This is a genomic window from Paenibacillus pasadenensis (genome assembly GCF_023715725.1).
Classification (GTDB): domain Bacteria; phylum Bacillota; class Bacilli; order Paenibacillales; family Paenibacillaceae; genus Paenibacillus_O; species Paenibacillus_O pasadenensis_A.
This window is the reverse complement of record NZ_JAMBOT010000015.1, coordinates 1-57,671: the sequence shown is the minus strand read 5'-3', so window position 1 is coordinate 57,671 and position 57,671 is coordinate 1. Positions and strand designations below refer to the sequence as shown.

General features: G+C 54.0%; 54 protein-coding genes and 1 pseudogene (1 of these 55 running past the window's edge). 8 read left to right on the top strand and 47 right to left on the bottom strand.

Annotated elements, in window-relative coordinates:
- From M3223_RS21650 to M3223_RS21600, 11 genes are all read right to left on the bottom strand, one after another.
- A protein-coding gene (locus M3223_RS21650; protein WP_251565521.1) for an ROK family protein crosses the window boundary here: on the bottom strand, positions 1–392 show its beginning. The gene continues 559 nt to the left of window position 1, outside the view; only the first 392 of its 951 coding nucleotides appear in the window; it begins with the start codon at positions 390–392; its stop codon lies off the left edge, out of view.
- A gap of 11 nt (positions 393–403) precedes the next feature.
- Entirely contained in the window at positions 404–1,240 is an 837-nt protein-coding gene (locus tag M3223_RS21645) for a MurR/RpiR family transcriptional regulator (RefSeq protein WP_251565519.1), read from the bottom strand.
- 5 nt (positions 1,241–1,245) lie between these two features.
- Entirely contained in the window at positions 1,246–1,926 is a 681-nt protein-coding gene (locus M3223_RS21640) for an N-acetylmannosamine-6-phosphate 2-epimerase (protein WP_251565517.1), read from the bottom strand.
- A 4-nt stretch (positions 1,927–1,930) separates the two neighbouring features.
- The gene (locus M3223_RS21635) at positions 1,931–3,742 is read right to left on the bottom strand and encodes a DUF4127 family protein (protein WP_353057725.1); all 1,812 of its coding nucleotides are present in this window, start codon (positions 3,740–3,742) and stop codon (positions 1,931–1,933) included.
- Between the two features lie 416 nt (positions 3,743–4,158).
- Entirely contained in the window at positions 4,159–5,076 is a 918-nt protein-coding gene (locus M3223_RS21630; RefSeq protein ID WP_251565515.1) for a carbohydrate ABC transporter permease, read from the bottom strand.
- A complete protein-coding gene (locus M3223_RS21625; RefSeq protein ID WP_285891400.1) occupies positions 5,076–5,951 on the bottom strand; it encodes a carbohydrate ABC transporter permease in 876 nt (291 codons plus the stop codon). The genes M3223_RS21630 and M3223_RS21625 overlap by 1 nt, the downstream gene beginning before the upstream one ends.
- A gap of 22 nt (positions 5,952–5,973) precedes the next feature.
- On the bottom strand, positions 5,974–7,347 hold the full coding sequence (locus M3223_RS21620) for an ABC transporter substrate-binding protein (RefSeq protein ID WP_251565512.1): 1,374 nt from the start codon (positions 7,345–7,347) through the stop codon (positions 5,974–5,976).
- 203 nt (positions 7,348–7,550) lie between these two features.
- A complete protein-coding gene (locus M3223_RS21615; protein ID WP_251565510.1) occupies positions 7,551–7,841 on the bottom strand; it encodes a hypothetical protein in 291 nt (96 codons plus the stop codon).
- A gap of 105 nt (positions 7,842–7,946) precedes the next feature.
- A complete protein-coding gene (locus M3223_RS21610) occupies positions 7,947–8,417 on the bottom strand; it encodes a hypothetical protein (protein ID WP_251565507.1) in 471 nt (156 codons plus the stop codon).
- Between the two features lie 102 nt (positions 8,418–8,519).
- Complete coding sequence (locus tag M3223_RS21605) at positions 8,520–8,990, bottom strand: hypothetical protein (RefSeq protein WP_251565505.1); 471 nt, start codon at positions 8,988–8,990, stop codon at positions 8,520–8,522.
- 22 nt (positions 8,991–9,012) lie between these two features.
- A complete protein-coding gene (locus tag M3223_RS21600; RefSeq protein ID WP_251565503.1) occupies positions 9,013–9,288 on the bottom strand; it encodes a hypothetical protein in 276 nt (91 codons plus the stop codon).
- A 184-nt stretch (positions 9,289–9,472) separates the two neighbouring features.
- Here M3223_RS21600 and M3223_RS21595 point away from each other — a divergent pair, with 184 nt between their 5' ends.
- Positions 9,473–9,964, top strand: coding sequence for a hypothetical protein (locus M3223_RS21595; protein WP_251565500.1), 492 nt, complete (start codon positions 9,473–9,475; stop codon positions 9,962–9,964).
- A gap of 93 nt (positions 9,965–10,057) precedes the next feature.
- On the opposite strand, the gene M3223_RS21590 is transcribed toward M3223_RS21595, so the two are convergent.
- The 10 genes and pseudogenes from M3223_RS21590 to M3223_RS21545 form a co-directional block, all read right to left on the bottom strand.
- The gene (locus M3223_RS21590; protein WP_251565498.1) at positions 10,058–11,467 is read right to left on the bottom strand and encodes an alpha-L-fucosidase; all 1,410 of its coding nucleotides are present in this window, start codon (positions 11,465–11,467) and stop codon (positions 10,058–10,060) included.
- A 114-nt stretch (positions 11,468–11,581) separates the two neighbouring features.
- Entirely contained in the window at positions 11,582–13,288 is a 1,707-nt protein-coding gene (locus M3223_RS21585; RefSeq protein ID WP_251565496.1) for an ABC transporter substrate-binding protein, read from the bottom strand.
- A 119-nt stretch (positions 13,289–13,407) separates the two neighbouring features.
- Positions 13,408–14,307, bottom strand: coding sequence for a carbohydrate ABC transporter permease (locus M3223_RS21580; RefSeq protein WP_251565494.1), 900 nt, complete (start codon positions 14,305–14,307; stop codon positions 13,408–13,410).
- Between the two features lie 37 nt (positions 14,308–14,344).
- On the bottom strand, positions 14,345–15,229 hold the full coding sequence (locus tag M3223_RS21575) for an ABC transporter permease (protein WP_251565602.1): 885 nt from the start codon (positions 15,227–15,229) through the stop codon (positions 14,345–14,347).
- Between the two features lie 332 nt (positions 15,230–15,561).
- Entirely contained in the window at positions 15,562–17,790 is a 2,229-nt protein-coding gene (locus tag M3223_RS21570; RefSeq protein ID WP_251565493.1) for a helix-turn-helix domain-containing protein, read from the bottom strand.
- A gap of 390 nt (positions 17,791–18,180) precedes the next feature.
- Positions 18,181–18,657, bottom strand: coding sequence for an SMI1/KNR4 family protein (locus M3223_RS21565; RefSeq protein WP_251565491.1), 477 nt, complete (start codon positions 18,655–18,657; stop codon positions 18,181–18,183).
- A 606-nt stretch (positions 18,658–19,263) separates the two neighbouring features.
- A complete protein-coding gene (locus M3223_RS21560) occupies positions 19,264–20,952 on the bottom strand; it encodes a glycoside hydrolase family 13 protein (protein ID WP_251565489.1) in 1,689 nt (562 codons plus the stop codon).
- Between the two features lie 133 nt (positions 20,953–21,085).
- Positions 21,086–21,397 carry a Dabb family protein gene (locus M3223_RS21555; RefSeq protein WP_251565487.1) on the bottom strand — a complete coding sequence of 104 codons (312 nt, stop codon included), beginning with the start codon at positions 21,395–21,397 and terminating at the stop codon, positions 21,086–21,088.
- Positions 21,398–21,441: 44 nt separating this feature from the next.
- Positions 21,442–22,296 (bottom strand): aminoglycoside 6-adenylyltransferase, encoded by an 855-nt coding sequence (locus tag M3223_RS21550; protein WP_251565484.1) that lies wholly within the window; start codon positions 22,294–22,296, stop codon positions 21,442–21,444.
- Positions 22,293–22,448, bottom strand: a pseudogene (locus M3223_RS21545) (hypothetical protein); the annotation flags it as partial. The pseudogene M3223_RS21545 and the gene M3223_RS21550, both read right to left, overlap by 4 nt.
- 251 nt (positions 22,449–22,699) lie before the next feature.
- Between M3223_RS21545 and M3223_RS21540 the strand changes: the two are divergent.
- Positions 22,700–23,770 carry an LLM class flavin-dependent oxidoreductase gene (locus tag M3223_RS21540; protein ID WP_251565480.1) on the top strand — a complete coding sequence of 357 codons (1,071 nt, stop codon included), beginning with the start codon at positions 22,700–22,702 and terminating at the stop codon, positions 23,768–23,770.
- A 70-nt stretch (positions 23,771–23,840) separates the two neighbouring features.
- On the opposite strand, the gene M3223_RS21535 is transcribed toward M3223_RS21540, so the two are convergent.
- On the bottom strand, positions 23,841–24,407 hold the full coding sequence (locus tag M3223_RS21535) for a GNAT family N-acetyltransferase (protein WP_251565478.1): 567 nt from the start codon (positions 24,405–24,407) through the stop codon (positions 23,841–23,843).
- Positions 24,408–24,602: 195 nt separating this feature from the next.
- Here M3223_RS21535 and M3223_RS21530 point away from each other — a divergent pair, with 195 nt between their 5' ends.
- On the top strand, positions 24,603–25,658 hold the full coding sequence (locus M3223_RS21530) for a copper amine oxidase N-terminal domain-containing protein (RefSeq protein ID WP_251565476.1): 1,056 nt from the start codon (positions 24,603–24,605) through the stop codon (positions 25,656–25,658).
- A 48-nt stretch (positions 25,659–25,706) separates the two neighbouring features.
- Here the strand turns inward: M3223_RS21530 and M3223_RS21525 are convergent, their stop codons facing one another.
- From M3223_RS21525 to M3223_RS21460, 14 genes are all read right to left on the bottom strand, one after another.
- Entirely contained in the window at positions 25,707–26,687 is a 981-nt protein-coding gene (locus M3223_RS21525) for a pilus assembly protein TadG-related protein (protein ID WP_251565473.1), read from the bottom strand.
- Position 26,688: 1 nt separating this feature from the next.
- A complete protein-coding gene (locus M3223_RS21520; protein ID WP_251565470.1) occupies positions 26,689–28,149 on the bottom strand; it encodes an S-layer homology domain-containing protein in 1,461 nt (486 codons plus the stop codon).
- A 19-nt stretch (positions 28,150–28,168) separates the two neighbouring features.
- Positions 28,169–28,465 carry a hypothetical protein gene (locus tag M3223_RS21515; RefSeq protein WP_251565468.1) on the bottom strand — a complete coding sequence of 99 codons (297 nt, stop codon included), beginning with the start codon at positions 28,463–28,465 and terminating at the stop codon, positions 28,169–28,171.
- A 2-nt stretch (positions 28,466–28,467) separates the two neighbouring features.
- Complete coding sequence (locus tag M3223_RS21510) at positions 28,468–30,279, bottom strand: hypothetical protein (RefSeq protein WP_251565466.1); 1,812 nt, start codon at positions 30,277–30,279, stop codon at positions 28,468–28,470.
- 4 nt (positions 30,280–30,283) lie between these two features.
- On the bottom strand, positions 30,284–30,715 hold the full coding sequence (locus tag M3223_RS21505; RefSeq protein WP_251565464.1) for a TadE/TadG family type IV pilus assembly protein: 432 nt from the start codon (positions 30,713–30,715) through the stop codon (positions 30,284–30,286).
- Complete coding sequence (locus tag M3223_RS21500) at positions 30,696–30,917, bottom strand: Flp family type IVb pilin (RefSeq protein WP_251565462.1); 222 nt, start codon at positions 30,915–30,917, stop codon at positions 30,696–30,698. Before M3223_RS21500 ends, M3223_RS21505 begins: the two co-directional genes overlap by 20 nt.
- Positions 30,918–30,945: 28 nt before the next feature.
- Complete coding sequence (locus M3223_RS21495; protein ID WP_251565460.1) at positions 30,946–31,875, bottom strand: type II secretion system F family protein; 930 nt, start codon at positions 31,873–31,875, stop codon at positions 30,946–30,948.
- A gap of 5 nt (positions 31,876–31,880) precedes the next feature.
- Positions 31,881–32,822, bottom strand: a complete 942-nt coding sequence (locus M3223_RS21490) for a type II secretion system F family protein (RefSeq protein ID WP_251565457.1) — start codon at positions 32,820–32,822, stop codon at positions 31,881–31,883.
- On the bottom strand, positions 32,815–34,155 hold the full coding sequence (locus M3223_RS21485; protein WP_251565455.1) for a CpaF family protein: 1,341 nt from the start codon (positions 34,153–34,155) through the stop codon (positions 32,815–32,817). The genes M3223_RS21490 and M3223_RS21485 overlap by 8 nt, the downstream gene beginning before the upstream one ends.
- A complete protein-coding gene (locus tag M3223_RS21480) occupies positions 34,103–35,338 on the bottom strand; it encodes an AAA family ATPase (protein WP_251565453.1) in 1,236 nt (411 codons plus the stop codon). The genes M3223_RS21485 and M3223_RS21480 overlap by 53 nt, the downstream gene beginning before the upstream one ends.
- A gap of 3 nt (positions 35,339–35,341) precedes the next feature.
- A complete protein-coding gene (cpaB, locus tag M3223_RS21475; RefSeq protein ID WP_251565451.1) occupies positions 35,342–36,142 on the bottom strand; it encodes a Flp pilus assembly protein CpaB in 801 nt (266 codons plus the stop codon).
- Between the two features lie 39 nt (positions 36,143–36,181).
- A complete protein-coding gene (locus M3223_RS21470; RefSeq protein ID WP_251565449.1) occupies positions 36,182–36,637 on the bottom strand; it encodes a prepilin peptidase in 456 nt (151 codons plus the stop codon).
- A gap of 315 nt (positions 36,638–36,952) precedes the next feature.
- Positions 36,953–38,065 carry an NADH:flavin oxidoreductase gene (locus tag M3223_RS21465; protein WP_251565447.1) on the bottom strand — a complete coding sequence of 371 codons (1,113 nt, stop codon included), beginning with the start codon at positions 38,063–38,065 and terminating at the stop codon, positions 36,953–36,955.
- A 117-nt stretch (positions 38,066–38,182) separates the two neighbouring features.
- Complete coding sequence (locus tag M3223_RS21460; protein ID WP_251565444.1) at positions 38,183–38,539, bottom strand: ArsR/SmtB family transcription factor; 357 nt, start codon at positions 38,537–38,539, stop codon at positions 38,183–38,185.
- Between the two features lie 216 nt (positions 38,540–38,755).
- Here M3223_RS21460 and M3223_RS21455 point away from each other — a divergent pair, with 216 nt between their 5' ends.
- Positions 38,756–38,989 carry a hypothetical protein gene (locus M3223_RS21455; RefSeq protein WP_251565442.1) on the top strand — a complete coding sequence of 78 codons (234 nt, stop codon included), beginning with the start codon at positions 38,756–38,758 and terminating at the stop codon, positions 38,987–38,989.
- 479 nt (positions 38,990–39,468) lie between these two features.
- On the opposite strand, the gene M3223_RS21450 is transcribed toward M3223_RS21455, so the two are convergent.
- The 4 genes from M3223_RS21450 to M3223_RS21435 all read right to left on the bottom strand — a co-directional run bounded on the left by M3223_RS21450 (position 39,469) and on the right by M3223_RS21435 (position 47,693).
- Complete coding sequence (locus M3223_RS21450) at positions 39,469–41,094, bottom strand: gamma-glutamyltransferase family protein (protein ID WP_251565440.1); 1,626 nt, start codon at positions 41,092–41,094, stop codon at positions 39,469–39,471.
- A 157-nt stretch (positions 41,095–41,251) separates the two neighbouring features.
- Positions 41,252–43,078 (bottom strand): hypothetical protein, encoded by a 1,827-nt coding sequence (locus M3223_RS21445; protein ID WP_251565438.1) that lies wholly within the window; start codon positions 43,076–43,078, stop codon positions 41,252–41,254.
- A gap of 161 nt (positions 43,079–43,239) precedes the next feature.
- Positions 43,240–46,134, bottom strand: a complete 2,895-nt coding sequence (locus M3223_RS21440; RefSeq protein ID WP_251565436.1) for an Ig-like domain-containing protein — start codon at positions 46,132–46,134, stop codon at positions 43,240–43,242.
- A 383-nt stretch (positions 46,135–46,517) separates the two neighbouring features.
- On the bottom strand, positions 46,518–47,693 hold the full coding sequence (locus tag M3223_RS21435) for a YhgE/Pip domain-containing protein (protein ID WP_251565434.1): 1,176 nt from the start codon (positions 47,691–47,693) through the stop codon (positions 46,518–46,520).
- Positions 47,694–47,882: 189 nt separating this feature from the next.
- Between M3223_RS21435 and M3223_RS21430 the strand changes: the two genes are divergently transcribed.
- Positions 47,883–48,494, top strand: coding sequence for a TetR/AcrR family transcriptional regulator (locus M3223_RS21430; protein WP_251565432.1), 612 nt, complete (start codon positions 47,883–47,885; stop codon positions 48,492–48,494).
- A gap of 72 nt (positions 48,495–48,566) precedes the next feature.
- On the opposite strand, the gene M3223_RS21425 is transcribed toward M3223_RS21430, so the two are convergent.
- Entirely contained in the window at positions 48,567–48,860 is a 294-nt protein-coding gene (locus M3223_RS21425; RefSeq protein ID WP_251565430.1) for a hypothetical protein, read from the bottom strand.
- Between M3223_RS21425 and M3223_RS21420 the strand changes: the two genes are divergently transcribed.
- Positions 48,852–50,696 (top strand): proline--tRNA ligase, encoded by a 1,845-nt coding sequence (locus M3223_RS21420; RefSeq protein WP_251565428.1) that lies wholly within the window; start codon positions 48,852–48,854, stop codon positions 50,694–50,696. The genes M3223_RS21425 and M3223_RS21420 overlap by 9 nt on opposite strands.
- A gap of 104 nt (positions 50,697–50,800) precedes the next feature.
- A complete protein-coding gene (locus tag M3223_RS21415; RefSeq protein ID WP_251565426.1) occupies positions 50,801–51,211 on the top strand; it encodes a GNAT family N-acetyltransferase in 411 nt (136 codons plus the stop codon).
- Positions 51,212–51,533: 322 nt separating this feature from the next.
- Here the strand turns inward: M3223_RS21415 and M3223_RS21410 are convergent, their stop codons facing one another.
- The 6 genes from M3223_RS21410 to M3223_RS21385 form a co-directional block, all read right to left on the bottom strand.
- Complete coding sequence (locus tag M3223_RS21410; RefSeq protein WP_251565424.1) at positions 51,534–52,511, bottom strand: ring-cleaving dioxygenase; 978 nt, start codon at positions 52,509–52,511, stop codon at positions 51,534–51,536.
- A 63-nt stretch (positions 52,512–52,574) separates the two neighbouring features.
- Entirely contained in the window at positions 52,575–53,192 is a 618-nt protein-coding gene (locus tag M3223_RS21405; RefSeq protein WP_251565600.1) for an alpha/beta hydrolase, read from the bottom strand.
- A 14-nt stretch (positions 53,193–53,206) separates the two neighbouring features.
- Positions 53,207–54,151 (bottom strand): VOC family protein, encoded by a 945-nt coding sequence (locus M3223_RS21400; protein ID WP_251565422.1) that lies wholly within the window; start codon positions 54,149–54,151, stop codon positions 53,207–53,209.
- An 86-nt stretch (positions 54,152–54,237) separates the two neighbouring features.
- Positions 54,238–54,729, bottom strand: a complete 492-nt coding sequence (locus M3223_RS21395) for a MarR family winged helix-turn-helix transcriptional regulator (RefSeq protein WP_285891399.1) — start codon at positions 54,727–54,729, stop codon at positions 54,238–54,240.
- Between the two features lie 150 nt (positions 54,730–54,879).
- Positions 54,880–55,878 (bottom strand): C40 family peptidase, encoded by a 999-nt coding sequence (locus M3223_RS21390; RefSeq protein WP_251565420.1) that lies wholly within the window; start codon positions 55,876–55,878, stop codon positions 54,880–54,882.
- A gap of 219 nt (positions 55,879–56,097) precedes the next feature.
- Positions 56,098–56,574 carry a DinB family protein gene (locus M3223_RS21385; protein WP_251565418.1) on the bottom strand — a complete coding sequence of 159 codons (477 nt, stop codon included), beginning with the start codon at positions 56,572–56,574 and terminating at the stop codon, positions 56,098–56,100.
- Between the two features lie 152 nt (positions 56,575–56,726).
- On the opposite strand from M3223_RS21385, the gene M3223_RS21380 reads away from it, so the two are divergent.
- Complete coding sequence (locus tag M3223_RS21380) at positions 56,727–57,128, top strand: VOC family protein (RefSeq protein ID WP_251565417.1); 402 nt, start codon at positions 56,727–56,729, stop codon at positions 57,126–57,128.
- The last annotated feature ends 543 nt before the right edge of the window (positions 57,129–57,671 follow it).

Sequence of the window (57,671 nt, the reverse complement as noted above, 5' to 3'; positions counted from 1 at the left end):
TGCGCGGCTCCAAGCCGCCATTCACCGAACAATGCGGCGTTGGCGTCATTGTCAACGGCGACCGGCAGGCCAAAGCGCAAGCCGGCCCATTCCGCAAGGCGCAGCCCGGTCCAGCCGGGCAAATTATCCGTTGCGTACACAACCTCGCCGCTTAAGGCGTTTATTCGGCCTGCGCTGGCTATGCCGAGCGCGCATGCGGTAGGGCAGCGCTCCAGCAGCTCTCCGACAAGCTCTTCCACGGAGAGCAGCACCGCTTCCCGCCCCCGCGACGCTTCGGTCGGAACGGATAATTTGGCATAAATGACTCCGTCCGTATCCAGCGCAATTCCCTTGATGCCGGTTCCGCCGATATCAATGCCGATTGTCGGCAAGTTTTTCTTGGCTATGCCCATCCCCGCCGCCCTCAATAAATGCGCTCAATGACCGCTTTAGCGGTGCGCTCGCGCATTTCCCGCGTGTGGGAAAGATCATGCCGGGCCAAGCCTTCGCAGATGAGATCGATAAGCAGCAGCTGGGACATTTTCGCCCCGATCGATCCCCCTTCCAGCGGGGACTCCTTGCCAGCGGTCAGCAGCACCAGATCCGCTACCGACGTAATCGGCGACTTGGCGTAATTCGTCAATGCGATTACATAGGCTCCCTGCTGGCGCGCCTTGGTCAAAATATCCACCGTATCCAGCGTGCTGCCGCTCAAGCTGATGCCCAGCGCCACATCCCCCGGCATCATGGTGGCCGCCATCATCGCCTGAATATGCGCATCCGTCACCGCTTCCGCCCTGCGCCCGATGCGCAGCATACGGTTTTTGGCATCCAGAGCGGTGAGACCCGACGTCCCAACGCCGAAAAACTGCATATAGGGAGCCTCATGGATGCGCCGTACAGCCTCGTCGAGCTTGGCGCGGTCAAGCAGATTCATCGTATCGGACAAAATCGACGTCAGCTCCCGGTAAACGAGACCCGGAAAATCGCTCTCCGTCTCACTTTCCGTCCCTCCGCTTCCCGGCAGACGTCGGGCGCTGTAATCCTGAGCGAGCGCCAGCTTAAAATCCTGGTATCCTTTAAAACCGATAGCCCGGCAAAAGCGCATCACGGTCGTTTCGCCGACTGCGGACAGATCCGCCAGCTCCGTTACGGAGCGGTACATGATCTCCTCCGACGCGTTCAAGACGTAATCCGCTACCTTCTGCTCCGATTTTGTGAGCGACGGGTAGTACGAGCTAACCTTTAACCTCAGATCCATCCCTCTCATCTCCTTCCCGCCGCAGCGGCAAAACGTTCCGCAATAAGCTGAGGCCGCGTAATCGCGGAGCCGACAACGACGGCATGAGCGCCAAGCCGCAGCAGCGCCGTCACTTGGGAGGGCTCGCTGACGCGCCCTTCGGCCAGCACCGGAATGCCGAGCCGCTCCGCCGCCTGCTCCACCAGCTCAAAATCCGGGCCGATTCTGCTGACTGAATACGGCGTATATCCCGACAGCGTCGTCGAAATGCAGTCTGCGCCAAGCCGCTCCGCCTGCTGTGCCTCCTCAAGCGTGGACACATCCGCCATGGCCGGCACGCCCCGGCTGTGCATAAACCGGATCAGCTCCTCAGCGGTGCAGCCTCCCGGCCGCTTGCGCAGCGTTGAGTCCATGGCGATCATATCCGCGCCAGCATCTATCAGTTCCTCTACCTCTTGAAGCGTCGGCGTAATATAAACGGAACTGCCGGGGTAGACCTTTTTGACAATGCCGATAACCGGCAGCCCCGTCTGCTCCTTAATACTCCGTACATCGTCGGCCCCGTTCGCGCGGATTGCCGCCGCTCCGCCCTGCTCCGCTGCCAAAGCCATACGCGCCATGATCGGAGCGCCATGCAAAGGCTCATCCGGCAGAGCCTGGCAGGAGACGATGAGCCTTCCTTTCACCGCTTCCAAGATCGTTGTCATGGCCTCATCTCCTGTCTTTTCCATCTTCGCCTTTACCCGTGCGCTGCTGCAGCTGCCCGTTCTGCTGCACTTTGGCATGCCGAATTTGCTGAAACTGCTTAATCTGCCTGGAACGTTCGCTTAGCTTGATCCGGCTCGCTTTCAACGCCTCATCTGCCGGCACGGATACGGACGGAAGCCTCCGTTCATGCCCTCCGGCATCCAGCTGCCGGCTGGCTGCCGCCTGCTCCGCCGCTTCCTCATGCCTTTGCTGCTCCGGCCAAGTCTCCAGAGCCTGCTCCGCGGCAAGCTCCGCCCGCACCGTAAGCCCGACCTCGAACATGCGGCTCCAAGGCAGCCGGCAGTCCTCCACTTCAATTAAAAGCCCTGATTCGCCGGTCCGCTCCACAATAAACTTCTCTACCGCTTCCCGCACCATTGCCGCCGCCCGGCCTCTCTGTCCGTCCACAGCAAAATAATCCATACCAAGCTCCTTAACCGGGCCGTCCGCCAGCTTGCGCCGGATCGCGGCGCAGTAACCGTAGTCCTCCGCGACGCGCAGGCCGAGAAAATCCAGATGTGCCGCCGTTCGGCCGAACTGCGTGTATACCGTCAGCTGGGCGATGGCCGTACCAAGCGTGTTGCCGCTCGTATTCCACCCTGCCAGCCCCGCCAGCTCCGGCAGCATGCGATATCCGCTTAACAGCCGCAGCAGCTGCAAATCGCCTCCATTGCCATAAGCGACATCGGCGACCGCCACCGGCTTGTTCAGCCGGTCGATTGCATAACGGCCGTACGCTGCAAGCTCCTGTACGTTGCGCTGCACATCGTAATCGGCGTTAGGCTGCAGCTGGATATTGGACTCTACCATCCGGCCTCCCGGCGAGTTGATGAGCAAAATGCAGTCAGAGTCCGACGCGCTTTCCGCCAGCAGCGCTCCGGCCGCAATCAGCTGGCTTTTGACGCTTTCTCCCAGCATTCTGTCCTCGTAAATCGGCGTTATTTGCGGACCCAGCGTGCTGGAATACCGGGCATACACAAGCGGCTGCTTGCCCCGCCGTTCATTGAGCAGCCGCGCCAGCAGCGTGCAGCCCGCCTCATCCGCGCCGGGATACATCAGCGTGCGCGGCTCCGCCCCCAGCTCCCGGATGCGCTGGCGCACCGCCTGCTGATCCAGCGCCGTCCAGCCGTACGGCGCGGCGTCGTCCTGAGGCAGCGCCAGAAAATCCAGCGTGCCGTCGGCGGCAAGCTCCAGCGCGGCCCGGTTCGCGGAGGCGTTGACGGCCCGCCTTTCCAGGTAGTCGTCGCGAATATCCTCGGGCAGCTCCATGCGGATGCGCTGCAGCTCCTCCAGCTCCGTCTCGTCCGCCAGCCCAAGCTGCTCCCGGTGTTTAAGCCATCCAAGCCGGAATAGCTCCCGGCCCCAATCGGCGTAATAACCAGGCTCCTCATCGTCGCTGGAGTACTGCGGGCATCGCATCAGCAGATGGAACGCATAGAGGCGAATACGGGGATTCATGCGCCGAATGGCGCGCAGCCTCTCGAGCGGCGCTGCAGCTTCATGCTCCCCGAGACGGTGGAGGCGCGAGGGCACGATGCCGCCGTACAGCAGCGTGTCGATCGATACGATCGCTCCTTCCGCGTCCTCCGCCTCCCGTTCCAGCCAGTCGGCCAGCTCTCTCGTCCGGCCCGGTCTTTTTTTGTCGCCCATCCATTCCAGCGGCGGCCGCACTAGCTCAATGTCGGTATCCCGGGCCAGCAGCCACGGAAAATCGTAATTGCACGGCCGCTCGTCCAGCGGCAAATAGATGACTTTGGATCGTTTCGGCTTGCTCATGACGATCTCCCTTCCAAGCTGTGTTGGCTGGAATTAACTGCTGTTACTGCTGTTACTGCTGTTACTGCTCCTACAGGCTGAGCCGCTGCGCGGGCCATCCTTCCTCCGATCCGCTCTTGCAGCCGGATTCCTTTGATTCCCTTGGACATAGTCCGGTTGGACTCCGTCTGCAAATGCGACCGCTGCCGCTTCTCCCGAAGGATGGCCCACTCCGCTTTGCTTGTGTCCTGCAAACTATTAAAACAGTTAAGACAATGGCAACACATGAACCATTCATGCGCTGTGACTTTCACCAGATCAACCTTCAAGGTTGTTAATATTTAACCGTGCTAGCCCGGGCTAACCTCGGCTAATAACGTCGCTGAATTTACCACATAACGTCTCTCACGTTCGCTACCTTCCTTCATTCAATCCCGCTACCCCTTCACCGCGCCTGAAATACCTTCCATATAGTAGCGCTGGGTGAACAGAAACACGGCGATGATCGGCAGCACCGACAAAATCGTGCCTGCGGCGATCCAGCCGAAGTTGTACGAGAACTGTCCGTTCAGAAACGTCAGCGCCGAAGCAAGCGGGTATTGCGCCGGGTCGTCCAGCACAACCATAGGCCATAAAAAGCTGTTCCAATAAGACATGAATTCCAGCAGCGCAATGACCGCAATGCCGGGACGAACCATCGGCACCATCAGCTGCCACCAGATACGGAACTCGGAAGCCCCGTCTACCTTACCGGAATCGCGGATATCGTCCGGGACGCCCATGAACGTTTGGCGCATCAGAAAAATATTAAAAACGGACACCGCCGACGGCAGCACAACGCCAAGAAAAGAGTTGCGCAGATTCAGCCAGTTAATCGTCAAATAATGCACAACAAGCGCCGTTGACGAAGGAATAATCATCGTGGCGACAAGGATGCCAAAAATAAGTGAACGTCCCTTGAAGCGCATTTTGGCGAGCGGGTAAGCGGTCGTCAGCGACAGCACAATGTTAAGCAGCAGCCCAAGGCCCGTAATGATGAGCGTATTGCCGATATACTTGGGAAAATCGATAAAGCCCCATACTTGCGTATAGTTGTCAAAACGAATAAAGGTCGGGAAAATAGCCGGAGGAAACGCGAACACATTTGTTCCCGGCATGAGCGACACGCTGAGCAGCCACAGAAACGGCCCCATCATGAACAGGGCAAGCAGCAGAAGCAGCACATAACCGATCGCCAACGCCGCGAGCCGCTTCACCCGGTTTGCACGAAGATTGGGCGGAGGAAGCGCCGCATGCGCCGGGTCAATTCCGGGACCTGCGCCGGACGATTGCCGTGCAACATTGGAATCGCTCATCAGTACGGATTCACCCCGCCTCTTCGGTTGAACCGGAACAGCAGCACGCTTAGCGCGCCGATAATGACGCTGACGATCAGACCAAGCGCAGACGCATAACCAAAATCAAATTTTGCAATACCCTGCTGATAGATGTATAGGCTGGATGTCAGCGTGGCCGTTCCCGGCCCGCCGTTGGTCAGCACAAACATTTCGTCAAAAACGCGAATCGCGCCCATCAAGGAGATCAAACTGCAGAAAAAGATATAAGGCCGCAGCAGCGGGATCGTAATATGACGGATACGCTGGCTTTGGGAAGCGCCGTCCATTATTGCCGCCTCGTACAGATCGGCAGGAATGGATTGCAAACCGGCGAGATACAGCATCATGTAATAGCCGAGCCCTTTCCACAGCGTAATAAACATCAGTACATAGAGCGCCGTAGAGCTGGTCGTCAGCCAGCCGATTTTTTCATCCGTCAGGCCAAGGCTGATGAGAATGTAGTTCACGACTCCATTTTGACTCAGCAGCCAGTTCCACATGAGCGCCACCGCGACCATGGAGGTGACAACAGGGATGTAATAGGCGGCGCGGAACGCTTTTATACCGGGAATGCGGCTGTTCACGAGAATCGCCATCAAAATCGATAACAGCTGCAGCACCGGTACAACCATAATGTAGAGCACCGAATTATAGAGAGAAATCAAAAAGTCGTCGTCGCGGAAAGCCTTCGTAAAATTGTCCAGCCCGATGAACCTGGTCTCGCCTAGAACGGAGTAGTTCGTAAGCGAGAGCGGGATGCTGTACACGATGGGAAATAGCACAAATACCGTAATGACGAGAAGGCCCGGAGCCATAAAGCTCCAGGCCGGCAGCGCGTCGGAACGTCTGCGCAATGGATTCACCGCCCTTGCAGCGTTATTTGGTGGCGATCTTCTCGTTTACCTCTGCAGCAGCGGCTGCCAATCCCGCTTTAACATCGGCGCCGTTCAAAATAATTTTCTGCAGCTCGCGGGAAATCGCCGAATTGACATCGCCTGCCGCCGGTATGCCGAGATAATATTCCTGCGCCTTGTCGAGGCTTTGCGCCGAAGCGATTTTGGCCTGAGATTCCAGCGTATTGTCGGATTGCGTGAAAAACGGATCTTCAATCGATTTTTTGGTCGAGGGCAGCGTGTTCGCTTCCTTGGAAAATACCGTCTGGTTATCCGCATTCGTCATAAACGCGGCGAAATCCGCAGCAGCCTGCTGATCCTCGGAGCCCTTTGGCACGACTAGGTTCATCGAATTGGAGTAACGCAGATCGGCTTTGCCTGTCGGAAGCGGTACGGCGATTGTGTTGCTGTACACCGCAGGAGCAGACGTTTTGAGCTGGTTAATGAAAGAAGGGCCCGACAGCTGGAAGGCGACCTGTTCGCTCGCAAAATACTCCACCTGCTTCTGGAACTTGGCATCCTCCTTAATAATAACGCCTTCCTTAACGAGCTTTATCAGCTGCTCGACAACCGCAACTCCGGCATCCGTGTTAAACGCTGCGCTTTGGCGGGCCTCATCAAGAATCGGCACTCCCTCCATCGGCAGCTGGTTGGCGCCGAACTGGGTCGCGTAACCGGACGCTCCTGTCTTTTCCTTGATCTGGCGGGACCATTCGTACAGCTCTTCCTTTGTTTTAGGCGGATTTGCAGGATCAAGTCCGGCTTTTTCCACCAGCTTTTTGTTCATATAGAGCACCTGAGTGCCCGTGTACCACGGAAGCGCGTAGGGCTTGCCGTCAAACACGGTCGCATCGTAAATACCCGGGAAAAAGCTTCCCTTCACCTCGTCGCTGATAAGTCCGCTGAGATCGGCAAGCGCGCCTTTTGTAGCCAGCTGGCTGGCAAATTCGGTATTCAGGTTTACGACATCAGGAGCGTTTTTGCCGCCTGCCGTTGCCAGCAGCTTGGCTTGAATCCCGTCATATGGATAGTCGTTCCAGTCTACCGTCACGCCGGGATTGGCGGTTTCGTACTGATCAATCATTTTATTGAGCAGCTCGGTGAATGTAGGCTGAAGTGAAATCGTCCAAAATTCCAGCTTTACCTCCTTGGCTGGAGGAGTGCTGCCAGATGGAGCGGGAGAAGTTCCGGTATTCACATTGGCGTTGCCGCCATTGCCGTCACCGCAGGCAGCGGTCACCAGCATAATTGCGGTAAGAGCGCCGGCTGAGGCCATCCGGACCGTGCGGCGGGATTTTTTTTCGAAATATGGAGCAGCTGAAGCGAGATCTGAGTTTTTTCTGAATTGGTTAACCATGACATGAGCCACCCTCTCTTGATCGAAATAAACCATTTTGCAGTCAAATTTCATGTTGTAAATGAAAATGTTAACGCTTTCCATTGGTCACCGCTAGTATATCAGGCCCTCCCAGGATTGGGAAGAATTTTTCTCCATTTTATGAATCCAATGTGGAGAAAAATTCTTTTTCCGGACAAAAAAAGACAGCCCGGGAAGGGCCGTCAAAACAAAAAACCGAGCGCCACATGAACAATCATGACGCCAAGCCCCCAGAAGGCCGCGCTCTCCTTCACCGCGCGATTCCCCTTCGACTTTCCATGCAGCGCGAACCAGTAAATGATAAAACCGACCGGTATGGGAAGCAGCATGAAAAACAGGACAAATCCGCCGAGCAGGTAGTAACCGATGAGCTTCAGAAACAGCAGCTCCTCCGGCTCCCGCTGCGCATACAGGTAAATCAGAAGGATAAGGGAGACCAGTATCCAAACAAACGATAGTCCCGCGCCGATCATCGCATCCCCCTCCAGCTTTCCGCTTCTAGTTCAGCTTATGGCGCGGATTGCGCTTCCATTACGGTTCACGCAAAAAGGACAGCCTCGGGCTGTCCAGACAGAGTTTTAAGCATTGTAAATGCTCAGCTTCGTTTTTCCTGATAACTCTAAAACTCTAATTGGGCCGATTGTGGAAATATTTGTTATAAAAGGATTATACCAACGGAAAAATTCACTTCTGTTTTCAAGAGTAAATGAAAGACTGGCAGCAGGCACCGAGTAATAGCTGACGGAGGCACTGGTCGTTTCTAACGGTATTACTTGCAGTTCAAAATGATGTGTCCCGCCGGGAGCTAACCAACTGCTCGGGTAGTCCAGCTTGTTTGCATCTGTAATGACGGAAATGAAAAAGGGTATACTGCTTCTATTAATAATGTCAAATCCTTGCGTTAGCGCTATACCTGCTTCGTAGCACCGTTCATCCATTCCGCATGACTCGGGAACAAGGTACCTCATTGAGATAAACAGTATTACAAATAATATTAAAGTGATTGGGAACGGCCTTATGGAGCTTTTCTCCCTTCCTGCTTGAGCCATTTTAACTTTCCTCCTAAAGCCTGTGGAATGATTGAGTTACTATTAATCTATTCCATTCTGAAGCGAGAGGTAACAGACAATTGCTGAAAAAGATTTCTGCCGTTACTTCACTTCAACTGAAAAATAGTAGGAAGCGGCGGTTCCAAATTCCCAAGCAGCGCTCAGTCTGTAAACATAAGTTCCTTTTTCATAGGGGACTTCAATAGCTCCTGAGCCGCCTTTAATTGCTATAAGCAATCCGTTTTCTATCCACAAATCACCTTGTGCTTTTTGCGCAATTGTAACCTCAATACTCTTTGGCTTCGGCTTATTGGAAAAAGCAATCTGTAATTCAGTTCCCGGAGCGACCGTAGTCAAATTACTCAGGAACTGATTGTAGTCAGTAAAGGTATCAACGGCAGCTTTCCAGGTATAGCTTCCGAGATTAACTTGCAGAGCTCTCTCATCGGACACGGAGACTGTTGGAATTGGCGGAGTGTCTCCACTGATTTCGGAGTGGTAAAATAATCTCAGCCCAAGGAGCATTATCGCGCCACATACAGCAATGATGGTTATTATTATCCATTTTTTCAACTTGGACCCTCCTTAGATTATTCTATTTCTGAAACGAGTTCTTTTTTAGGAATGTTACAGGCTTATTTAGATTTGCCTTTGAAACAAGAAGAGGACAGCCATCTTCGGAATACAGTTCCCCCGGTAATCCGTCGCTCAAAGTTTTTGTTTCTTCAAGCTCCCCGTCCCTATTTTGAATAGAGACATTAATCTTCTCGTTTTCTTCGATTGCCCATAAAAAGTAATGAAGCGTTGTATCAACAATTTGCGCAGAAATATCTAATAACCACTCTCGTTGAGTATCGGAAGTAAATTTCATTAACTCATCAAACCGTTATTGGACTGAACCAGGAAAAACCCGACTCTGATAACCATTATTTACTTCTATATTTCCATCTCAATTATAAGTATATTTTTTTAGCCCTTAAAATTAAAAGGCAGAGTTCAGTATAAAATTGATTCATTTGGACCTGGGTCAATAATTCTCAATTAAGGAGCTGCTTATGAAAAAATTACTTATTTTTATTTCCTTGCTCTCATTAATTGCAAACGCGATATTTATTTTCAAATTACTACCGAATAAGAACGATGAAAAGAGCATACTTAGTTACACTGTTATGATCAGCAGAATTAATGATGCACACAATGTAGTTACCAACTTAATCCATAATTATTCCAACAACGCGAATGTGGATTTATCACTATTCCATGCTTATTTGTATCTAGAAGAAGCAGATATAAATTATCGACAAATACTACCTCAATTACAAGAAAAGAAAATAATATATGAAAAATTTAGTTCTCTCTTTTATGACTCAAAACGTTATTTGTTATCGACAGTCGGGGACAAATTAAATGTCAATGGATCTTTAGATTTAGAAAAATTGAAAGATGTTGAACGCAATCTTAATGCTATTCTTAAAAGCCTGCCAATAAAGGTAGAGAAAGAAACAAATTTAAATAGTTTAAAAGAAGAATTTCGTACTATACGATAACAATGTATAAGGCAGGTATAACAGCTCTAGCAATCTTTCATACAAAAAAGGTATGCCTGTAAAACACCCAGGCATACCTTAACTCAAAACTCTCTATTTCTTCAACATCTTAAACACATGCGCGATAGGCGCGGCTTCCGTAATCGCCGCTTGCGGCAATTGAACAGTAAGACCGCCAGCCTCTTGCGTCCATTCCAGCTGGCCTTCCATGCCTAGCAGCTCGACCGCTGCTACATCGCCTTCATACGGGATGAATACGCTCGCCGAAACCTTCGTATCCGCCGAAGGGTACAGATGCGTGCAGTAAACCGCATCTGCTTTTTGCGTAAAGGCATTGCTGCCCGTGTAATACGGCGCGCAAATCCGCGTGCCGTAAACAGCCTCGCCGTGAACTCCCATCCAGGCGCCAAGCTCCTTCATCCGCTTAATTGCGCCTTGCGGCAGCCGGCCGTCAGGCTGCGGAGCCACGTTAAGCGCCAGATTGCCGCCTTTAGCAACAACCTCCATCAAAATCTTGATGAGCTGGCGGGTCGGCTTGTAATCATCCTCATAACGGAAGGAGAAGGAGGTTCCCATCGTAATATTGCTTTCCCAGGGGATATTCATCGCTTCATCCGGAATCGTTTGCTCAGGCGTAACGTAGTTTTCGTACGGTCCGCCGACGGTGCGGTCAGCCGAAAGCAGCCACGGCTGATGCTCGCGGGCTTTCTCAACAATCTCGCCCAGGCGGATATCCTGACCGTCCCGCGCCGGTCTTACCCAGCCGGCATCCAGCCAGAGGACGTCAATCCGGCCGTATTCGGTCAGCAATTCATTAATCTGCTCCTGCGTAAACTGGACAAACTTCTCCCACAGCTCAGGATGCTGGCGCGGATCGTATGTAGGCCCGCGTCTTGTATTGGTCAGACTGCGCTCCATATCCGGCGCCCAGTAGTACGGCGTATGCCAGTCCGCTTTGGAGAAATAAGCCGCAATCGCCATACCCTTCGCACGGAACGCATCAAATACGTGACGGCAAACATCAGCCTGTTTGTTCGTGTGGAAAGGCGTCTGCTCGTCCGTAATCCGGTAGTCGGTCGTTTTGGTATCCCACATGCAGAAGCCGTCATGGTGTTTGGTTGTAAATATTAAATATTTAAAGCCGCCCTCTTGGGCCAAGTCCGCCCATACTTCAGGCTGGAACCGAATCGGGTTGAACGTTTTGTTCAGTCCAAAATATTGGCGCTTGAACTCTTCCCCGTCTTTCTCCCAATCGATGCCCGTACGCGACCAGTCCTGATCTTCGTCACTGAGCGCCCAAGACTCAACAACGCCAATCTGAGAGTAAGGACCCCAGTGCATCATCAGTCCTAGCTTCTGATCCTTAAACCATTCCAAACGCTCCAGCGTGGTCTCGTTATCCGGACGCACCCATTCGCGTTCGCTGCTGTAATTATGCACGCCGTTATGAAGCACCTGCTCCTCGCTGTCTTCTTGCAGGTTATCCGTACTTACCTCGCTCATCGTAGAAGGTCCTCCTATAATCAAATTGGAATGAGGCCGGTCCGCCGATATTTTTATCGGCGGACCCGCCCGGAATTCCTATCGTACCTTACCCGTTAACGGGCATCGATACCGTTATTTGTTCAGCGCTTTTTGGTAAATCGCAAGGTATTGATCCAGCTGCAGGCCATCAAAGCCTTTCACATAGGAATCCCATTCCTTGCCGATATCTTTGGAGCCTGTAATAAACTGCGCCATATTCGATTTGGTGTAATCAATAATGGTCGTTTTCAGCTGTGCCGCCATTTCCGCATCTTCCTCGGCAATGAACACGCCGTTTGGATACATTTCTTTCGTGCGGAACGGCTCATACTTTTTCGATTCCGTGTTCAAACGCGTTTGGTAACCGCCGTCTGCAAGAATATCCTGATTCGTCATCCAAGAAGAACGGTATGCGTACGTGCGCAGGGAAGGACCGATTTGCTCCCAGCTGCCGTTTTGCGTTTGTTTCTTCTCTTTATGCGTGATAACCGAGTATTTAGCCTGTTTGCCGTCGAAGTCGAGCTCGCCTTCTTCCGCTTTACGCCAGCCGGTGCCCTCAGGTCCGTTCTCCTGCAGAACGATCGCTTCTTCCGTGTACAGATAATCCGCCAAACGAATGGCCGCGATTTGCTGCTCTTCCGTCGCTTTGTTCGTGATCGCAAATTGCGATTTGCTGATACCGGCAAAGTTCAGCGTTTGTTGCACGCCGTTTGGCCCTTTAAGCGGAGCAAGCGCCACGTAATCCTTATGTCTAGGCTGCGTATCCGACATGTTGTAAGCATAGCTGATCAATGCAGTCGTCAGAGCGCCCATAATGTTGTCCGGCTCGCGGTTGGCAAGCTGTTGAATGGCATCGGCATTTTGCGTAAAGGCCGCCGGATCGATCAGACCTTCCTTGTACAGCTTGTTCAGGTATTCAAGACCTTGCTTCCACTCGTCTTTATTGGCAACGAAGTCTACTTTGTCGTCTTTAACCTGCAGGAAAGTTCCTGCCGTTTTCTCGGTATAATCATCCACGATAAAGGCGTTCATCAAGAATGCGGATACATTGCCAACCCACATTTCATCAGAGCCTGTAAGCGGAATTTCATCCTTCTTGCCGTTTTTATTCGGGTCTTTTTCCTTAAACGCCTTCATCACTTGATAAAATTCTTCCGTCGTCGTCGGAACAGCAAGTCCAAGCTCATCCAGCCAAGCCTTGTTGATCCACAGCTTCAGAGCATTGTCGCAGTGGTAACACTCATTGATTTGCGGCAGCGCATAAATGTTGCCGTCCGGAGCTGTAATGGATGATTTCATGTAAGGAATATCTGCAAGCGCCTTTTTGATGTTAGGAGCGTACTTGTCGATCAGATCGTTCAAAGGAAGGAATACGCCTTGTTTGCCGTATTTCATCTGCTCTTCCCGCGTCAGATTGCCCTGCAAAATAACTTCAGGGTAGTCGCCGCTGGCCAGCATCAATTGTTTACGGTCTTCCAGAGCATTGTTCGGGACAAGATCCCAGGCGATTTTAATGTTTGTTTTTTCCTGCAGCATCGTCGTAAAGGAGTTTGTCTCCATGTTCTCGATGCTCGGGAGCTGTGGTGCAAACATTTTAATCGTCATCGGTTCTTTTACGATCGGAAACGAGCCTACAGGAGAGAACTTATCCTCTTGAACTTGAGTCCCCTTGTCTCCACCTTCATTGCTGCTGTTATTGCTAGGCGCATTGGAACCGTTGCTGCACCCGGCAAGAACGATGACACAGCTGAGCGCGACAGTTAATATACCTGCAGTCGTTTTTTTCCATTTTTCTCTCATCTAAATTGACGCCTCCTTTGATATATCCCAGACAATAAGGTGCTAACGCTTCCTCGCAAAGAAATGATCGCCCTGGCCCCAAAGGCGCCTCATCACCCCTTTCAATGGACCGTTTTTGCCTACCCTTTAAGCGAACCGATCATAACGCCTTGCACAAAGTATTTTTGGACAAAAGGATAAATAATAAGAACCGGACCGCTCGCAACAACAATCAACGAATATTTGAGCAGATCCTTTAAGCCTTGCTGAGCGATCATCTGGTCCGCATTGGCAATCATGGACGCATCCACTGTGTTTAAAATAAGCACGTTTCGCAGTACGATTTGCAGCGGGAACAGGTCGGCAGATCTCAGGAAGATAAGAGCGTCAAAATACGCATTCCAATGACCAACCGCATACATCAGCATCATTACAGCGAGAATCGGTTTGGAGAGCGGCAGCACAATACTGAAAATAAAGCGCAGATCGTTGCAGCCGTCCAAATCGGCCGCTTCAGCCAATTCATTGGGAATCGTCGTTTGAAAGAACGTCCTTGCAATAATAACTTGGAATACCGCAAGCGCTCCCGGCAAAATCATAGCCCATCTCGTATCAAGCAGCTCCAGGTTTTTGACGACCAGGTAATACGGGATCAGTCCGCCCTCGAACATCATCGTAATGACGAGCAGTATCATGATTACATTCCGTCCGTAAAACGTTCTTCTGGATAAAGGGTACGCCAGCATAACCGTCAAAGCTACGTTAATGATTGTACCCACAACGGTGTAAAATATGGAGTTCATAAACCCGACGCCGATTTGCGGATTGTTAAACACCGCTTTGTAGCCGTCGAATGTAAAATTTACCGGCCATAACCAGACTTTACCGGACACGACGGCCTGAGGCGAACTAAAGGAAGAGCTTAAAATATACAGAAGCGGCAGAAGCACGACTAGCAGGACCAGCGTTAGAAACACATAAACGAGGGACATGAATATCCGGTCGCCGCTTGATTCACGAATCGCTAAAGGTTTGGCCATTTGCTCTCCTTTCCGCCCATGAATGGGCTTGGCAGAATTACCACAAACTATTGCTGGACAGCCTTCTGGCGATGTAGTTCACCAGGATAAGCAGGATTAAGTTAATGACCGAGTTAAATACGCCGATTGCAGCCGAGAAGCTGAAGCTCGATCCCAGCAGGCCCACTTTATACACATAAGTGGAGATGACCTCCGAGGTCGCGAGATTGAGCGGGTTTTGCATCAGATATATTTTCTCGAAGCCCAGCTTCATCAGATTGCCCGTGTTGAGAATAAGCAGAATAACGGATACGGGAATCAGGCTTGGAATATCGACATTAAGAATTTTTTGAATTCTCGATGCTCCGTCAACCTTTGCCGCTTCATACAGCTCGGGATTCACGCCGGCTAATGCAGCGATGTAGATAATCGCTCCATATCCCGTATGCTGCCATACATCCGACCAGACATAGATGGATTTGAACAACGACGGCATACCCATGAAGTTTGTATTCTCCACGCCGAGCATATGAAACAGCTTGCTTATAATTCCAACGTTTGGCGTCAGGTTTACAATCAAGATCGATACCATAACGACGGTTGAGATAAAGTATGGCGCGTAGGAGACCAGCTGCACGCTCTTTTTGAACAATCCATTGCGAATTTCGTTAAGAGCAAGCGCAAGGATAATGGGAGCCGGGAAGCCGATCAGCAAGCCGTAAAGGCTGATGCCGAGCGTGTTTTTCATATACACCCAGAAGCTTGGCGATTCGAAAAATTGATTGAAGTATTTGAATCCAACCCATTCGCTCCCGAAGATGCCTTTCACAACGTTGTAGTCTTTGAACGCGATTACGATTCCCGCCATGGGGATATATTTAAATATAATGAGATAAGCAAGCGGCAATAAGATGACGAGATATAATTGCCAATGGCGCGCCATCTTCCGCAGCGGCGCATTCCGCCTCGACCCCTTTGTTTGCGGGAGCGTTAATTGGTTCGTTAGTTTGGACAAGGGCTTGCCTCCTTCTTTCAAGATGCCTGACATGATTGCGCTTTCATGGGATCATCTTATAAGCTTGGCGCAGCATCGCACAAGATACATTAATTGCCCGGTTAACCTTTTTCGCTTTTGCCGCTTCAAAACAAACGGCAGCGCCCGTTGTTACTGGCGCTGCCGTCGAATCCATCTATGCGTTTAGAGGGTAGGATAAACTTAATTCTCGCGCTTAACCTTTTTCGAATTAACGCTTTCCCTATATTTGATGCGGCTTTTCACGGTTTCGCATGCTCTGAACGATATTCGCCTGGCGATGAGCCTACCACCTTTTTGAATATACGGGTGAAGGAAATCGCGCTTGTGTAGCCTACTTCTTCCGCAATGCTCTGAATCGGCTTACGGGTTTCCACTAATAGCTCCTTAGCCCGGTTCAAACGAATATCGATTAAAAAATCGATGAACTTCTGCCCGGTCGTTTCCTTGAACAGCTTGCTTACGTGTTTCGGATTCATACTGAACTTTTCGCTTAAATACTCCAGGGACATATTCGGATTCGCGAATTCCTTCTCAATCAAGCTGCGAATTTCCAAAATGACTCCCGCGTGCTGCCCGCTGTAGCGCATATCCGCCAGCAGATTGGCAAGCTCGGTCATTTTGCCGATAATCGTGTCGCGCATCTCCTCCAGAGAATGGCTCTTCTCCAGCTTATCCGTTAAAACGGTGAGCGTTTCCGATTCCCATACGACCTGGCCGTCCTTGCCAAGCCCCGACATTTCGCGCCCCAGGCTGTAGAGCAGGTAATTGATCATGTTCATAATTTCATCCTTGGTCAATAAACCTTGCTTCATCTGGTTAAACAAATCATCCAATTGCTCTCTCCAGCCGGAGTCCGATTTGCGGAACGTCTGAACAGCCGACCGAATCATGCCGAGATATCCGTAAACCTCAACCTGGCCCTGGCTCATCACATCCTCACGCGTAATGAGGCGGTTTTCACCAAGCACCATTTTATAATTAAGAGCCTCCAGCGCCTGTTTAAACGACTTCGGAATATCAAATAAATGAGCAGCCGGCTCGCCCAAACCTATACTGATGGTGAACTTCATATTCTGCTCCGTCCACGCGCGAATGCTATCGCATAACTGAACAATCAGCTTAAAATCCGATTTGTCCCCGTTTGCAAACAGAATCACGCTAAGGCGCGACGCAGCGGTCCACTCCGCCCAGCATTCATAGCCAAACCGTGAAGCTTGCTCGTACAAAATGCTGCGCAAAGCGAATTTCAGCAGATTCTGATCATTTCGCGAATAACTGCTGCAAAACTCACCGTATTTGTCTATTTCTAAAACGATGAGCGAATGGCTTTCTGCAGGAGCGGGCAGCTGCAGCCGAGCCGCTTCGCGTTGCCAATCCTCCGTTGTCAGCGCAGTTTCATCTTCTATAAGGTGATGAAAAAGATTGCGCGTGCGCAAATGCAGATCCTCTTTGTGCTGCTGCTGGTACTGCTTCGCCTGCTCCGTTAAATTATCGAGCGCGGATTCGATAATGACGAATTCATTAATGCGGTTAGCGCTTCCCTTCGTTCGAATGCCTGCATTGGGCAGCATATAACCGCTAAACCGTGAAACGATCTGCTCCACAGGCCTGGCATTCCGCCTTGTAACATAGATCATCCAGATTAAACCCGCGATAATCATAAAAAGGCCAATCCCAAACCATACATTAAACAGCGTGGATACTTTCTGGATAAACGTGCCTTGCACGAAGCCGCTAATGTAGGACCAATTCGTATAGCTCGATTTATAATCCGCATAAATCTGCATTGACTCCACAGATGCGGACTGTTTAAACATTTCGTTGCCTGCTCCGTCCTTTAGCTGAATAAAGCTGACCTTGGAATCATAAAGCTCATTCACTAACCGCTGTAAGGAATCTACGGAAACATTGACCACAATCATGCCTTTTTCGTTCGTCATGAAGGGGGCGCCTCTCACAAGACTGACCACTTTTTTGCCTTTCAGGACGGAAAACTGCTGAAAATCCCGCGCATTGGTCCATTTTGGCGAAATCGACTCCCGGTACTGCTGGATAAACTCTTTATCGGGATAAGTGTCAATATGAGCGTTGGTTGAATTGCTGAGCACGAACTGATCCTGATATCGAACGAGATAAACGGAATCGATTAAGGGATGATACGAAATCATATCGTTCATCTTCATCACGGCGCTAATATTAATGTAGGGATCGTTGCCCTCTTTGCTGCTGAAAAAATCGGCAAGCGGCTTGCTGTTGACGGATTCCTTCATCACCATGTTGTCAATGGCTCTTAAGGATGTGTCGATGAGCCTCATCGCATGCGTGGACAGCATACTGTTGGCGTTAATGGCCTCCTTGCGGCCCTGCTCGCTAATCATTTGGAAAAATACGAAAAAAATAAACGTTATCACGATGATGAATATCGGCATATAGGAGAGGAGCAGCCGATTAAACCATGATTTATTCATCAATAACCCTCGCTCACTTCTGGGATAATTGATTCTGTCTTATCCATGAAATTCTAATTCTATAAGGACAATAATACAAGCCTGCAGGCAAACAAAAAACCTCGATACGATTCTGTATCGGGGTTTCGGGGGCGGCAGGTCAATAAACCGTTTTCAATTGGATTAATTTTTTTCGCCAAATGGTGCGGATTTAAGTTAAGCATGCAGCGCTGAATGGTGCTTTAGAGCAAGCCCGTCCACTGAAGAACGATAAGAGCAACTCCTATCGCCACCATACAATAACCGCCTATTTTGAAACGAATAATCGCCCATTTTGAAGGTGTTTTTTTCAGTGCAAGGGACTAAATGATGTTTTCTTTCATTCCACTTCCCTCCCAGCTGTCAGTGTAATTAATCATAGGCATCACCCATATAACTGAAATTATCCTCAAGCCAGTAACAATACTTGCCGCCATATTCAAAAAGCCGCGTAAGCAGCTCAGTAAATGAGTGTGCAATCACATCGGTACTGCCCGCAATACCGTGACGATCGTGAAAGCTGTCATAACATCTGCCGAGTCTATTGCTATTCAAATCAAATGTAATATATTGAGAGTGTCCGTCTGTCGCTATGACAAACCAATCCGATGAACGGTCATCTTCTATCTCTTCTCCAAGGATGACAAGATTGGCTGTTTTAAATTGGTCAGGCGGGACAATTGTAATCGAATAGTCCATTCCCTCAAAAAGCAGCATACCGCCACAAAGCTTATAAAATGTTTCAAGGTCGCCAGGAATATCGTGCCTCATGCCAGATGGCTGGCCTGCAGGCGGAAATACCGTGCAATCATGTGAATGTGAGATTTTTTGAATTAATTCGTCTAGCATTGATCACTCCCCCAATGTCAGCTCAAAAAGCCACTTAAAAAACATGTGGAGTTATTATACACACATGCCGTATTCTATCACTAATCATAAAATCAAGTTAGCAGGCCCAGCGACTTTAATGACATTAAAACGGGGGATTTAAAAATTATAACATTTTATGAAAACCTGCCATCACCACTCTATGTAATCCTTTCGATCGGGTTAGGCTTATTATTAATCGCCTATTTTATTTACGAAAGATCAAAATACTCAACTTTATTTTTAATTGGCATGGTTTTTATTAGCTCAACATCTATCATGGCAGGGATAGTGAGAATATGTAATAATTTCACTTTTTTCAATCAACAAATAGAACACATAGAAAAATTTCCTTTTATTGGTCTAATCGGTATCCCCCTCATCATCATAGGGGCCTATCAACAATCATGCCACGATCCTAAAAAAAGAAAGCTAATTGTAAGGATGGGTGCTCTATTTATTTTCTCAATGATACTTCTTGGGTTGATTGTCTTAATCGCATATCTAAATAATAGAGCTTAAACTCAGCTGATGCCCCATGAAAAAACCGTCGTAGGGAAATCCCTACAACGGTTAAGTTTAAACTTTTTAATTACTCTGTCCCCGTATCACAACCGCCTCATAAGGCCGAAGCGTGAAGCTTCTCCAGTCCCGCCCTTCTTCGGCCGGATAGTTGCCAAGCAGCAGCTCTCCGCCCTCGAACTCAGCCCCTACCCCGTCCGGCAGCTTAAACTCCACCGGTTCGCCGTAAAAGTTGAGCGCCACGAGCAGCTTTTCGCCGTCGTCCACGACACGCGTATAGGCATAAATCTGCTCATGCTGCTCCAAAATCTCCTCGTACCGACCATACACGATCGAATCCGTATGCTCCTTGCGCAGCCGGATCAGCTTCCTGTAATAATGGAAAATCGAATCCTCGTCGAGACGAGCTTCCTCGGCGTTAATCTCGGTATAATTCGGATTCATCGATATCCACGGCTGCCCTGTCGAAAAGCCGCCGCTCGCGGAAGCATCCCACTGCATCGGTGTGCGGGCATTGTCGCGCCCTTTGCTGTAAATTCCGTTCATGATGTCCTGCTCCGGCCGCCCGCCATCCAGATGCTCGCGGTACATATTCAGCGTTTCGATATCCTTGTATTCATGAATTGATCCGAAACGCACATTGGTCATGCCAAGCTCTTCGCCCTGGTAAATGTACGGCGTACCCTGCAGCGTATGCAGCAGGGTGGCGAGCATTTTGGCGGATTGTTTGCGATACCGCCCGTCATCCCCAAAGCGAGACACCAACCGCGGCTGATCGTGGTTGTTCAGGTAAAGGCTGTTCCAGCCCCGGCCTGCCAGCCCTGTCTGCCACTTGCTCATGATGCGTTTGAAGTCGCGCAGACGCCAAGGCCGCACATCCCATTTGCCATAACCGGAGTCGATGTCCATCAGCTCGAACTGAAACACCATGTTCAGCTCTCCCCTGTGCTCGCTCACATACTTTGCCGCCTCATCCGGCGTGACGCCGGGCGTCTCCCCGACGGTCATAATATCGTAGCGTGACAGAACCTCCCGGTTCATCTCCCGCAAATAATCATGCGCCTTCGGTCCGTTCATAAAAAACTCGCCGCCAAAGTTGTACCATCCGTCCCCATGCGCGTCAGGCAGCTCCGGCACCTTGGAAATGAGATTAATGACGTCCATGCGGAAGCCGTCAATGCCTTTATCCAGCCACCAAGCCATCATATCGTACACTTCGCGGCGGACGCGCGGGTTATCCCAATTTAAGTCCGGCTGTTTGCCTGAAAATAAATGCAGGAAGTATTGGCCCGTTTCCTCGTCGTATTTCCAGGCGGAGCCGCTGAAAAAGCTGGACCAGTTGTTCGGCTCCCGGCCGTTTTGGCCATCGCGCCAAATGTAATAATCCCGGTACGGGCTGTTTTTGGACAGCCGTGACTCCTCGAACCATGCATGTTCATCGGATGTATGGTTCACGACCAGGTCCATGATCAGCTTCATGCCCCGGCTGTGCAGTCCGTCCAGCAGCCGCTCCCAATCCGCCATCGTGCCAAACTCCTTCATGATGCGGCGGTAGTGGCTGATATCGTATCCGTTGTCATCATTAGGCGACTCAAACACGGGACAGAGCCAAACGACGTCGACGCCAAGCTCCTGCAAATAATCCAGCCGGCTGATGATGCCGGGAATATCCCCGATGCCGTCGCCGTTGCTGTCCTGAAAGCTGCGGGGGTAAATTTGGTACACAACGCTTTCTTTCCACCAGGCTTTGGTCATGAATGCTCTCTCCTATCCATGAAACGGTATTAAGTGTTCCGGCTCATTGCCTACATCATTACCCGTTCGGAAGCGTTGCTACCTTGAAAGAAGTCACATATGAATGAAGCCGCTGAAAATAATCCCGGCTGATCTATCGGGCAGACTCAATCGGATAATCGACAACAACAACTTGGTCTACCAGTCCTTCGAGGCTAGCGACAAAAGCCTGATGCGCCGGATGCGGGCCGTACGCGCGCAGCGCTTCCCGGTCGGTAAACGTTACGCGAAGTCCAAGCGAAAAGCCGTGAATATGCTCCGTCTCCTCCGTTTCGTTGAACCCCGCCGTCAGCTCCACAATACCCGGAACCTGATCTTTAAGCCCATAAAGCAATCCAAGCAGCTCCTGCTGTTTAATCGGCTCAAGCGGTCCGTTGAACCGGAATGATACGAGATGCTCCATCATGTGAAAGATCCTCCTGTATTAAATATTCGTGCCGTTAATCTGTCTTACTCCAGCTCCCCAAAAACCCGCTCCATATACCGCCGCACCCGCAGCTCCTGCTCCTCGTCGTAGAGGCATCCAAGATTCTGCGCAACATCTCTTGCCGTACGGCCGAAAAGCTCCGCCGCCGCTTCAAGCGCCTGCCGGATCGAGCTGGATTCCGCAGCCGGATAAGTACGCAGCAGCGACTCCCAGCTCTCTTGCGGCAAATAGCGTTGAAGATACTTCCCGTTTTTGCCCGTGCTCACGGAAAATCCAGTTCGATAACCGGCCTGCCAATTCAGCATCTGCATCAGCATCTCGCGCACAGGACCATTCAGATGATCCAGTGCATATAGGAGCTCGCCCCGCCATATCCCTTTGGCCACATAAAGCGACACCCACCAGAACTCATTGCAGCAGTTGTCAAAAAACTCGCGGTTTGGCGGCTCCACATAATAATCCTCGTCGGTCGGCTCCGAAAGCTTCGGCAGAAGCCCGTCCTTATCCAGCAGCACCCGAATGAGCTTGTCCTCCCGGACATAATCTCCTGCCTGCTCAACTGGAATCAGATTTAAGTCGATCCGGTTGCCATCCTCAAACTGCATGAGATAAGGAAACCGGCCGTTATCGTCCGGCGGCACAAGCTTCATCCGTTCGGGCATCTGCAAAATCACCCGTTCTCCGAATCGGTCGATCCAGCTGTCGTCGTTAAGAAAAGAAGCCATTTCCGTCACCAGGTACACAACATCGTAGTCCTGGAACCGGTCCGCCTCTACCGTCGGATTTACCCGCGAACCGTTCAGGAAGACTGCCCGGATGCGCTCGTCGCCGCTGGCCGTTCCCAGAATGAGCTCCATCATTTCCGCTTCGTTTCTCACTGTCCCGATGCGCCTCCTTTTTCCGCCCAAATGTCCGCTTCCCGAACGAGCTGTTGCATGAACTCGCCTTTGCCCTCCTGATACTGATGCGTATCATCCGGCCATCGCCGGGCCAATTCCCTCTTCAATTCGCCGTAGGCTGAAGCCCGCTGCGGATGAGCGGCCTGATATCCGTTTTTCTAATTTGGAATCAAACCTCCTTATTCCTTCTATTAATATGTAGCGTTAATTGAACGCCCTGACCTATCCCGTACATTTCGCCGCTCGAACCTGGGAAGCCTGCTCGTAGAGGCGCTGGAGCTCAGTTCCAGGCAAATTGAATAAAGTTCCACTAATTTTACTAACTTATATTGAGAAACTAAAAATAATATAGTATAATAATACCACAAAGAAGAAAATGGAGATGAATCTCATGGCGCAAACAATGGAAATCGGAATCAGCACATTTCTGGAAGCGACGTCGAGTCCGGCGGGAACGCCGAAAAACCACGCCGAACGGCTGCGTGAGGCGGTGGAGGAAATCGTCCTTGCCGATCAGGTCGGACTGGATGTATACGGAATCGGGGAGCATCACCGGCCTGACTATGCGGGATCGGCTCCGGCTGTTATTTTGGCGGCGGCAGCTGCGCAAACGAAACATATCCGGCTGACAAGCGCGGTGACGGTGCTCTCGTCGGATGATCCCGTCCGAGTGTACCAGCAGTTCGCTACGCTGGACGGTCTGTCGAACGGCCGCGCGGAAATCATGGCGGGCCGCGGCTCGTTTACGGAATCGTTTCCGCTGTTCGGCTACAGCCTGGAGAACTATGAGGAGCTGTTCGATGAAAAGCTGGAGCTGCTGCTCGACATCGCCCGCTCGGAAAAAATAAGCTGGCGCGGCGGGCATCGCCCATCCATTCCAAACCTGGGCGTCTACCCGCGCGCCGTACAAGACCCGCTTCCTGTCTGGATCGCCACCGGCGGCAACGCGCAGTCGACGATCCGCGCCGGACTGCTCGGCCTGCCGATTGCGTATGCGATTATTGGCGGTATGCCGGAGAGCTTTGCGCAGCTTGTAGATCTGTACAAAAAAGCCGCTGCCCAAGCCGGGCATGATGTGACCAAGCTGCAGATTGCCACCCACTCCCACGGGTTTATTGCGGATACGAAGCAGGCTGCCGGCGATTTGCTGTTCGAGCCTTACCAAGCGCAAATGTCGAAGATCGGACGCGAGCGCGGCTGGAACTCCTCGTTTACCCGCGAGAACTTCGACGCAGGAAGCGGGCTCCGCGGAGCGCTTTACGTCGGTGACCCGGAATACGTGGCCGAGAAAATTTTACTGCTGCACCGCAATCTTGGCGTCACGCGTTTCTTCCACCATGTAGACGTCAGCGCCATCCCGCACCGCGAGGTGCTGCGCTCGATCGAGCTGCTCGGCACGAAGGTTGCGCCGATCGTCCGCCGCGAGCTGGCGAAACAAAACTCTCAAGCCTAACAAATCAAAACGGGCTGTACCTTTGCCATGACACTGGCGCCGGTGCAGCCTGTTTTGCCGTTAGTAGCCGTTATCGGCCGTTCCTGCGATTCGCCAGCTCGATGACCGCAATCCCCTTTTCGCTATGTTCTTTTTCGCCTTTTATTTTCACCGCGTCCGTAAACCCGCAGCCGAGCCAAAAACGCAAACCGGGCCAATTTTTCAGATCAACGGCTGCTCGCACCGACTCATAACCCTGAGCAAATGCAGCCTCGGTTATTCCGGCTGTAATCTCCTTGCCGTATCCAAGCCCACGGCTGCCAGGACTCACGCCGAATAAACCGATATACAAATCTCCTGCGCCAGGATAACCGTGATACAGTTCCATAATTGCAACCGGCTCCCCCGCTTTCACCGCGTTACGGTCATAAACGAGCTGAACCAGCGCACGGGAAGCCTCCCCGCCCGGCGGCAGCTCCGGCTTCCCTGCCAGCACATCCCGGATATACACCGGATTAAACGTTCCTTCACCCCATCCCGTGGAAGGCATTGCCGCTTCGTAAATCCGCTGCGCCGCCTCTCCGTCGCTTTTTTCAATCATGCGAACAAAAAAACGCTCCGTCTCCCATCTGCCGGGAATCAGCTCAAGCTCGTTCATATTGCACACCTCAGTATTTTAATATTTATCTAATTTGATTATAGTCTAATCACTTATAGAATCAACATTGATTTATTCCTGCAAAGGTACACGCCGGAAACATTTTTGCAACATTTCAGCGCTATGATGCGTTTGGAACGGTGCAAAAGGGAAACATTAACCAAGTGGAACAAAACGAACAGGAGCGATCAGATTATGAAAAAGTCAGCTAAAGCACTTCCCGCCCTGCTATCCGTCGCAGCTCTATCCCTTGCAGCATCGTCCATTATCGCCGCAAGCCCTGCATCGGGTCCGATCTCAACTCAACCGCCAACGGAAACTCCGGCCCCGGATGATCAGCAGGCGCAGCCGAACTTTGCCAGCGTAAGCGGCACGGTGAAATCGATTACCGACAGCGAAACGCAGCCGGGCACCAAAACCGTGAGTCTCGAAAATGACACCGGAGAAGTGATCGCCAATGTGTCCGTGACGTCAAACACGTATGTCGAAAGCCCCGATCAGCTGAAGGTCGGCGCTAAACTAATCGTTTTCTACGATGCCAAAAAACCGATGATCATGATCTATCCGCCGCAATTCGAGGCTGAGGTTGTCGTCACTGCCGATGCCGGGAATACGTGGAAGGTGGACCGTTTTAGCAGCAATGCCGAGCTGAAAAACGGCTATTTAAGCGAAGACAATTCCCTGATTATCCTCCCTTCGGACAAAACGAAGATCATCACAGAGGACGGGAAACCTTTCACCGGCGACCTGAACGGGCGCGCGCTTGCAGTTAAATACGGAGTAAGCACGCTCAGCTTTCCGGCCCAAGCATCTCCCGAGCTGATTGTCGTATTGTTCGAGGAAGCCGTCCCGGCGCCAGGCGCCGAAGCTCCTGTGGATGAAGCGCCAGGCGACGTAGCCAATCACAGCATCGTTGTAGAAGGCAAAACCATCGAAGCCCCTGCTGCTTTTACCGATGAAAAGGGCACAGTCATGGTGCCGCTCCGTGCTATCACGGAAGCGCTGAACCAGAAGCTGAAATGGGAATCCGCTACAAAAACGGCTTGGATCGGCATTACCTCGTCGCTGCAGATCGGAAAAGACTACTATACCTACAACAAAATGGCACCGATTGAACTCGGAACCGCGCCGGAATTAGTGAACGGCTCCACTTATGTGCCGCTCTCCTTCTTCAAGGACGTTCTGCGACTGAACAACGCGTATGTGTTGGAAGATCAGATTGTCATTGATAATCAGGAAAAAATGGGATAACAGCAGCAGCAAAAAGGCCTCTCCGCGTGGGAGAGGCCTTTTTGTCATTTACCAATGAATCTTAAACGGCACTTTGCCGCTCACATCGATTGGAATCGATTTGGAATTCAAGCCTGCAGCAGCCAGCGCCGGAATATCCTCGCGAATGCCGATCGCGTCAATCGTTAAGGTCCGGCCTGATTCCAGCAGGAACTTGGGTTTGCCCTCGGACGGGAATAAAAGCGATCCGCCAGCAACACCTTCATTGCGCCGGGCCGTTTCCTTAGCCGCTCCGCCGATCAGCCCCGACTCATGCTTGATCGTATCGTATAACAGCTCGCCGTTGCGGGAGGCCGTAAATTCGTCGGCAAAAAACCGCTCCTTCACGATTCGCATCCAGTTGTCCTCCATCCAGCCGGAACGGCGGTGCATGCGATCCTCCACGATCTCGTCATACAGCTTTTTGTCCGCGAACAGTCGCCTTTGGGAAGGAGGAGCGGTCGGTTTCGGCGTTGGCGTTGGGGTAGGGGTCGGCGTAACGGTCGCGCCGGGCAGTCCGCCCGGGTTGCTTGGCGTCGGGGTAGGAGTCGGCGTCGGCGTGGGGCTCGGCGTGCGCCGCGCATCCATCTCCCCGTCGTACAACCGCTCGGCCTCCTGAAACGCCCGCCCCTCCAGCGCCTTTTCATAAACGTCCTTAATCGTTTCCACAGCGGCCAGGGATGCCGCATCCGCTACGTTTTGCGCCTGGCGCTTCTCGATAAATACGGTGTAGAAGTAAAACAGATAGATGGCGAGCACGATGAACATCGCCACCATACCGATGCCGAGCAGCGACATGCTGCCGCGTTCGTTGCGAAGCGCGCCGAGCCCGCGTGCTCCTTGCCTGCGCTCTGCCCGGACTTGGCTGTCTGCAACGGCAGCAGACAAGCGGCCTTGCTGCCCTGCCTTCCACACGCCGTCCGCAACAGCTGCGGACAAACGGCCGCTGCGGCGGATGAAGGACCGTGACGGGCGCAGCTCCGCTGCCATTCTGCTAAAGAAGCCGTCCATGTCAGCCCTCCGAGCCGCCCTTGGCGTATTCGGTAATCCAGAATGCAGCTTGGGCTCGGGTTACCGCCGCCTGCGGCTCCAGCTTTTTCGCGTCTCCGAACGCAGTCAGATACGGCTTGCCTTCACGGTTCACGTAACCATCCACGCTCACCGCGAACAGATTGCCGATTTTGTCTCGGTCCTCGAACCGGCGCAGGTTCACCTTGGCGCTGTCCGCCGCATAAACCGGCTTAACGACAAAGCTATCCCGCTGATACCAGCCCCATAATAGCGTGAGCTGCTCCCGGGTCAGCTTCTCCTCCAGCCGCATCGTTTTGTCCGGAAACCCAGCGATAATGCCGGATTGGGTCAAGCCCTCTACCAGCTCATAATCCTCGGACTCTGGAGCCAAATCGGTATAAGTCGGCGTTGACGGCCGAAACGGAATGACGCCTTTATCGTCATAGGCGCTCATCCAGCGGATGAACTCCGAGCGGGTAATCGGCTCGTCGGGGCGGAACTTGCCGTCCGCCTCCAGCTTCACCTTTGCGGTCAGCTTGCCGATCGCTGCGGCGAATTTATGCCCCTGCGCATCGCTAGCCGTCTGACCCGCCGCCGGCGATTCCGGCTCCGGTCCGCTAACTTCAACGGCTGCCTTAACCGGCGGCGGCGAGAACGCTGCGCCGGACGAACGGCGGCTCTCCTCGCCAGCGTTGCTGACGATCCAGAACGCCGCCTGCGAGCGGCTGACCTCCGCTTCCGCCGACAGCCGGCTCGTATCGCCGAAGGTCCGCAAATACGGCTTCTCATCCTGATTCACATAATAGGCGACAGGCTTTATAACGGCGTCGGGAATCTCCTTGCGGTCTTCCCGGCTCATCAGATTTACTTCCGAGTACGTCCGGTCCATCTGCGATCCGGTGACGCCGGTATTTTTCTGGTACCACGCCCATAACAGCGTCAGCTGGCCTCGGGTCAAATTGTCCCCCAGCCGGATTGTGCCGTCTTCCAGGCCGGCGATCGCTTCCGCCTTCGCCAGCCCCTCGATTAGCTCGTAATCTTCGCTGCCGGGAGCCAGGTCGCTGAAGGTCGGCGTGCCGGGGTTATCCGCAGCGATGCCTTTGTTGTCGTAAGCGCTCATCCAGCGGATGAATTCGCCGCGCGTTACCGGCTCCGCCGGGCGGAACCGCCCGTCTGCATCGGGAGCAGCCGCTCCGCTTTCCAACAGCTTCACGATTTCGTTCCGGAACTTGTGCTTGCTAATATCTGACACGGCGACAGTCGCCGGAGACGGCTGCGGCTCTTCCGTTCCTTCGTTCAGCCCGCCCCCCGGGGAAGGGGAGACGGCCGGCGAAGATGAGGGAAGGACGGACTGCTGCGGCTCCGTCTTTTTCCCGTCGCTGCTGTCGCAGGCTGCGGCAAGCAGTCCCGTGAGCACCAGTACGGCTGCGGCTGCCGCCTTGCGGGTTGAGGTCGATTTCAACGAATCACAGCCTTTCGCATTAATTCGATAAATACCGGTACAGATTTAAACCGCCAAATACAATTACGGCCAGCACGATGCGAAACAGATACGTTCTGCGCGTCTGCGCGTCGCCATGAATGAACATGAGCACCATAACCGCCAGCGCCGGCAAAAAGCTGACGATCCATAACACAACCGCCGTGCCGAAGCTGATATAATCGTTGCTTCCGGCCAGATAACTGAGAACAAACAGCGAAACGATGAAAAACAGACTGGTCCACATCATCAGCTTCGTCAGCAGCTTGTCGTCCATGGCTTTAATTTTTTGCAGCATGACTATTTGCTCCCTTTCTCGTTCGCAGTTTCCTGGCCGTTGCCTTCGAGCGCTTTATCCGCTTCGTTAATGACTTTATCCCCGCTGACCTCAGCCGACTCCTGCATCGCGCCTTCGCTGGCGGACAGCTTATCCAGAGCCTGCTGATTTTGCTGGAGCTGGTTCCACTGCTGCTGCGTCACGGGATTGCCGCTGTTATCCCAGCGGTTGATATTGTTCGTATTGGCGGAATCGTTCCAGATCCGGTTCAACTCGGCGTTGGTAATCGTACGCGAGTTGTTCGGAACGATGTCATCCACGGTTCGCAAGCCTAAATCCGAGAAGGCCGTGCCGATATTTTCATCGGTACGCAGACGGTTGAAGCGTCCGCCGAACAGCGTTTGCAGCACGAAGCCCTTGAAAAAGCCCTGCGCCGCAACGGTCGTTCCGTCCGTCTTCTCCTGCTTGGCGAGCGACACGATGAAGCCCTCGAACGACTGGGCGAACATCGCCGATACCCGCTTGCCAAGGCCGCTGTTCGCAGCCGCGCCGAGCGCAGCGCCGATACGGTCGAACACAAACGCGCCAGCGGCGCTTTCCGCGACGAGGCCAAGCGTCTTGAGCGGAGTCGGGAACTCGCCCGTGGCGACCATATCAAAGCCTACGTTAATGAACACATTAATCGTTGTGGAGAAATAAAACGTTTTGGACACAAGCGATTCCTTCAAAGCGGCAATCGGATGTTTGACTACGTTTAAAAACGTAGTTTTCACATTGCCCAGCGCCGTTCTGGAAAAGGCCAATATCCTCGTCCCAGCCATCTGAAGCGCCTGTTTGAGTCCGGCGGAGCGCACGAGCTGGAAAGCCCCTCTCGCTGCCGCAAACACACCGGCATGGCCGAGCGTCAGCACAAAACCTGCGGCCAAACCGCCAATGCCCATCGCTTTGACAAAATCAAACGCGTCTCCGGCGACAAGAGCATAAATGCCGCCGGCAATCGCACCGACGACTAGCGCGGCGATAATGACCGGCGCTCCAAAGGTGACGCCGATAATCGCCGCTACCGCTACGATGACCACAACAACGACAACCGCTCCAATCAGTCCGGCTCCTGCGCCCTTGGAAAACTGGACCGTGCCTTCCCATAACGTCTGGTACCAAGGCTTGCCGCTGTCACCGGATTCGGTATTTGGGTTATCGCTGTCCGGGGTGCTGCCGCTGCCAGAATCGGTGTCGCCGGAGTCGGTATCGCCAGAGTCCGTTCCCGGTTCTCCGGTATCACCGGAATCCGTATCGCTGCCCCCCGTGTCCGATGAACCCGTACCTCCGGGATCGGTCGTGCCGGGAGTATCGGTACCGGATTGGTTTCCATCCGGCGTATCGTCAGTGCCGCCGTCTGGATCGGCATTGCCTGGATCGGTTCCGCCAGGATCCGTGCCTCCCGGGTTTGTGCTGCTGGAATCGGTTCCGCCAGGGGTTGTGCCCCCGGAATTCGTCCCGTCCCCGGTGTTTACTCCTCCTGGCCCTTGCCCTCCCGTGCTTCCATCGTTCCCGTCCCCGCCGTCATCTCCGCCCGATGCGGGCGGCCCAGGCTCAGCCGTGTCTCCGTTGTCATAATCCGGAGCGCCGGTCGAGCCGTCCGGAACGGCGACGTCAATCGAGGAAGGCGGCTTATCGCCTCCCTTATCGGGAATATCATACGACTCCAGGCCGGTGCCGATGCCGCTGTCGGAAGAAGCCGCATAAGCCGGAAGCCCGTGCAGCAGGCCCGCCAGCAGCAAAAGCATGAGCATAACATAACGAACCGGATTGTTTCGGATTCGAATGACGTTCACCTCCTCATTCGTCCGTTTTTTCCTTCATGACGGTAACTTGGGTGCTGATTGGCAGCGCCCAGCCGGAGCCGAACAACGAGCCTGTCACCATCGGCGACTCCAGCTCAACCCTTACCGTTACGTATTCACCGCTCGTTGAGCGGGATATATTCCGAACTTTATAGCCGCCTGCCGTATTGCGCACGGCAGTTTCATAACCGGGTCCAGAGCCGTCCGCCACCATCGCGGCGCGCGCTCCCTCCATTGCCGCCTGTTTGGCAACTACGGCTGTTATGCCGACAAGCGCAAACTGGGCGACAACGAGAATCATCAGCAGAAAAAGAGGAATAATGCCGACAAATTCAATCGCCTGGGCTCCCCGCTCATTGCGCAGGAAACGGGAAAACGGGCGGGCCGCAGCCCGACCGCCCGAATGCTTAGATTTTAATTTTATCAATGAATTCTTTAAGCTTGTTTTTAAGCTGCTCTGCAATGCCACCGCCATCACCGCCAAACATGGAGATTAACGCAATGATCAGGACGACGGCAACGGCTGCGACGCCGATGTACTCGATCGCCTGAGCTCCGCGCTGATTGCTCAAAAAGCTGCGTGCCTGCTGCGCCTTCGCATACAGATGAAGACCAATTGTGCGTACCATATTGGTTCACCTCCTCTCAAGTTCGAATTTACAGACTGTCCAATCCGTCCCACGAAATGCCGATGCCTTCCGGGTTGTAAATAAAGTTCAGTACTAACAAACCGACAATGCACAAAATGACCGCCGGCAAAATAACAAAGGTTGTAATCAAGGTCACCTTCGGGCCCGCCTTGGCTGCTTTCTCCTTCACGCTGGATACACGCGTGTCGCGCATATCCTCCGCCAGCGTCTTAAACGTGCTGGAAATCGGAACGCCGAGCCTGCTGCCCTGGATCAGCGACAAAATAAGCATCTCCAGCGGCTTGGACTGGTTCCGGTTCATCAGGCGCATATACGCCTGCTCGCGAGGGACCCCGATATCCAGCTCCTGCTGGAACCGCTGCAGCTCCTCCTTCAGCGGGCCGTCCATCGTCCGCACGATCTGTTTCATCGCGGGATCAAGCGGCACGCCTGCCTGCAGCGTTACGCTCATCGCGTCCATGAAGTCGGGCAGATCAATGCCGATCTGCTCCTGGCGTCCGGCTGCAGCCGAGCGCAGCCAGATGGCGGGGTAAGCAAAACCGGCGGCGAACAGCAGCAGAACGACGGCCGGACTAAAGCCGACAAGCGACAGCAGCATGCCAATGAGCAGGCCCGTGAACAGGCACAGAAACCGGAAGCCGTAAAAGACGTCGAGATTCATTCCGTGCGGATGCCCGGCCAGCGCAAGCCGCCTTTCCAGCAGCTCGTCGTTGGAGAACATCCGGAAGCGCCTGCCAAGCGGCGTCAGCCCCTCGGACCAGCGGAACACCTTGGCGGTTATGCGTCCCGACAACCGCTCTTTTTTCTTCTTTTCCTTCTCGATTAAGCCGAGCCGCTGCATCAGCGCAATCCGCTTGAATATATACAGGGCGAACAGCGCCATCGACAGCGCCCACAGCGCCAGAGCCGCGAAAAGCAGCAGTTTGGACCATTCCATCACGATCACGCCTTTATCCGGGAAACTTTGCTGATCAGCAAAAAACCGATCAGCATCAGCACGATGACCACCGCCAGCAAAATCATGCCCGGCAGCGTGAAGATCGGCGTAATGAAGCCTTTAAAAATCGTATTAAACACAAACACGAGAAAGACCGGCATCAGCGCCAGCGTGAAGGCGATGTAACGGGACTCCGCCGTCTGGTTGCTGATTTCACGATTGACGCGCTCGCGCTCCTCCAGCGTGCGGGCCAGATGGTCCAGCGCCGCGCCGAGGTTGCCGCCCGCCTGGCGCTGGACGATAATCGTCTGCGTCAGCAGGCGGATATCCTTGCTTGTGAACCGGTCATGCACCCGCTCCAGCACATCGCCGACCCCAGTGCCCATTTTCAGCTCGCGCGACATCGTTTGGAACAGAAATCCGGCTGGCGGCTTGATTTCCTGCGCCACCATGTCGATGCCCTGCTGGATGCTCATCCCGGCGCGCACGCAGCTGGACATCATGCGGCAAATTTCCGGCAGCTGCCGGTTAATCTGCTCGCCGAACTTCTGCTGCCGGCTTTTGAGCAGCTGCTTGGAGCCCAGATTGGTAACCAGATAAGCGATGAGCAGATTATACGGAAAGCCGAGATCAAGCAGGCTCGCAATGAGGAAGCTGATCATGATCCACGAGCCCCACAGCAGCAGCAGCCAGTTGAGCGGCGACAGCTTGATGTGGGCTGCGGACAGCCGATCCGCCCAGCTGCGGCCATACTCCGAAGCGCCGAGCCGCAAGCTCAGCCGGCGGTATGCGCTGCTGCGTGCGCGCGCATCCTCCGTATGCAGCTCGGTCAGCTTGCGGTTCAGTGCATTCATGCCGCGGCGGGCATGCACAAGCTCCATAACGCCGTATAAGCCAAACGCCGCTGCAGCGAACACAACGAGCAGAAACAGACTGTGCTCAGGCATGGACGCTCTCCTCCCGGTCAGCCAGATAAAAATCCAGCCCCAGATCGTAGCCAAGCGACGCAATTTTGTCATGGCATTCCGGCACGTACCCCGTCGTCTCGAAATATCCGATGCCGCGGCCGTTTTTGTCCGTTCCGGTGCGGCGGTAGCGGAACAGCTCCTTCAGCTTCAGCTCGCTGCCCTCGTTCACCGCCTCGGCGACGGACACGATTTTGCGCGTGCCGTCCGGCAGGCGCAGCGTCTGCACAACGAGCTGAATTGCAGCGCTGATGAACGGGCGAACGACATCCGCGGTCATCGACGTGTTGGACATGAGGATCATCGCCTCCAGACGGCTCATCGCATCCTTCGGAGTGTTGGCGTGGATCGTCGTCAGCGAGCCCTCATGGCCGGTGTTCATCGCCTGCAGCATGTCGAGCGCCTCCGCGCCGCGCACTTCGCCGACGATAATCCGGTCCGGACGCATCCGCAGCGCATTGCGCACGAGATGGCGGATCGTAATTTCACCGCTGCCCTCCATATTGGCGGGACGGGCTTCCAGCGATACGCAGTTTCTGCGGTTGAGGCGCAGCTCCGCCATATCCTCAATCGTGATGACGCGCTCCCCGACGGGAATCGCGGACGAAATGATGTTGAGCAGCGTCGTTTTGCCGCTGCCGGTCCCCCCGGAAATCAAAATGTTCATTTTGCCGGCAACCGCCGCTTCCAGAAACTGAGACATTTTACCCGAGAGCGAGCCGAACCCCATTAAATCCTTCATGACGTAAGGGTCCTTCTTGAACTTCCGGATCGTGAGCACGGGACCGTGCAGCGCAATCGGCGGAATCGCGGCGTTGATCCGGCTGCCGTCCTCCAGCCGCCCGTCGACGAGCGGCGAGCTTTCATCCACCCGCCGTCCAATCGGAGCGACAATCCGGTCGATAATATGGCGGATATGATCCTGATTTTTAAATTGGATGGTCGCCTGAGAGATTTGGCCTTTTTTCTCGATATAAATCTCGTTCGGCCCGTTGACCATTATTTCCGTAATATCATCGTCCTGCAGCAGCGGCTCCAGCGGACCGTAACCGACGGAATCGTCGAGAATCATATCCAGCAGACGGGTTTTATCCATCTGGGTGATGATGACCTTCTCCTGCTCCATCATGTCGGTAATCAGCTTTTCAATCGTTTTGCGCTTCTGGTAGGTCGGAAGCTTGATCAGCTGATCCAGGTTCGTCTCCTTGAGAAGCCGCTCCTTGTAATGATTGAACAGCTGGTCAAGATAGTCTTGAGGCTTCTCAGACGCTGATCTGTCGTCCAGACTGCTGCTTAACCGCTGGAAGATCGACATGCGCCTCGCCTCCTTCTTCCTTGAACAGCTTGAGCGCCAGCTCGGCGTACTCCTTGAGCGGCCCTCTCATTCGTTTAATCTTCATGCCCGGCTCCACATGCAGCGGCTTGCCTACGTTCATGCGGGACTGAATGCCCATTTTGTTATCCTCAGGAATAACCCCGATGACCGGAACCGATACCATTTTGCCGAGATCGTCCAGCGTGACGTCGGCTTTTTTGCTGTGGCGGTTCACCAGAATCGACAACTGCTCCGCATCCGTCAGATGGTAGCGGTCCATAATATCAAACGCATGTTTCATGCGCACAATCGACGGACGGTCCACGTTCAGCATGTAAAAGACGCGGTCGGCATGGTTAAGCGCAGCGATAGAGATTTCGTCCAGAGACTTCGGCAGATCCAGCACGATATAGTCAAAATGCTGGCGGCAGGCGCTGAACAGCAGCTCTATATCCGAGCCGCCGAACGTCTCTGCCTCCTGCGGATGGGCAGGCGACAGCAGCACCTGCACGCCGGACGGTTCCAGCTTGTAAAGCACGTTGCTCAGCTGGCTGTAGGTCAGCTCCTGCAGCACGGACTTCAAATCGCCGAGATCGCGCTCGGCCTGAATGTCCAGGTAATGCTGCAAGCCGCCGTACTGCATGTTGAGGTCGGCCAGCAGCACGCGCGCACCCGGCTTCATCGCCAGCATCTGCGCCAGATGCAGCGCCGCCGTCGTTGTGCCGGAGCCGCCCGAGGCGCTGAACAGGGCGAGGATCCGCCCTCCCTGCGCACGATTTCCCCGGCCTGAAGCGGAAGAGCGTCCCGCGCGGGCGAAACGCGCCGCCTTTTGCAGCGCCGCCTCCAGCTGCTCCAGCTCATCCGGCACGCGCAGCACATCGGAGATGCCTGCCCGGTAAAGCTCACGGATTGCGGCAAAATCGTCCGTGCGGCTCAGATAAATGACCGGCGCCGATTCGTTGACCTTTTTAAGCTGCTGGACGATGCCCGGCACGCTTACCGGCTCCAGCGGCTCCGCCAGCACAATGATGCGCGGCTCGGTATGGTTCAGCTCCATGTACGCCTCGCGGGGCTTGGTGATCTGCTCCCCGATCGTAAAGTTCAGAAACGTCAGATTTTGCTGCAGCTGCTGCATGAGACGGCTGTCGTCGGTAATCAGCGTAATTTTGGCGTTGTCGCTCATCGGTTACTGGCCTCCCTTGGCCGGGGAAGTCGTTGCTCCCGGTTTGGTTGATGCGCCGGGTTTCGTCGAAGCGCCTGGCTTGACGGTCTCCTTGTTGGAAGCGGCAGGAGGTGTTGGCTTCGGTGAAGGGCTTGGCGACTGCTTCGGTCCGGTTGCCGCGCCTGTTTCCTCTGACGCTTTGGCGTTGCCTGTTTTCAGCAGACGCACCTCCTTGCCGTAGTTCAGCGCCCAAATCACGCTTTTGGCATCCGTCAGCTTTACCATAATGCCGATCGCCGTCACCTCATCGCCCGTTTTATGCACGCTGCTGACCGTAACGTTTTTCAACAGCACCTGCGTCGTGCGGCGGTCGGCTCCCCCGGAGCCCGCCGTTTCGGCTTGCTCGTAGGAGATCATTACATCAACCTGGTCGTACGCATCAATCTGGTCATCGAACACCGCGAGCGGAGCGCGCAGCAGCACCTGCCGGAACCCGCCTGATACAAGACTATTGTCGCGCAGCATGGCCTGGGTGATGACCGCTCCTTTAACAATCGGCACCATGGATACTTTACCAATCAGATCGGAAGGGGATTCGATCAGGCTGTCGAGCATATACTTACGCGGAATTTCCTGCTCCTCCAGCAGATCCTCCTCGATGACTCTTCCGGCCGGAATATCGCTTCCAGCCACCTGCACCGTGACAAGCTCGCCCAAGCTGTCCTTCGTTTCCTGCATGTAACCGGAAAATAAAATGACTGCCACAGCCCCGAAGGCGAGAGAAAAAATGAGCAGCAGCAGTGCGCGTCGCTTGGACTCAAACATCGTTTAGGACACCTCTTGAATAAATATGAATGACGAACATTAAAAACCGATGAGAAGCGCTGCCGCCGCGCCAACCGCGATAAACGGAGCCATCGGCAGCTCCTTTATGCCGCCAAAACGCTTTGGCGCAAGCCAGCGCAACAGCAACAGCGGCCAAGCGGCGATGCCGGCGGCGAAAAAGGCGGCGGCAATCAGTACAATACCGTTCAACGCTCCAAGCGCCGCACCCGCAGCCGCCAGCAGCTTGATGTCTCCGCCGCCAAACGCTCCGCGGGATACCCAGGCCATCAACAGCCCTGCGGCAAGCAGCGCTCCCGCTCCAGCCAACGTGTAAAGAACCCCTTTTCCTTGCGGATGAATCGTATGTATGAGCATGAAATAAACGATAGCCGGGACGGTCGCATGATCATAAATCAGCCTTTTGGACAGGTCCGTCACAACGCTGTATACGAGCAAAAGTCCCAACGGAATAAGCAGCCAAACCGTCAGCAGCAATCACTTCCTTTAAAGCATCTTTATGACGCCACTCATTGTGGCAAAATCCTTTCCTCCCGTAAATAAGACTTTTGGAACAGTCGTTATTCCTATTAACTATCTTTTTGTAACTACAAAGGAAATTCCGATTGTTTTTGCACACATTTTCCTTTTCCCTGTATATAACCGGAAACTCCTCGTTAAAAACAGAACTTTAGACATGGTTCTATATACCCATAACTCTATTTGGGATAATTTACATGCAGAAATGCAAAAAGGACGATCCGTCGGACCGTCCTTTTTGGCGTTATTCAATCGATATAGAATTGGTGATCCTCAGCTCAAGCTGCCAAGCGACTCTCTGCCGAACGGCTTCAGCTCTTCGGTGCGCTCATCTCGAATTTTCTCTGCCCATGCGGGATCAACAAGCAGCGCGCGTCCAACAGCCACGAGGTCGAACTCCTCGCGCTCCAAGCGCTCGGAAAGACTCTCGATTCCTGTAATTTCGCCGCCTCTGCCTTCCTCAAACAAGCTTGTGAACTCGGAATCCAGGCCGACAGAGCCGACCGTAATGACCGGCTTGCCCGTAATTTTGCGCGTCCATCCAGCCAGGTTGAGCTCCGAGCCTGCAAATTCCGGCTCCCAGAACCGGCGTGTGGAGGCGTGGAAAATATCTACGCCCGCAGCGCTGAGCGGCGCAAGAAACTGCTCCAGCTCCTCCGGCGTTTGAGCCAGCTTAGCGGCATAGTCAACCGGCTTCCATTGCGAGAAACGAAACACGATCGGAAAATCCAGGCCTACCGCTTCCCGTACCGCCTTGATTACCTCTACCGCAAAACGTGTGCGGCCGACCAGGTCGCCGCCGTATTCGTCCTCGCGCTTATTCGTACGCTCCCAGAAAAACTGGTCGATCAAGTACCCGTGCGCACCGTGAATTTCCACTCCGTCGAAGCCGAGGCGTTTGGCATCCGCCGCCGCTTGAGCATAACCGCCGATGAGGCCGCGAATTTCCTCCGCTGTTAACGGCTCCGACACCTTCTCGCCTGTCAGGGACAGCCCGGACGGGCCGACGGGAACGGCATCCGATTCCGGGAACGTTTGCGGCGAACGAGCCATGCCGACATGCCAAATCTGCGGAATGATTTTGCCCCCCGCCTCATGCACCTCGCGCACGACCCGCGCCCAGCCTTCCAGCGCTTCTTCGCCGTAAAAATGCGGCACGTCCCGGTCCGCAGCCGCAGCAGGATGGTTGATGACCGTTCCTTCCGTAATAATAAGACCGACTCCATGCTCGGCACGGCGGCGGTAATAAGCAGCTACATTTTCTCCTGGCACACCGCCGGGAGAGAAGCTCCTTGTCATCGGAGCCATCACGACGCGATTATCCAGCCTAAGCTTGCCGCCCTCGAACGGGCGGAACAGCGGTTTGGCATGATTGACAGTTGGCATTATAAATCCCTCCATCTATATAATATCTACTTTTATGAATATATAGATTAATGAATGTAAAAGCAAGCACAACTTTCATCCTAATTTGCTGTCCACCGACAAATCCGGCGTACAAACTCAGGGATTTGCAGACTCAACTGGTTTAAGCTCAGCTGCCATAGCCACGATAAACGCCGCAATGACCGGTTCATTACGCCGATAATAGGTCCATTGGCCAAACCGCCGCGATTCCAGCAAACCCGCTTTTTGCATGGAGGCCAGGTAAGAAGAGATAACGGACTGGGTCAGGCCCGATTTGTCCTTAATTTGGCCCACGCATACGCCATATGGGAAGTCTGCGCGAACTTGGTCCGGCATTTTACCGAAGCATTCCTCCGGATTGTTCAGCCAGTTCAATATGTTGAGCCTCGTCTCGTTAGAGAGAGTTTTTAGTATTGCCATAACCTCATCGTTCGACAGCTGATTAGTACTCATGGCCTTCACCTCGTTCTTCAGTACGGATAATGTTATTATACCAAAGCACTATCCATGAGAAAAATGATAACAACATTATAATTCCTTAAGGATTGACCAGTCGGGCAGGCTCGCGTGCTACTATCTTACAGACGGATTTTTGACATATTCGACCAGAGCCGCATTTCGGCCGCACCGAATCGGTGGTAGGCATCATTCCGGGAGGTCAAACTTTAGATGAGAAGCATTAATGAGCTTGAGCACACGGCGCGGCTGCACACCGTGATTGAAGTGGTCAAGGAAGTTCTTGGCGACAGCGTGCTAACCGATGAGTTCATCGAGAGCTTAAAACAATTGAGCTTTGAAGAATTGGGGCATTTTGTGCTGCGTCTGGTGACAACACGCACGCTTGAGGGAGCATGGAATCCGCCCGTGGCGGAGGAACCCGTTCAACAGCTGGGATATGCCTAGGCCGTTTTCGGCCTCTATGATAACGAAAAAGGTCGCCGCCCTGCTTAAGCAGGGCGGCGGGAAAATGCTGCTGTATGCTGTCCATGGAAGGACAGGAAGCGGCCGCAATCCGGCAGCATCCAATTGGCGGCGTGACTTGAATTTAATAGGATCTTAACTCAGTCAGCAGCCCAGCGCTCTAACAGCGTTGTGAGCTGCTTTTTTGTGATGTTCTCATGGGAAAGCGCGGCATCCGCTTCGGCTGTGGATTATAGCGCGAACCGTTCGCGCGATTTCCTGCTCCTTAAGGGCGTTTGACGCCCTTATCAGCGGCTGTTCGCGCGGGTTCACGCTCCGTAAGGGCGTTTCGCGACCTTACCAGCGGCGTTTCGCGCGGGTTCACGCTCCGTAAGGTCGTTTCACGACCTTACCAGCAGCGTTTCGCGCGGGTTCACGCTCCGTAAGGTCGTTTCACGACCTTACCTGCGGCGTTCCCGCGCTTACCAGCCTGCGACGATCCCGTCGGTGCGGCTGTCGGTCCCGCCGCAAAGCACGCCGGTAGCGGGATTACGCCAAATGATCTGCCCCCGCCCGAACGAATGGGAGCTGCTTTGGCGGGTAATCCGGTGCCCCATCCGCTCAAGCGCCTGCGCGGTCTCAGCCGGGAAACCCGGCTCCACCGACACCTCCAGATCGCGATGCCATAACCAGCGCGGCGCATCAAGCGCCGCTTGGGGATGAAGGCCAAAGTCGACCATGTTCATAATGGCCTGAACATGGCCCTGAGGCTGCATGTATCCGCCCATTACGCCAAAAGGCCCGACCGGCTGCCCGCCGCCCCGCGTGAGAAATCCCGGAATGATGGTATGATACGTTTTTTTGCCCGGCTCCAGGAAGTTGGCGCGCTGCGGGTCAAGGGAGAAGTCTGCTCCCCGGTTTTGCAGCGCAATGCCGGTGCCTGGCACAACTATGCCGGAACCAAAGCCCATATAATTGCTTTGAATTAACGATACCATGTTTCCTTCGCCGTCGGCAGTCGCCAAGTACACCGTGCCGCCGCCCGCCGGCTGTCCGGGCTCGGGCATGCGGGCCTCTGCGCCGATCAGCGCGCGGCGCCGCTCCGTGTAAGCTGCAGACAGCAGCTCGGCAGGCGTTACCGTCATATGCCGAGGATCGGTAATATAGCGCAGGCCGTCCGCAAAGGCCAGCTTTGTCGCTTCGATCTGCCGATGCGCTGTCTCCGGCTTCAGCATGTCCTCCGGCTTGAATGGCAGCCCGTCCAAAATGGCCAGCGCCTGCAGCGCAACCAGCCCTTGTCCGCTTGGCGGAATCTCCCATACCTCGTAATCCCGGTAACGCGTATGAATCGGCTCCACCCACTGCGGCGAGAACGCTTCCAGATCCGCCGCACTCAAATATCCGTCCCGTTCCCGCATACAGGCGGCGATTCGCTGCGCCAGCTCTCCCTGATAAAAGCTTTTGCTTCCGCTGCGGCCTATCGAGCGGAGCGTCCGGGCATGATCCGGCGAAGCCCACAGCTCTCCGGCACGCGGAGCGCGTCCGGCAGGCGCAAATACGTTCAGCCACTCCTCCAGATCGGCGTGCGGCAGCGCCGAGCGGTAATTGTCCAGCGCCCGCTCCCAGTGAATTGCCGCCGTAGGCGAAACAGGATATCCCTGCTCCGCGTAAACCGCTGCCGGCTCAAGCGCATCCTCCAGCTCCATTCGCCCGAAGCGCGAGCTCAGCTCCGCCCATACGGCTGGAGCTCCCGGCACCGTGACGGGAATAGCTCCGTACCGGGGCATGCTGTCAACCCCCCGCTCTCGCAGCGCATCGGCGGAAATACCCGCAGGAGCAGGACCGTTGCCGCTCAAGCCATGCAGCCTGCCCGCAGTCCATACGAGCGCAAAAGCGTCGCCGCCAATTCCGTTGGAGCAAGGCTCCACAACAGTTAGCGCGGCCGCTGCCGCAATGGCAGCGTCAATTGCGTTGCCGCCCCGGCGCAGCACGTCCAGCCCGGCCTGCGCAGCCAGCGGCTGCGAAGTGGCCACCATGCCGTTGCTTGCATAAACAGGTGTACGATAGGAGGAAAAGGGAGAATAGCGCGAATCAAATGGTGTAGACAAGCCTGCCGCCTCCTTTTTGGAAAACTTTTCTTTTCCAAGTATACCATGCCGTTTGTAGGGATAAAAAAGAACACCGCCCTAAGACGGTGTCCTTTAATCAGGTCTTTGGAAGCAATTTGGAAGCCGTTTGGAAGCAAAGCGATAAGCTCCGCAGCGGTTAAGGATTCAGAACGACTACCCCCGTATCCGCGCCGACGATGCCGCTGGAAGGCTGCTGGACGTTAACCTTAAGCGTCGAAAACGGCCCCAGCTGATTGATTTCATTGCCCGTAAACGTTACGCCGGTTGCATTTTTCACCCAGATAACCGAGGTGGCGTCAATGCCTTTATCCGCGCCGTTATTGTTCGGAGTCGTCTGATGAGGGTTCAGGAACGTGTTCCCGCTCACTGTCGCATTGTTTACGTTGGTCAGGTTCAGGTTTAATCCGTTGATAGAATCAAATGTATTGTTCTCGATAACAACGGTATTAAATGCTTTTGCGCTTGTTACATTGCCGCTCGCAAAGCTGACCGCGCCAGCCTGGTCGGACCAAGGCATGTAATGATGATATCCGGTGCCGATAAATTGGTTTCCCCGAATGGTCAGATCCTGGCCCGCGCCGGCATGGGAATCGCTCACTCCTTCCGGCGAGACGACAATCGCCTTGTCTCCTCCCCGGAACACGTTGTTTTCAATAAGACCGCCGCCAGCCTTGAGCAGCATGCCGCGCCCCGGGCTGTACACGTCGTTGTTGCGGAACGTGAAGCCGTTGCTCATCCGGTCCGGGCTGAAAATAAAGTCCTCCGCCTGGAACGGCGAAGTCCGGTCCAGCTTGATTTTGTAATAGTTGTCGCCCTCAAAACGCCAGAGCGTATATTGAGCAGCCGTATCAATCTTTTGCAAAATGACAGGGTCAATGCCAGCCGATGCCTTCGGCACCTTCTCCTGCGACACAACAACCGCTTCCGGCGAATTGTTGAACCGCTTCAAACGGTCGCCAGGGCGCGGAATTTGCGATTCGTCGCGCAGCGCTATAATAATCTCGTCTCCTGTCACCTTCACAACGCCGTAATCGCCGGATTGAATGCTGAAGGAATCGTCGCCGGCGTTTTTAATGACCGAATTTTCGACGATCGGGCCCGTACGGGACGTTTTGAACTGAATGCCGTCCCAAACGGAGGTGAGCAGCGGCGTCTCGGTCGCCCCTGGCGGAACCGGACCCGGAATAAGCTTGAAGCCGTCCAGTACCGTCCCTCCGTCACTGTTTGCCTCAATAAAGGCAAACCCCGGAGCGGTATGCACCGTCACATCGTGGAATTCCACGCCGCTGCTGCGTTCTACCGCTATCGCATGCGGAATGCCGCCCGCGCCCGGTCCGCCCGCAACCGTGACCGGATCGTTTACGGCAACGTTGTTGCCGACGCCCGCCAAGGAAATGCGCAGCGAATTGTCCGCGTTCCAGGACGCCGTTGTGCCCCACAGATGGTTGATGCCCCGCTTCTGGAAGCCGGTCGCCGGATCGTATACTGTCAGCCGCGTATACAGCTCATGCGGGTAACCGGCGCTAATCGTTATGTCAATATAAGATTTATCCGAGGCCACCGCCTTCACCTTGCCCTGCGTAAACGGCAGCGGATCGTAGTTGATTGTCATGCCCCTGATCGTAACATTTGTGCTGTTCCATACGGAAAGCGCCCGCGTCAGCGTTGTTCCGATTACCGTTACGTCGTCTGCAATAATTTCTAGATTGTTAGCATTTTCAATATTTAAAATAGTATTTTGTCCTGACTTTGGTCCGATCCGGTACGTACCTGGCGGAATCGTCAGCTGGGTTTGATTTTGCGCGATTGCAGCTGTGATCAGGTCCTGAATATCCACTTCCGCCGATGTTGAAGCGCTTTCATTAGCGGACGCATTAAATCCGCCGGCGCCTCCCATAAACATTCCGATCGCCAGCATGACGACGCCCATTTTGCCAAGCTTGCCTTTACGGCTCATTTTCATTAATTCAAACATCCTTCCCTAAGTAAAGTTTGGTTAATCCCGAAATGTAAGCGCATACACCTCCTTTATACCCTTTTACCCTGAATTATTTTACTTGTAACACAATCTCGATAGAATCATAAAAAAACTTCAGCAGCCTTTGGAGGGCCGCTGAAGTGTTCTTATTTCGAATTTACAATACGTACGCCCGTGCTCGCCCCGGTAATGCCGGAGGACGGCTGCTGCACGTTAACTGCTGTTTTGGAATATGGCCCCATGCGGTCAATTTCGTTGCCTGAGAACGTTATATTAGTTGAATTTTTCACCCAGATAACGGATTTGGCGTCGATATTTTTTTCCGCACCGTTATTGTTTGGAGCCGTCAGATGTGTGTTCAGGAACTTGTTGCCGGTGACAACGGCATTGTTCACGCTGCTTAGATTAAGATTGAGCCCGTTGACCGAATCAAACACATTGTTTTCAATCTGGATGTTGTCAAACGCCTTCACACTTTTGATGTTGCCGCTGGAAAAGCTGATGGCGCCGGCCTGATCGGACCAAGGCATATAATGATGATACCCGGTGCCGATGACCCGGTTGTTGCGGATGATCAGATTGCTGCCTGCTCCGGCATGCGTGTCGGTAACGCCTTCCGGCGAAACGACAATCGCCTTGTCCCCGCCCCTGAACTCGTTGTTCTCAATCAGGCCGTCGCCTGCCTTGAGCAGCATGCCCCGCCCCGGACTGTAGATTTTATTGTTGCGGAAAATAAAGCCGTTGCCCATCCGGTCCGGGCTGAAAATAAAGCTCTCCTGCTTGAACGGAGACGGGCGGTCCAGCTTGATTTTGTAGTAAGTTTCCTCGGTGAAGCGCCAAGGCGTCCATTGTCCGGCCGCACTGATTTTCTGCAAAAGCGCGGCGTCGATTCCCGCCGATGCCTTGGACACCTTTTGCTGGGATACGATGATCGCCTCCGGCGAGGAATTGAATTGCTTCAGCCGCTCTCCGGCCCGCGGCGCCTGGCTGCCGTCACGCAGCACAATAATGATTTCATCCCCCTGCACCTTCACAACGCCGTAATCTCCGGATTGGATGCTGAACGAATCGTCGCCTGCGCTTTGTATAACGGAGTTTTCGACGATTGGGCCTTTACGGGCGGTTTTGAACTGAATGCCATCCCAAATCGCGGTGAGCAGCGGCTTTTCAGTCGCGCCTTTTGGAGCCGGTCCGGGGATGAGCTTAAAGCCGTTCAGCACCGTCCCGCCTTCGCCGCCTGCTTCAAGAAAGCCAAAACCGGGCGCCGTATGCAGCGTAATGTTTTTAAACACAATTCCTTTGCTGCCGTCGGCCGTTATTGCATGCGGAATGCCGCCATCCTCCGGACCGCCCGCCATCGTGACAGGATCGCCTACGGAAGCGTTCGTTCCGACGCCTTTAAGCGTAATCCGCATCGTACCGTCCGCGTTCCAGGATGCCGTTGTTCCCCACAGATGATTGATGCCGCGCTTTTGGAAACGGGTTGCGGGATCGTAAATCGTCAGCCGCGAGAACAGCTTGCGAGGATAACCTTCATCCAGCTTGATATCCAGATAGGAGCGGTCAGCGGCTATCGCCTTAATGCGACCCTGAGTAAAGGGCAGCGGATCGTAGTTGATCGTCATCCCGCTGATCGTCACATTAGAGCTGTTGGACACGGACAGCGCCCGGGTCAGCTTGGTGGCGATAACCGTCACTCCGTCGGCGACAATCTCCAGGTTGCTGGCATTGGCGATATTCAAAATCGTACTGCCCGATTTGGGTCCAACCCGGTACGTATTGGGCGGAATAACCAGTTTGCTCTTTTTGCCGGTTATGGCCGAGGCAATCATGCCCTGAATATCCATGGAGGCGAGCAGCCTTTTGACCATATCCAGCGCTTCAAGTCTTGTCACGGGCGCCTGCGGCTCAAACTGAGCCGGATAAGGCAAACCGGGCTCCACGATGCCTAACCTGCTGTCAGCTTCCACATAAGGAAGCGCCCAGCCGCTGATCTCATTTCTGTCGGCGATCCCGCTTATATCTCCCCGGACCGCATCCTGCTCCATCGCCTGATTGTAGCCCTGGATGAATATCGCCGCCGCTTCCTCTTTTGTCACCGGCTCCGAGAGGCTGTCGCCCAATAGAGACCCGCTGTCACCGTCCGGTAAGCTGAAGCTTTGACGCGCAGGGAAACCCGGCGGGACAGGCGGCGTTCCGCCAGTCATGCCATCGTTCAGATCGAGGGGCAGCTTCAGCGCCTGCTCCAGCAAAAACACCAGTTCCTCCCGGGTAATCGGTCCGGCTCCGTCCACCGTGACCTTGGCCTGGTCGGTCAGTCCGCCATCCGCAGTCGTAACGGTAATCATCGCCGTTCCCGGCCCGTTCACGGTAATGCGGCCATTGCTGACCGTGGCGACCTGCGAATTGGTGGTGCCCCAGTGCAGCCTTTTGTTGGCGGCGTCAAATGGAGCGACATAGGCTTGCACCGTTACGGTCTCGCCGATGCCTGGGCTCAGCGAGCGCTTGTCCAAGTAGACGCTGCTGACGGCAACCGAATCTACAATCTTAGTATAGGTTACAGCGGGGTTCCATCCGATATCGTCCTGCCCGTTAGAGCGATCCGCTCCAGCGTTCGCGATAAAATAAAGCCGGTCTCCTCTGCCGATTGTCGTAGTCAGTTCGGGAAAACGGACGGTCCCGCTCGCGCTGATGGACTGCCATTCTTCCGTTTGCGGCCATAGCTGCGTCTCGTTTTTCATCAGCTTCACTCTGGCGCTGCCATACGATTTTGGATTAAACGTTATAAGTCCTGCTGAAATCGTCAACGTACCGGATTCCGGGGCGCTGAACGTGCGCGACGTATCGGCGCTTGATCCAGGGGTTATGCCGCTGCCCGATATGTTGCCCCAGTCCCAGCTTTGGTTTTTTCTCCACCAGCTGCCGCCCGAGTACGCCAGGAGATCCTGAAACTCCGCCGCATCAAGCAGCCTGTACTGGTATCTCCAATTGTTCTGGCCTTGTTTGCCCGAAAATCCGGCCGAGGCCTGAAAAGACGGCATGGTCGCCTCCTCGGCAATTGCTTGAGAAACCGGTACCGGAGGGATGATTCCAGCGGTTAGAATTAAGCCGGCCGCCAGCACAACAGCCCAAAATTTACGTATGCGAAAATCTCTTCCTATCCTTTTTTCTGTATGTTTCACGATTTCAACTTCCTTTCTTCTCCATTGTTTTCTCGTAAAATAATTTTTATATTCCACTCACTTCCTTTTCATATCGATAAAGTGATTCGTTTAATCTATCGACAGCATGCGACAATTTCGAAATAGTGAATATGAACTATGAATATAGGCTTATTGGCGATATAAACATATCGTTATAAATTGAAAACCAGTCCATTCGCAGGAATGGACTGGTTGAGGTTAGATCCCATTTTGCCGCCCGATTATGCCGTTTTCACGGCAGCCTGGCGAGTAGCTTGCGAACCTCCGCGGCGCAGGCCGGCCAGAACAAGCAGAAGCAGGAACGCTCCCCCAATGCTCCAGAGAACGGCGATATTGGCGCCCGCGGCGTCTAGACCGCCGAAGTACATGACCTCGCGAAGCCCGACAGCGGCAAATCGAAGCGGCGTCCAGGAGTAGATCCAGTCCCTCGAGGCTTCGGCCAAAAATTCGGGAGCCATGTTCAGCACCGGCATAGAGAAGAACATCAGTAACACCAAAATCGCCATCGCCGGCATGCCAATCCAGTTGAGCAAAGTGGATTGAATCGCATAAAACGCCATACCGGCCAGCCATAGAAACAGCCATACCTCTGTTGCCCCGTTCAGCTCCATGCCGTACCATGCGGAAGCCATCCAGACGAGAAAGGCGGATGCAATGCCAACGATAACCGCGCCGACCACTGGCTGGCTCAGCATAACGGCCAACCGCCCCGAGCCGCTTTTCACCGCAGCCCTCCCTGCAAAAAACAATGCTGCCGCCGTCACCAGACTGCCCATCCACATGATTTGCGTCAGCAGTCCGGGCGCATTGCCGCCAGCGTTATTGGCGCTAACCGCATGCAGCGTTTCTTCCTGCACCGTAATCGGCGAGAGCAGCGCTTTTGCCGTCACGGCCGGCAGCTGCCCGCTCTTGGCGCTCAGCTGCTGCAGCGTTGTCTGAGCAATGCTCTGCGAAGCCATAAGCAGCACTTGGTTTAGCCCTTGTTTCACGGCGGACGCTGCCTGCGCGTTTGCTCCCTCGCTCGCCAAAATGCGAACATTTGGCGGCATCGGGGAAGGTCCTGCCAGAGACGCCACGTCCGAGCTCATATCCGCCGGCAAAATAAGCGCTCCGTAGTACTTGCGGTCATCAATGCCCGCTCGCGCCTCTTGCTCCGACTCGACAACCGTCCACTTGAAAGGAAGCTTCGAGTTCCCGGTCAGCTGCTCCTGCAGCTGCTTGCCTGCCTCAAGCTTTGCTCCGCCGGGCAAGTCGGATCCTTGATCAAGCATCACAAGCGCCACCGGCACATCCTTCGGTTTGACGCTAACGACAGAGCCCATCATCGCCAGTCCGAACACAGCTAATACAGCAAGCACAGCCACAACACTAATAAACGTCAATTTTTGTTTAAACATGCTCCCCACTCCCCTGTCCAAAATAATCAACACTACGTTGATTAAAGTTCATACTGTTGATTATAATAACGTGATGGAGGAGTTCAATCGTCAATTGGGAGCTCTGTTGTTCTGTACTCAACATCGTTCCATTACATTGTTCAATAACGCGGAAAATGACTGGGAATAGACGCGAAATGGAGGCGGAATATGGCTGAAAAAATGGACCGCCGCAAGGCGAGAACGAAACAGCAGCTGCAACGGGCGCTGCTGGCGCTGCTGACGGAAAAAGGCGCGGATACGATTACGGTGACGGAGGTCGCCGAGCGCGCTGACGTTAACCGCGGCACATTTTATTTGCACTATAAAGATGTGGCAGATATGCTGCAGCAGATGAAGGATGAGGTGCTCCAGCATCTGAGCGCCTGCGTGGAGCAGCTTGATCTTACCGAAGCGATGCTTTTTGCGGACAAAGAGGAGCCTTATCCTCCCATGATGAGGGTATTCGAGAAAATTGCCGAACATTCTGAATTTCTCCGTTTGATGCTTGGACCGGGCGGCGACCTTTCGTTCGCGATCCGCCTGCGGGAACTGATGACGAAACGCATGTATCACAACCTGGAGATAAGTGCTCCTGAGAAACACTTAATTCCCTTGGACTTTTGGGCCGCTTATCAGACCTCGGCCAACTTCGGCGTAATTTTGCACTGGATTGAAGGCGGGATGGCGCTGCCGCCGGAACAAATGGCCAAAATTATGATCAGAGCGATTAATTACGGCCCGCTCGTAACAATCGGCATTCGGCAAGCGCCGAAAGGTTAACCCTTGACCGCCGCAGCCGGACTGAGGTAAGGTATGGAATAATCTAATAATTTCCACAATATCATGAACAGCTTAGACCAAGGCCAACCCGTTCCCGGCCCGCCGTACAGAAAGAAAGCCCATCGGCTGAGAGGCTTTCCGAAGCGGAGGAGCGGCTTCCCACCTTGCGAGCTGCGGCATGCCAAGCGTCTGTTCGTCGCCGCGTATGCCGCCGGCTTTAACGCCGTTATTTTTTTGAGGGTTTGTTTCGCCATGTGCGAATGAACCGTAATCAGGGTGGTACCACGACGCATTCGTCCCTGACGAGTGCGTCTTTTTGTCGTTAACATGCTTAATCATTAAAGGGGTGTGATATTCATGCGTCAAAGCAAACTGCTCCTCCCTACTCTGAGGGAGGCTCCCGGCGAGGCTGAAGCGGTCAGCCATGCACTGCTGCAGCGTGCCGGCTACATCCGGCAGCTCGCTTCCGGCATTTATACGTATTTGCCGCTTGGACGAAAGGTGCTGCGCAAAGCGGAAGAAGTCATTCGCCAGGAGATGGAACGGGCTGGAGCCCAAGAGCTGTTCATGCCCGCTCTGCAGCCCGCCGAGCTGATGCAGCAATCCGGCCGTTACTCGGTTTATGGGCCGGAGCTGTTCCGGCTGCGGGATCGCCATGACCGGGAGTTCGTGCTTGGGCCGACGCATGAGGAGGTCATCACAGCATTAGCGGGCGGCGAAATCAACAGCTACCGCAAGCTGCCCCTGACGCTGTATCAGATTCAAACGAAGTTCCGCGACGAGCGCCGTCCGCGCTTCGGCCTGCTTCGCGGGCGGGAATTTCTGATGAAGGACGCCTACTCGTTTGATATCGACGAGCCGGGCTTAAACGCCTCTTACGAAGCGATGCTGACGGCCTATCACCGCATTTTCTTAAGGCTCGGTCTGCGATATCGTGCGGTCGAAGCCGATCCGGGAGCAATTGGCGGCGAGGGCGGCACCCATGAATTTATGGCGCTAGCCGACAGCGGCGAAGACATCATCGCCTGCTGTACCAGCTGCGACTATGCCGCCAACCTGGAAAAAGCGGAAGGAAAATCGCTGGAGCCGTCAGCCACAGCGGGCAGCGATTCAAAGCTGCATACGCTGGACGCTCTTACGGATAGCGGCGCTGCCATTTTATCGCAGGAAGGCGGCGAGCCGCTGGTCAGCCCGAACAGCTCGCCAGAATCGGCACCGCGCAAGCTGCACACGCCCGGGATTCGCACAATTGCTGAGCTCACGGATTTTCTCGGCATTTCCGCCGCCTCCATACTGAAAACGGTTCTGTTCACGGCAGGCGGCAGAGCAGTTGCCGTTGTTGTGCGCGGCGATCATGAGATCAACGAAATCAAAGTGCTGGAGCGGCTCATTCGAGAAGGACTCGCTGGAGATGAGGATATGTTGGAGCTTGCGAGCCCTGAGCTCGTGCTGCAGGTTACCGGAGCGCCTCCCGGATTTGCAGGGCCAATCGGCATCACGGGGCCGCTGCTCGTTGACCGCGATGCGGCAGCGGTGCAAGCAGCTGTTACAGGCGCGGGTGAAGAGCAATACCATCTGGAGAACGTCGTCCCGGGCCGTGATTTTTCCGTTGCCGTGACCGGGGACTTCCGCAACGCAGCCGAGGGGGACTGCTGCCCCCGCTGCTCCGATGGCCGCTTGGTGATGAGCAAAGGCATAGAACTAGGGCATGTGTTCAAGCTTGGCACGAAATACAGCGTTAAGCTCGGCGCTTCCTGCCTGGATGCGGACGGTAAAGAAAAGCCGATGCTCATGGGCTGTTACGGCATTGGCGTTTCCCGCCTGCTGGCAGCAGCTGCCGAGCAGCATCATGACGAGTCCGGCCTCGTCTGGCCCGCTGCGCTGGCTCCGTTCCAGGTGCATCTCATCCCGGTTTCGCATAAAGACGACAGCCAGCGCCAGCTTGTAGAGCAGCTCTATTCCAGCCTATCTGCGCTCGGGGCTGAAGTGCTGCTGGACGACCGGGATGAGCGTCCCGGGGTGAAGTTTAAGGATGCCGAGCTAATCGGCATTCCGCTTCGCATCGTGGTCGGGCGCGATGCCGCCGAAGGACGAATTGAACTTACGGAGCGCAGCGGCGGCGTAAAGGAAACGCTGTCTGCCGAAGAAGCGGCCCTCCGTGTGCGGCAGCTGCTGGAGCGGCTGCGTTTGCAGGCCGAGTAAGCCTTTTTTGACTATAAAAGAACTCTCCCGTCACTTGCACTGATTGCGCTAGTACACTGGTTACAAGTTAAAAGCGGGTGTTGTCCGCTGGAAGGAGCATCCGTATGGAGCTGATCCTATCGTCCAAGCTCGACCCGGAATATGCCGAGCGAAAAGTGTTGGAGTACAACCTCCGCCATTTTCCCAAGGAGCTGCACGGCCGTTACCAAAAAGTCAATCTCCTGCTCGCCGATTCCTCCGAACGCATTTATGGCGGGCTTTCCGGGGAAATTTGCTGGAACTGGCTTGCTGTTGAATATCTGTTTGTGGAGGAGGAAGCGCGCGGCTCCGGCTGGGGCAAACGTCTGATGGAGGAAGCGGAGCGGATTGCCGTGCAGCATGGCTGCGATTTTATCAAGGTGGACACGCTCAGCTTCCAGGCGCTCGATTTTTATATCAAGCTTGGTTACGAGGTATATGGCATGCTTCCCAATGCAGCCACCTTCGAGCATTACTTTCTGAAAAAGGACCTGTAATATCTTCGCGGGTCCCCCCGAGTTGTTTGAATCTAAAAAAAGAGCCTGCCGATTAGCGCCGATTGGCGGGCTCTTTGCTTATTATTTCCGAGAAATTCCACACGCTCGCTTATGATTTCGTTCGCAACGTTAATCGTGCTGATTACTTTCCTTCAACAAAAAGAAATTGACCGCCCAACCTCGGAAAGGAAGCGGTCTAAGCGGGTCGTAGATGTTACCAGCATCTGCGGCCCTTTTTCTAGTTTAATCTTACATCAACTGACTTAGACATTTAATATTACATTACATATTTAACAGAAATATCGCTTCGGGCTTCGGCTCCTTATCGTCCTGTTGCCAACGGTTTCAGACGCGCCTCAATCGCCTCCCGCTGAGCCTCCAGAAATGGCGGGAGCAGCAGCTTTTCGCCAAGACGCTCCAGCTCCGTTTCATCTCCAAAGCCGGGACCGTCCGTCGCCAGTTCAATTAATACACCGCCCGGCTCCCGAAAATAGAGCGACCGGAAAAAATGCCGGTCGACAAAACCCGAGCTGGAGAAACCTGCACGGTGAATCCGCTCCACCCATTCCCGCAGCTCGTCTTCGTCTTCTACGCGTAAAGCAACATGGTGAACGCCTCCGCGCCCAAGCCGTTCCCGCTCCATTTCCGGACGCTCCTCAACATGAAGCTCGCCGCCGCTGCCGCCCTCTCCAATTTCCAGCATAATAATGTCCGGCTGTCCCGGCACCGCAGAAGGATACGCTCCTTTGCGGCGGAAGCCAAGCAGATCGGTCAGTACCGCCAGCGTCGGTGCAGCATTCCGCACTGTCAGCTGAACCGGGCCGAGCCCGGTAATGCCGAACTCAGTCATCACCGGACCGCCACTCCACGGATTGCTGCCGGGAATGCCTCTATTGTGCTCGTCCGAGACGAGTATCACGCGCTGGCCCTCCGGATCGCGGAACGCCAGCGTCAATCTGCCGCCCCGCTCCTGCAAGGCGTCGCGGTCGACGCCAAGCTCATTGAAACGCCGCTCCCACCAGCGGAGCGCCTCATCGCTTGCCACCCTTAGAGAAAAGGCGGATAAACTTGCCGATCCGGGACGGTTGCGTCCCATCATCGGCAGCTCAAAAAACGTCAGCTCCGTGCCGGGAGAGCCTTTTTCATCTCCGTAGAACAGATGGTACATGCTCGTGTCGTCCTGATTAACCGTCTTGCCGACAAGTCTCATGCCCATCACATTTGTATAAAACTCAAAATTGCGCGCGGCCGATGCCGTCATTGCCGATACATGGTGAATCCCCTTCAGTCCCTTTGCCATCCCCGGTTCCTCCTCCGCCTCGGCCCCTTTGTTTACCGTCCGCAAGCACCGCCGAATTTCCGTTCAGCCGTTCTCTTGGAATTCACGCCTGAACCAATGAGCGGCCGCTTCCGCCTCCGTCCGGGTCAGCTGATGGCCGTGGTCCTCCCAATGCACCTCAACCTCTGCGCCCGCTCCGCTTAACTGAGAGCGCAGCTCCTCCGTCTCTTCCTTCGTGCAGATCCGGTCATTGATACCCGCCCCGATGAACACCGGCATGCCGTTCAGCTCCGGCAGCTGCACTCCGCGCCGAGGCACCATCGGATGGTGCAGCACCGCTCCGCGGAACGACTCCTGTTCGTGAAAAATAAGGCTTGCCGCAATGTTTGCGCCGTTGGAATAACCAACCGCCACCATGTTCTCCCGGTCCAATCCGTACTCCGCCGCCGCTGCATCCAGAAAAGCTTTCAGCTCGCCGGTACGGAACACCAGGTCCTGCTCGTCGAAAACACCTTCCGCCAATCGCCGGAAGAAGCGGGGCATGCCGTTCTCCAGTACATTGCCGCGTACTGACAGCACAGCCGATTCGGGAGAGATCAGCTCTCCCAGTCCGAGCAGGTCATGCTCATTGCCCCCGGTTCCGTGCAGCAGCACAAGCACAGGCGCTTTCGGGTCCGCTCCCGGTTTATACACATGAATCATATCCATACTCATTGTTAATCCTCCTTCAATTGGCGTACTTCCACGGGCAGCAGCCCATCTTCGATCTGTGCACGGTATGGCTCGAACCAGGACGGCAGCATCAGCTTGCCGCCCAGCTCGTCGGCCGGCTCATCAACCGCAAAGCCCGGCGGATCAGTGGCGATCTCAAACAGAATGCCACCGTTTTCCCGAAAATACACGGCATTAAAATACTGGCGGTCTACAACCGGAGTTGGCTGAAAGCCTGCCGCTGCTGCCGCTTGCCGCCATGCCTCATGCTCGCCAAAATCTTTGGCTCTCCATGCAATATGATGCACCGTGCCAGCACCGCCGCGCCCGCTCGGCTGATTGGCCAGCGGCACGTCGATGACATTGCCAAGCTCGCCTGTGCCGCGGAAACGGGCGTAACCATCCGCCTCTACATCCGGTGTGAGCCCGAGCGTGTCCACAAGCGTCCGGCGCGTACTGGCGGAATCCAGGCTAAACAAGACAGCGCCGCCGAAGCCTTTCACTGCTTGTTCCGCCGGAATTCCCGCAAAGCCCCATTCGTTCAACGGCCCTTCCTCGCGCTCCACAATTTCCAGCCCCATGCCTTCGCGGTCAGCGAATTGCAGGAACGTCTCGCCGAGCCGTTCGCTCCGCCGCGTCTCCACGCCGAAACGGGCGAGACGCTCTTCCCAGAAGCCGAGCGCGCCGGGCGGTACGCTCAATGTGGTGATGCCGACCTGGCCGCCTCCGATGCGGCCTTTTGAGGAATGAGGATGGGGGAAGAAGGTCATAATCGTGCCGGGGCTTCCTTTTTCATCGCCGAAATACAGATGGTACACTTCCGGCGCATCAAAGTTGATCGTTTTTTTGACCATGCGAAGTCCAAGCGCTCCAGCGTAAAAATCGACGATCCCCTGCGGATCGGTTGCAAATGCCGTAATATGGTGGATTCCGGCTGTTACTGGTTTCATGGTAATCCTCCTCATTTATCTTAAATTTAAAGTATTTGATCTGCTTCGTTGTTTTATTCCAAAAGTACGGAGATTTCATTAAACAGCTAATCCGCCTCCGCTCCCTTGCCAAGCTTTTTTAAAAGCTCTGCTGCCAGGCTCTTTTCTTCCAAGTCCAGCCCCCGCGTAAGCCGGTGAATATGCTCAGCGTGCTGGGGGAAAATAGCGTCAAACATACTTTGCCCTTCCTCGGTCAGCTCCGCAAAGGTCACTCTTCTGTCGTCCGGAGAGGGAATCCGACGCAGCAGCCCCTTCGTTTCCAGCTTATCGATGTTGTACGTTACGCTGCCGCTGGTGACCAAAATCTTCTCGCCAATCTGCTGGAGCGGAATCCGCCCTTTATGATAGAGCACCTCTAGCACCGTAAACTCCGACGGCGAGATGCCATGACGTTTCACATCGCGAATCGCCCGATCCATGATGGAGCGGTACGCCTTCGAGAGGACGACGAACAGCTTGAGCGAAAGCTCCTGCTCGGCCGGTGTCGGCTGGGATTCATCATGCTTATTTTCATATCCTTCGGCATGTTTCTCATTCATCGCCGCTTCCCTCGCCTTCATCTTCGATATCAAATATCTTAATTTAAAGATATATGAATTTGAGATACCTGTCAAGCGGCTCTCTGCCCCTTGGTTTATAGTAAAGAAGGGGCTTTTCGCCCCTGCTTGCCTCAATTATTCATGGTCCCTTCAAAGAACCCTTTTCGCAAAAAGGAAACGGCCCTTCCAATAATCATTGAACTCGTCGATGACAACGCCGGGATCTCCGTAGGTGTGAATCATTTTGCCGCCGCCGATATAGATGCTCACATGACCGACGATTTTATTGCTCTCGTACCGGCCCGGAGTGTAAAAATACATCAAATCCCCGGCTTTAAGATTTTTCGGAGCGACTTTGCTCCCTTTCTGAGACTGCTCCCGGGACGAGCGCGGAAGCGAAACGCCGACCTTATTGTACACATATTGCGTAAAAGAGGAGCAGTCGAACCGCTTGGTATCCTTGTAGCTCGCGGCTCCAAAATCATACGGCGTACCAACCAGCTTGCGAGCTGCGGCCACCACCTTGGCAGCAGAGCTGCTGGACTGCATATTATAGTCGCCATCCGTATCTTCCGCTTCGGAATCGTCGTTCAGCAGTTCTTCCGTCTCTGCCATTTGCATGGAAATGCCGCGCCGAGGGCTGGAGATTGCCATGTCCTTTATTGGTGAGATGTTCAATTCGCGCGTGGTTGAACTCCAGTTAACCGGCGTTTCCAGAAGCGCCGTTAAGGAATCCGCCGTCATGCACGGCTTTCCGCCAATTGCGCGCGGGGCGTCCGGCAGCTGAATCAGGCGGCTGCCCGATTTGGCGTTGCGATCATCCATGCGAAGCTGATACAGAACATCCGTGTCCCCTATGGCATAACCGTCACGCATGTCTCTGAGCTTCAAATTTAAGGCGCGCGCCGCATGCTCCAACGGGACCCATACGTCTCCATTAAAATCGGTCGACATCGGCACGCCAACAATCCGGGTTCCGTCTACGAGGATCGTGCCCGCTTCAAGCTGCTGCGTCAGCTGCTGCATTCGGATTTTTGCATCGCCGTAAGGCCGCTCGGCCTGCATACTGCAGCCGCTTATAAGCGCCGCGGCGGTCACCGCCAGCATTCCCCGTTTAATCGTGCTATGTTGTCGAGTTCTTTTATCCATGTCCAACTACTCCCCAAAATAAAGTTGCCGCCTGTTCTTCGCATGACGGCCGATTCTTCCTCTAGGGTGGTTTGGATAGGAAAAAATATACATGTATTTGAAGCGCGAACGTCAAACGTTAAACAGCCCCCGCAAGTTTGCGGAGGCTTCTGCACCGGGTTCCCGGAGGTTTAAGTTTAACAGTTATTCATCAAATTCATCAGAACGGAAGCTCGGAAATCATTTAAACAAGCCTCTTCGAATCAGATTCGCCGTGACAGGCTTTTGGTCCAGCTCGCGCGACCACACCGACAGCTGGCCGATATGATGAATTTCATGGGCGATTACATGGCGCATAACCTCTCCATAGAGGAACGTTTCCGCTTCGCCATTGGAGTCGGTTGTTTGCAAAATCTTACTCTCCAGCTCGTCGCTCCAGGAACTGACAAACGCTTGCACACTTTCGTGCAGACGTTCCGACAATGCCTCTACCTTTTGCAAAGTGGCATAGCCCTCATACGAGTCATTAAAAAAGTCAGTGCGCCCATCGAGCTCGCACAGCCAGTTGTACTCCACATCCACGATATGAAAAAGGGTGGGAAGAATGGCTCCGACTCCGCCAGTGCGTTTCTTCAGCAGCTCTTCCTCCGGAACGCTGCGGCACCAGTCGAACCAATCCTGACGCACTTGCCAGTTGTACTGAAATAATTTTTGCATTTCATTCACGCTCCTTCTGTTCGTTTTGTACCCGATTCCCCAACTGCTGCTTTTTGCCAAATAAAGCGATCGAGAAGAAATCGCGGCGGACGGGGTATGCTAAACTAATGGGAGCAAATCTAATCTGTGTTAAATGAGAGGAAGCGATCTTAATGGCTAATTTGACCCCTTATATCATGAGCGATGACGCGCGTTCCCAAGCGAACTTTTATGTAGAGGCGCTGGGCGGCGAGATTGTTACCGTCATGACCCACGACCAGATGCCCGGAGCCGGAGCCGACGCAACAAATAAAGTATTACATATGGCTCTGGTCGTAGCCGGAGTTACCCTGTTTATGTGCGACAATTTCCGTCCTGTTCAGCACGGGGACAGCCTGCATCTCTCTCTGGAATTCAAGGAAGAAGACGACGCTCGCCGCGCCTTCGACAACCTCACAGCAGGCGGCGAAATCCGCCAGCCTTTGGAGAAAGCCTTCTGGGGAACGCTGTTCGGACAAGTAACGGATAAGTTCGGCGTGAACTGGATGGTTACAACGGAGCAGCAGGAAGGTTAGTCAAATAGGGGCCAACTCAAGTTACCACTGTATGATTTGGATTGGTCCCTTAAATGTGTTTGAGGCGTTTGATGACCTTATCGAGAGGCCGCTGTAAGGTCGTTTGATGACCTTATCGCGGCCTCTTTCCCGCTTTTCTCGCTCCGTAAGGGCGTTTGATGACCTTATCGCGGCCTCTTTCCTGCTTTTCTTGCTCCGTAAGGTCGTTGACGCCCTTATCGCGGCCTCTTTCCCGCTTTTCCCGCTCCGTAAGGTCGTTTGACGCCCTTATCGCGGCCTCTTTCCCGCTTTTCCCGCTCCGTAAGGTCGCTTAATGACCTTATGGCGGCCTCTTTCCCGCTTTTCCCGCTCCGTAAGGGCGTTTGACGCCCTTATCGCGGCCCCTTTCCCGCTTTTCCCGCTCCGTAAGGTCGTTTTGCAGTTAGAATAAAAAGTGGACACCCCTTAACGTGGATCAGATAAAATAAGCTACGAAAGGTGAGGTGTTCACAGTGGGGAAAATACGGCAACATTACAACGATGAATTCAAATTAAAAACGGTCA

Excerpts from the sequence above, each read along its gene's own strand:
- M3223_RS21645 (WP_251565519.1), bottom strand. The coding sequence starts at position 1,240 with ATGGATCTGAGGTTAAAGGTTAGCTCGTACTACCCGTCGCTCACAAAA.
- M3223_RS21640 (WP_251565517.1), bottom strand. The coding sequence starts at position 1,926 with ATGACAACGATCTTGGAAGCGGTGAAAGGAAGGCTCATCGTCTCCTGC.
- M3223_RS21635 (WP_353057725.1), bottom strand. The coding sequence starts at position 3,742 with ATGAGCAAGCCGAAACGATCCAAAGTCATCTATTTGCCGCTGGACGAG.
- M3223_RS21630 (WP_251565515.1), bottom strand. The coding sequence starts at position 5,076 with ATGAGCGATTCCAATGTTGCACGGCAATCGTCCGGCGCAGGTCCCGGA.
- M3223_RS21620 (WP_251565512.1), bottom strand. The coding sequence starts at position 7,347 with ATGGTTAACCAATTCAGAAAAAACTCAGATCTCGCTTCAGCTGCTCCA.
- M3223_RS21615 (WP_251565510.1), bottom strand. The coding sequence starts at position 7,841 with ATGATCGGCGCGGGACTATCGTTTGTTTGGATACTGGTCTCCCTTATC.
- M3223_RS21610 (WP_251565507.1), bottom strand. The coding sequence starts at position 8,417 with ATGGCTCAAGCAGGAAGGGAGAAAAGCTCCATAAGGCCGTTCCCAATC.
- M3223_RS21600 (WP_251565503.1), bottom strand. The coding sequence starts at position 9,288 with ATGAAATTTACTTCCGATACTCAACGAGAGTGGTTATTAGATATTTCT.
- M3223_RS21595 (WP_251565500.1), top strand. The coding sequence starts at position 9,473 with ATGAAAAAATTACTTATTTTTATTTCCTTGCTCTCATTAATTGCAAAC.
- M3223_RS21590 (WP_251565498.1), bottom strand. The coding sequence starts at position 11,467 with ATGAGCGAGGTAAGTACGGATAACCTGCAAGAAGACAGCGAGGAGCAG.
- M3223_RS21585 (WP_251565496.1), bottom strand. The coding sequence starts at position 13,288 with ATGAGAGAAAAATGGAAAAAAACGACTGCAGGTATATTAACTGTCGCG.
- M3223_RS21580 (WP_251565494.1), bottom strand. The coding sequence starts at position 14,307 with ATGGCCAAACCTTTAGCGATTCGTGAATCAAGCGGCGACCGGATATTC.
- M3223_RS21575 (WP_251565602.1), bottom strand. The coding sequence starts at position 15,229 with ATGGCGCGCCATTGGCAATTATATCTCGTCATCTTATTGCCGCTTGCT.
- M3223_RS21570 (WP_251565493.1), bottom strand. The coding sequence starts at position 17,790 with ATGAATAAATCATGGTTTAATCGGCTGCTCCTCTCCTATATGCCGATA.
- M3223_RS21565 (WP_251565491.1), bottom strand. The coding sequence starts at position 18,657 with ATGCTAGACGAATTAATTCAAAAAATCTCACATTCACATGATTGCACG.
- M3223_RS21560 (WP_251565489.1), bottom strand. The coding sequence starts at position 20,952 with ATGACCAAAGCCTGGTGGAAAGAAAGCGTTGTGTACCAAATTTACCCC.
- M3223_RS21555 (WP_251565487.1), bottom strand. The coding sequence starts at position 21,397 with ATGATGGAGCATCTCGTATCATTCCGGTTCAACGGACCGCTTGAGCCG.
- M3223_RS21540 (WP_251565480.1), top strand. The coding sequence starts at position 22,700 with ATGAATCTCATGGCGCAAACAATGGAAATCGGAATCAGCACATTTCTG.
- M3223_RS21535 (WP_251565478.1), bottom strand. The coding sequence starts at position 24,407 with ATGAACGAGCTTGAGCTGATTCCCGGCAGATGGGAGACGGAGCGTTTT.
- M3223_RS21530 (WP_251565476.1), top strand. The coding sequence starts at position 24,603 with ATGAAAAAGTCAGCTAAAGCACTTCCCGCCCTGCTATCCGTCGCAGCT.
- M3223_RS21525 (WP_251565473.1), bottom strand. The coding sequence starts at position 26,687 with ATGGACGGCTTCTTTAGCAGAATGGCAGCGGAGCTGCGCCCGTCACGG.
- M3223_RS21515 (WP_251565468.1), bottom strand. The coding sequence starts at position 28,465 with ATGCTGCAAAAAATTAAAGCCATGGACGACAAGCTGCTGACGAAGCTG.
- M3223_RS21500 (WP_251565462.1), bottom strand. The coding sequence starts at position 30,917 with ATGGTACGCACAATTGGTCTTCATCTGTATGCGAAGGCGCAGCAGGCA.
- M3223_RS21495 (WP_251565460.1), bottom strand. The coding sequence starts at position 31,875 with ATGGAATGGTCCAAACTGCTGCTTTTCGCGGCTCTGGCGCTGTGGGCG.
- M3223_RS21490 (WP_251565457.1), bottom strand. The coding sequence starts at position 32,822 with ATGCCTGAGCACAGTCTGTTTCTGCTCGTTGTGTTCGCTGCAGCGGCG.
- M3223_RS21485 (WP_251565455.1), bottom strand. The coding sequence starts at position 34,155 with ATGTCGATCTTCCAGCGGTTAAGCAGCAGTCTGGACGACAGATCAGCG.
- M3223_RS21480 (WP_251565453.1), bottom strand. The coding sequence starts at position 35,338 with ATGAGCGACAACGCCAAAATTACGCTGATTACCGACGACAGCCGTCTC.
- cpaB (WP_251565451.1), bottom strand. The coding sequence starts at position 36,142 with ATGTTTGAGTCCAAGCGACGCGCACTGCTGCTGCTCATTTTTTCTCTC.
- M3223_RS21465 (WP_251565447.1), bottom strand. The coding sequence starts at position 38,065 with ATGCCAACTGTCAATCATGCCAAACCGCTGTTCCGCCCGTTCGAGGGC.
- M3223_RS21460 (WP_251565444.1), bottom strand. The coding sequence starts at position 38,539 with ATGAGTACTAATCAGCTGTCGAACGATGAGGTTATGGCAATACTAAAA.
- M3223_RS21455 (WP_251565442.1), top strand. The coding sequence starts at position 38,756 with ATGAGAAGCATTAATGAGCTTGAGCACACGGCGCGGCTGCACACCGTG.
- M3223_RS21445 (WP_251565438.1), bottom strand. The coding sequence starts at position 43,078 with ATGAAAATGAGCCGTAAAGGCAAGCTTGGCAAAATGGGCGTCGTCATG.
- M3223_RS21440 (WP_251565436.1), bottom strand. The coding sequence starts at position 46,134 with ATGCCGTCTTTTCAGGCCTCGGCCGGATTTTCGGGCAAACAAGGCCAG.
- M3223_RS21435 (WP_251565434.1), bottom strand. The coding sequence starts at position 47,693 with ATGTTTAAACAAAAATTGACGTTTATTAGTGTTGTGGCTGTGCTTGCT.
- M3223_RS21430 (WP_251565432.1), top strand. The coding sequence starts at position 47,883 with ATGGCTGAAAAAATGGACCGCCGCAAGGCGAGAACGAAACAGCAGCTG.
- M3223_RS21420 (WP_251565428.1), top strand. The coding sequence starts at position 48,852 with ATGCGTCAAAGCAAACTGCTCCTCCCTACTCTGAGGGAGGCTCCCGGC.
- M3223_RS21415 (WP_251565426.1), top strand. The coding sequence starts at position 50,801 with ATGGAGCTGATCCTATCGTCCAAGCTCGACCCGGAATATGCCGAGCGA.
- M3223_RS21410 (WP_251565424.1), bottom strand. The coding sequence starts at position 52,511 with ATGGCAAAGGGACTGAAGGGGATTCACCATGTATCGGCAATGACGGCA.
- M3223_RS21405 (WP_251565600.1), bottom strand. The coding sequence starts at position 53,192 with ATGATTCATGTGTATAAACCGGGAGCGGACCCGAAAGCGCCTGTGCTT.
- M3223_RS21400 (WP_251565422.1), bottom strand. The coding sequence starts at position 54,151 with ATGAAACCAGTAACAGCCGGAATCCACCATATTACGGCATTTGCAACC.
- M3223_RS21395 (WP_285891399.1), bottom strand. The coding sequence starts at position 54,729 with ATGAATGAGAAACATGCCGAAGGATATGAAAATAAGCATGATGAATCC.
- M3223_RS21390 (WP_251565420.1), bottom strand. The coding sequence starts at position 55,878 with ATGGATAAAAGAACTCGACAACATAGCACGATTAAACGGGGAATGCTG.
- M3223_RS21385 (WP_251565418.1), bottom strand. The coding sequence starts at position 56,574 with ATGCAAAAATTATTTCAGTACAACTGGCAAGTGCGTCAGGATTGGTTC.
- M3223_RS21380 (WP_251565417.1), top strand. The coding sequence starts at position 56,727 with ATGGCTAATTTGACCCCTTATATCATGAGCGATGACGCGCGTTCCCAA.